Genomic DNA, 57,671 nt, shown 5'->3' on the forward strand with positions numbered 1-57,671 from the left:
CACCACCGGGGGCCCGCACGACCCGGTCGCCAGGGGTGCCCGCCTGCCGCACACACGCGGCGTGCGGGCACCCCTCGCCCGTTTCCGCGCCGCCTTCCGGAGCAGGTGACTTCGGGTTCGGCCGCTCTGGGGCTCAGCCGTTCCCCGGGCGCTCCAGCAGCCGGTTGAGGACGACGGTGCTGCGCGTGGCCATCACCACCGGCTCCTGGCGGATGCGCTCCAGGACCGCTTCGAGGTGGCGTACGTCCGCGGTCAGCAGGCGGACCACGGCGTCGGCCTTGCCCGTCACGGTGTCCGCCCGTACCACCTCGGGGTGGCGTTGGAGGCAGGTGAGCAGGGCCGCGGGCGACGTGCGCGGCTCGCAGAAGATCTCGACCAGCGCCTCCGTCGTCCAGCCGAGCGCGCTCGGGTCGACCTGCGCGGTGAACCCCTTGATGACCCCGGTGCCGCGGAGCCGGTCCACGCGCCGCTTCACGGCAGGGGCCGACAGGCCCACGTCGGTGCCGATCTCGGCGTAGCTGGCGCGGGCGTCCCGGATCAGGTGCGCGACGATCTTCTCGTCCAGGTCGTCCAGGGGCACGGACCCATGGTGGGGGCTGCGGCGGGCGCCGGTGGGGGTTTCGGCCATTTCCCACCCGCATGTGCGACCGCGCGGCCGGGGCCCGCCGGGACCCGCCTCGGCCGCGCGGCTCACCCGGAGTCGTCCGCGCCCGCGGGCTTGGGCCCGTAGCGCTCCAGGGACGCGCGGATCTCGTCGGCGTACGGCCCGCGCCACCACGGGACCGGCTTGACCAGGGTCGGGGGCGCCCCGCTGAACTGCACGAAGGCGCGGCCGCGCGGCAGCGCCGCGAGGTCCGCCTCGTCCAGCACGTATTCGGAGCGCGACGCGAAGCTGAGGGACGGGTTCGTCGTCCACCACGGACTGCGGCCCACCTCGTGGGTGCGGGGCTCGAAGCGCCCGGTGGACTCCGACAGGTCGCGCAGGAACCGCGTGTCGGAGACGCCGCCCCCGTACACGCGCACGTTCGCCGACCCCCACAACTGGGCCATGCCCGTCTCGCCCCACACCGCGACGCCCTGGGCCCAGGACTGGAGGAAGGTCATCATCACGATGCCGCGCGCGCCGTAGTGCGCGTAGAAGAAGGTGAGTTCTTCGAGGGGGCAGATGTTCGCGGCCTCGTCCAGCACGAAGAGGGCCGGGATCGGGAGCCGCCCGCCGGGGTAGTCGCCCGAGCGGCCCTCGGCTGCGTAAGCGACCGCGGTGGTCAGCGCGATCACGACCGGCGCGGCCATCTTGTTGGTCTCCTCGGAGAGCATGTAGAGCGTTTCGCAGTCGCTCTGCACGAAGTCGTCGTGCCGGAACTCCGGACGCGGGTCGCCCTCTTCGGGCGGCGTGATCCATTCGGTGATGCCTGGGGCGATGAGGAACGACGCCATCTGGAGCGCCGCGCCATACACTCCCGCCCGCTGCTTGGCCGGGGACGAGATGACCATCTGCACGGTGGCTGCGGCGTACCGCTGCCCGCCGCGCCGCAGGATCGTGGCCGGAGTCGTGTCGGACGGGCGGGTCAGCCATACGTACACGTCGGTGATCGGTCGGTCGTCCAGGTCCGCGGCGAGCAGCAGGTAGCCGAACAGGTCCATCCCGGCCGGTTCGAAGAAGTCATCGCTGCGCTGGTGGCTCTGCTGGTTGATGCCCGCCATGAAGCTGGCCAAAGTCAGTGCGGACCGTACGTTGCCGCCGATGAAACTCAGTGGGTTCCACCACCACCCGGCCTGTTCGCCGGCCTGGTTCTGTGGGTCGAACACCCAGATACGGCCGCGGCGTTCGCGGACGCCCCGGGTCGCGTCGACGATGTCGCGCTTGTTGGACGCCACGATCGCGCACCCGGGGGCGGCCACCACGCTGGGGATGGCCCGGGTGGTGGTCTTGCCGGTGCGCGGCCCCCAGATGTCGAGGTGCATGTCCTCCCAGGTACCCCACAGGTCCTGGTCGCCGCGCACGCTGCGGCCGACGTATACGCCGGGGACGCGGGTCCGCGCGCCGAGCCGGGCGGCGGCTTCCGCGGCCCCCCGCGAGGTGACGTGCCGGAGGTGCCGGGGCCGGGCGAGGTGCCGGGCGGCGCGGTCGAACCTGGCGTGCACCCCGCGCCGCGCGCGCAGGAGTTCGGACGTCCCCCACAGCAGCAGCGCACCCGCCGGGACGGCCAGGAGGACCACCGGTCCGAATCGGGTGACGGCCGCGAAGATCCCGAGAAGCCCGGCGACCGACAGGGCCATCAGGAGGTTCGGATCCCGCGGCCCACGCCTGCGGTTCGTCGCCGTCACGACGGCCTCCCCGCGCCGGTTCCCGTTCCCGCCCCCGCGCCGCCGCGGCCGGTCTCCGCGGAGATCCGCTCCAGCAGGGTGAGCGTGTGCAGGGCTACGCGGTCGCGGATCAGCCCGGTCAACGACTCCCAGTGGCGCGTGAACCCCGGTTCACGCTCGAACCCGCTCCACAGCGGGGCCAGCGGGGCGGGGGTGTGGGCGCCGGGCATCCACAGGCCCGCAAGGTGCTCCAGCGCGGTCCGCTGGCGCTCGAAGGAGTCGTCCTTGTCGTCGCCGCGGACCAGCGCGCGGTTCAGGGTCGTCAGCAGCCAGTCGTGGTGCGCGAGGTCCTCACAGAACCGCTGGACCGCCGACAGATTGGGGGCTGTGGCGACGACGCGGAGGGCGCGGCTGGTCTCTCCGGTCAGTGTGAACACCGCGTGGCACTCCGGCCCTTCGCCGGACGGCGCCACCGCCGCCCACCGCAGTCGAGTGCGCGCCGCGCGGAACGGCGGCCTGCGGTCGAGCACGGGCGAGCGCTGGACGCCCGCGATGCCGCGCTTGGCCGAGGCGCCCAGCGCCAGCGGATCGGCCTGCGTCCGGTCGGCGGCGAGCCCGCGTCCAAGCGCTTCGATGTCGGGTTCGCCCAGCACCTCGACGACGCCCGGTCGGGCGAGGTACTGCGACCATGCCCTGCGCCGGTTCGCCGCGGTGCCGGTCAGGACGACCTGGGAGGAGCCCTGCACCACCTTGCCGCCGATGATCCTGGTCCGGCTGGACGCGGTGCCGATGACGCGTGGCGACGGGCCCGCGGGGGCGGGCAGCCGACAGTCCACACCGGTGAGGGTGTCGGCGGAGAACGCGCTGGGCAGCGGGCGTTCGGACGCCGGGGTGCCGCACGGCCCCAGGACCTCGTCGATCGCCGGCTCCGGGAGCCGGTCGGAGTGCTGGAGCAGGGTCGTCCAGACCTCGCCGGCCACGGCGCGCGCGTTCGCGACGGCCCCGGCGGGAAGCCCTCCTGTCGAGGTCATGCGTGGTGGAAGACGTAGGCGACACGGTCGAGGACTTCCGGGGCCACCGGGAACCCCTCCGCGGCCGCGCGGTCCGAGAGCTGGCGCAGCACCGCCTCGCCGGGAGCCGCCTGCCCGAGGACGACGCGCACCGCGTGCTCTACCGGGATGAACCGGGTGCTGAGCACGGAGAGCGAGCGGTACGCGCTGAACGGCTGGGCCTTGTCGCGCAGTTGTACCACCGGGGGGAGCAGGTCCCAGTCCGTCGGCCACACGTGCGGGGGCGGCTGGGGGTGGACCACCGGCTCGCCGCCGTTCCTCACCAGCCCGAGCCGCATGCACTGCCACACGGCCGCGAGGAACGGGCAGGACCAGGTGCGGCGGCCCTCGTTCGACTCGTCCCACAACTGCACGTCCACGAAGATCGAGTGCCGTCCGGCACCCAACTCGACCGGAGCCGTCCACGGGAGGCTGTCGCTCATCGCCTCGCCGGACGAAAGCCCGGAGGAGCGCGCGCCGTTGCTCAGCCAGCCGGAGTCGCCCGTGGCGGGGCGCGTGCCGAGGCCGCCGGGCAGGGGCAGCGGGACCAGAGAGCTCTCCAACAGCCTTGCCACAGGCACTCCGTCGCTGTCCGCACACGCGGACTCCCGAGCCAGGTAGTCGAGTTCCAGGCCGGTGTCGCGAATTGCCGCGAGCAGCGGCGGAATCACCTCCGCGGGCGTGGAGAAACGCGTGAAGTAGTCGTCGATGAGGAAGCACGTGCTGATGCGCGGCCGCCGTCCGGAGCCCGCCAGTTCGCGCGCGCACGCGTCGCGCGTGGCGTCGACCCAAGGCGCGGCCAGCTCCATCTGGTGTCGAACGTGGGCCGGCCCGCGCTCGAAGTCGGCCATGTACAGGTGTCCCAGTTCGATCGAGACGTGTGACAGTGGCACCGAGATGGTGCGCGGCAGCGTGTGGTTCTCCTCGAACGCCGTGTGCGCCGTCAAGTCCCCTCCCAGGCGTCGTCGTCGGTCAGGCGGTGGGCGAGGGCGGCGAACGCCTCCACGGTCTCGCGGTTCGCGACCTGGAGGACGTGCACGTCGTCGTCGGTCACGAGCTGTTCGCGCCATTGCAGCAGCGGCTCCAACGGGGTGCTGCCCAGCACGGTCCCCGGGCCCGCCGCGCGCAACTCGGATGCCAGTTCCCGTAGTTCCTGGTCGCATGCGCGGGCCCAGGCGGCCTGGCCGGGACGGTGGTTGACGAGCTGCGGTGCCACCGGGTCGACGACCGCGGCCCGCACGAAGCGGGTGGCCGCACGCAGCACCTCCGGGTCGTGCCCGCGGGCCGCACCGGCCGCGAGCAGGCCGCGTGGGCCGTAAACGAGGCCGGCCGCCGCCGCGATGTGCTGGTGCGTCCAGCGGTGGAACACCAGCCAGCGCGTGGCCAGGGAGCGCAGCGCCGGGAGCGCGGTGACCTCCAGCAGCAGGTCCAGCGCGTACGAGCGGCCCGAGCTGACGTCCAGGAAGCAGACGTCGAACTCCTCGTCGAGCTGGAGCACCAGCTCCGCGCAGCGGTGCACCATGTCGCGGTGCACGGCGAGTTCGCCGCCGCCCTCGTCGCCGGGGAAGAAGGTCAGGCGGCCCGCGCCGCCCAGCCTCCGGCGCAGGCCCTGGCGTTTGGAGTGCGTCCAGACCGGGATGCGCTTGGGCTCCGAGACGCGGCCTTGCAGGTACGAGTGCAGCCCGCTGCCGGGTATGTCCTCCTGGGCGCGCACCACCTCGAACAGGTGCGCGCCGGTGGCGGAGCCGAAGTCGAAGTCGGCGTAGCACACGTCGTCGCCCTGGAGCGCGCGCCGGTAGGCGATGTTGGCGATGGAAACGGAACGTCCCGCGCCCCCCTTGTCGGAAGTCGCGACGATCAGCACAGCCGCTTCCCCGCACGGTCGGCCGGGGAAAGCTCATTGGGCTTCATACAGGTCGGCCAGTCCTTACGTGATCGTCGGGCCCGCCGCGCGGGTGCGCCCGCGGGCCAGGACCATGCCCTGGTATCCGGCGCGCAGCGGGGCCCCTTCGATGTCCAGCCGTTCCACGACCGCGGATTCCGTGCGGGCGCGCAGGCTTTCGCGGATCTCTCCGACGCCGACGGCCACGGCGGGAAAGTCGCGTCCCGCCACCGAATATCCGGTCGAATGCTCCATGAACGCGGCGAAGAACGGCGATCCGGGGTGCAGTGCCGCCAGAAAGCGGTGCACCGCCCGGTCGAACTCCTCGGGCGCGGTCGAGATCGACTCGGCGACGAAGAACATGGTGCCCACCGACCACGCGGCGGGCGGGGTGTGGAAGACGCTGCCCCGCACGACCTGCGAGCGTGCCGCGAGCGCGGCCCGGGGCTGCGGGAGCGCGCGGTATGTCGGGTGCTCGGCGAGGACGTCCCAATAGGGGTCCCAGGTGGGCGAATACGAGGCGGTCTGGGTACGCAGCCAGTCCACGTTGGACGGCGCGTACTCCCACAGCGTGATCGACGCGCAGTGCGGAAGCAGCGCCAGCGCCGGATACAGATTGCTGCCCGAACCCATGTCTATGGCCCGGGAATCAGCGGGTAGGTCCATCTCGCACAGGAAATCACGCAGTGCGGTCAACAGGCGGTGGTCGTCGCTGCGTAATCGCGCGTAATTCGTCTCGGCGTACGAGCCCGGGTCGAAGCCCGACCAATCGACTTCCGAATTTCTGGCCATGATCGGCATACTCCCGTAGCGCTGAATCGCCGGACGTTTTTGCGGCTCGAACGGGTGTGCACGCTTCGCGAGCTCGCGGATCCGGGCGCCACGGTATTGCGGGTGCCGAGGGGGAGCTATCCGGAGTGCGTCCGCGGACCGTACTGTCCGCACAGCGCTCCGGGGCGGGCCCGTGACCGGCCCGCCCCGCACCGCGGTTGTCGACGCCGCGTCCGTCGTACGCCGGAGGCATCCACCGCCTTACGCCGGGCGCGTCCACCGCCTTACGCCGGGCGCGTCCACCGTCCTGCGCCGGGCGCGTCCGCCGCCTTACGCCGGGCGCTCAGCCGCCGAGCACCGCGCGCAACTGCTCCAGCCCCCAGTCGAGATCGTCCTTGGCGATGACCAGCGGCGGCGCGATGCGGATCGTCGAGCCGTGCGTGTCCTTCACCAGGACGCCGCGCGCCATCAGCTCGCGTGACACGTCGCGGCCCGTCCCGCGCGCCGGGTCGATGTCCACCCCGGCCCACAGACCGCGGCCGCGGACAGCGGTGACCGGGCCGCCGACGAGCGCGTTCAGCTCGTGGTGCAGGTGCTCGCCCAACTCGGCGGAGCGCTGCTGGAATTCGCCGGTCCGCAGCATCTCCAGCACCTCCAGCCCGACCGCGCAGGCGAGCGGGTTCCCGCCGAAGGTCGAGCCGTGCTCGCCCGGCTTGTAGACGCCCAGCACCTCGCGCGAGGACACCACCGCCGACACCGGCAGCACGCCGCCGCCCAGCGCCTTGCCCAGGACGTACATGTCGGGGACGACGCCCTCGTGCTCGCACGCGAACGTGCGCCCGGTGCGGCCCAGTCCGGACTGGATCTCGTCCGCGATGAACAGCACGTTGTGCTCGGTGCAGATCCGCCGCACCGCGGCCAGGTGGCCGGGCGGCGGCACCAGCACGCCCGCCTCGCCCTGGATCGGCTCCAGCAGCACCGCGACGATCTCCGGGTCGGCCGCCACGACGTTGCGCAGCGTCTCGGTGTCGCCGTACGGCAAGACCTCGAACCCGGGCGTGTAGGGCCCGAAGTTGCGTCGGGCGTCCTCGTCCGTGGAGAAGCTGATGATCGTCGTGGTGCGGCCGTGGAAGTTGTCGGTCGCCACCACGATCTTGGCCCGGCCGTCCGGGACGCCCTTGACCTCGTACCCCCACTTGCGGGCGGTCTTGACCGCGGTCTCGACGGCCTCGGCGCCGGTGTTCATGGTGAGCACCATGTCCATGCCGCACAGCTCGGCGAGTTGGCGGCAGAAGGGGGCGAACCTGTCGTTGTGGAAGGCGCGGCTGGTCAGCGTCACGCGGTCGAGCTGCCGCTTGGCGGCCTCGATCAGCCGCGGGTTGCGGTGCCCGAAGTTCAGGGCGGAATACCCGGCCAGCATGTCGAGGTAGCGGCGGCCCTCGACATCGGTCATCCACGCGCCCTCGGCGTGCGCCACGACCACGGGGAGCGGGTGGTAGTTGTGCGCGCTGTACGTGTCGGCGAGCGCGATCAGTTCCTCGTCGTGCTTGATCATGACGTCCTTCCGCCCGGCCTCGGCAAATCCCTGATAAACCGAATAATCCACGTAATCAGGACTTTGGTGGGCACTCGGCCCAGTTCACCGATTGTCGCGCAGTTCGAGCACGCAACTGCGGACCCCGACGCCGAAACCGGCGAATCGCGACATGTCCAGCGGGATGCTGCGGAATCCGTGCCGGGCCAGTTGCAGCGCGAGGCCCGGCGCCCGGTCGGTCAGCACCACCGTGCGGCCGTCGCACAGCGCGTCCAGCCCGCCGGCCAGCGCGTCCGCCTCGCCCACCGGGATGCGCTCGGGGAACAGCCGGGCCAGGCGCTCGCGCGCGGCCACCGAGAACGCCGCCGGGTGGTACGCGATGGTCCGGTCGGTCAGCACTGCTATCGCGCTACCCAGGCGCGTGAAGCGCGGGTTCGTCAGCTCCAGGGGCACCACCGGGAGGTTCAGGAACGCGCCTGCCTCCAGGTGCGCCCGCGACTCGGTGTGCGGCCCGGACGCGGCCAGCAGGCGGCGCCCGGCCGGCACGAGGTCGACCTCGCCCTCGTGCGCGAACACCGGCTCCAGGCGCGTGCCGTAGCCGCGGTCCGCGAACCAGCGCAGGTACGCCGGGGCCTCCGGCTGCCGCGCCGAACTGCGGAACCGTGCGCCGAGCACGCGGCCGTCCACGACGGTCGCGGCGTGCGCCGCGAAGACCATGCCGGGCAGCCCGCTGCGCGCCGGGATCAGGCTGACCCGGTGGCCCAGCTTCAGCAGCGTCTCGCGGAGCAGCTCCCACTGCTCCATCGCGCTGGGCGCGCCCGGGGCCGGTAGGGCGGACGGCGCCGAGGGGCCGTCCCGCCCGGTCGCGGGCGCCTCCGCGCGTACGTCCGCCGTCTGTGCGGTGAGCCGCGCGCTGGGTTGTGCGTTGGGTTGTGCGTTGGATTGTGCGCCGTGGTGTGCGCCGGGCGCGGGCCCGGCCGCGGGAGCCGCGACGGGCGCGCCCCCGGCCTCCAGGTGCGTCGGCGGGCACATCACGTAGTGCCGCGCCGAACCGCGGCGCCCGGTCGCCTCGCGGCGCCGCCGCGGCCGCGGCAGCCGGGCCTGGGTCCGGGACGTCCGCGCCGCGGCGGGCAGCCACAGCAGGCCGGACCCCGCCCCGGGCGCGGGAATGGTCGGGCGCACGCGTCTCCCCCTTTTTGGCCGACGGCAGTGCGGACGGCAGCACGTGGTGCCGGGACGCCCGGGGTCGCCGGGGCCCGGCGTCTTCGCCGAAACGGCCGACCGGATCGTCACCCTGGATGCCCGGCCCGCGACCCTCGGTGTCGGCCGTGGAAAGCCTAGGCGCGTCCGCGTGCCGGGGTAAATGGGCGATCGTTGCGCGCCTGTGCTGGTTCGTTGCGGCTCCGGCGCGCACAACGGCGCATCGTTGCGGGGCGGAGTGCGCGTACCGGACACACGGGTGCGCGCGTGCCCGGTACCGCACCGCGCGCGTGCCCCGAGCGGCGCTGTGCGCACACCCGGCACGGCGGATGAGCGTGTGCCCCCGACGACGCCGCGCGCGTGGCCCGTGCGGCGATCTGTGTGTACCCGGCACAGAGGAGCGGCCGGAGCCTGCGAGAATGGCGGCATGGTCTCGACGGTCTCGACGCGCCCCCGCGTGCTGTCCGGCATCCAGCCCACCGCCGGCTCGTTCCACCTGGGCAACTACCTCGGCGCCGTGCGGCAGTACGTCGCGCTCCAAGAGGCGAACGACGCCTTCTACATGGTGGTCGACCTGCACGCCATCACGGTGCCGCAGGACCCCGCGGAGCTGCGCGCGAACACCCGCGTGTCGGCGGCCCAACTGCTGGCCGCCGGGCTCGACCCCGACCGGTGCGCGCTGTTCGTGCAGAGTCACGTGCCCGAGCACGCCCAGCTCGGCTGGGTGATGAACTGCCTGACCGGGTTCGGCGAGGCGTCCCGCATGACGCAGTTCAAGGACAAGTCGGCCAAGCAGGGCACCGACACGACCACCGTCGGCCTGTTCACGTACCCGATCCTCCAGGTCGCCGACATCCTGCTCTACCAGGCCAACGCGGTGCCGGTCGGCGAGGACCAGCGCCAGCACCTGGAGCTGACGCGCGACCTCGCGCAGCGCTTCAACTCGCGCTACGGCGCGACTTTCACCGTGCCAGAGGCGTACATCGTCCGGGAGACCGCCAAGATCGTCGACCTCCAGGACCCGGCGATCAAGATGAGCAAGTCGGCGTCGTCCCCCAAGGGCATCGTCAACCTGCTCGACCCGCCGAACCAGACCGCCAAGAAGATCCGCAGCGCGGTCACCGACACCGGCACCGAGGTGCGCTACGACGAGAAGGAGAAGCCGGGCGTCAGCAACCTGCTGACCATCCACTCGGCCATCTCCGGCACCCCGATCCCGGAGCTGGAGGAGCGCTTCGCGGGCCGGATGTACGGCGACTTCAAGAAGGAGGTGGCCGAGGTGCTGGTCGACTTCATCACGCCCTTCCAGGAGCGCTTCCACCTGTACCACGACGACCCGGCCGAGCTGGACCGTACGCTCGCGAAGGGCGCGGCCAAGGCGCGCGAGGTCGCGTCCGTCACGCTCGCCGCCGCCTACGACCGCATCGGCTTCCTGCCGCCGGCCGGAGCCTGAGGCGCGCGGCGGGACCGGACCGGAGCGGACCATGCGCACCATCGGCGTCTCCATCGCGATCCCCGAGCCCTGGGGTGGACAGCTCCAGGACCTGCGGGCGGGCTTCGGCGACCCCTTGGCCCGGGCCATCCCGACCCATGTGACGCTGCTGCCGCCCACCGAGGTCGAGGACGCGGCGCTCGACGACGTGGCCGACCACCTGCGCGCGGTGGCGGCGGCCGAGCGCCCGTTCCCGATGATCCTGCGCGGCACCGGGACCTTCCGGCCCACCTCGCCGGTGGTCTTCATCCAGGTCGCGCTGGGCATCCCGGACTGCGAGCGGCTGGAGGAGGCGGTGCGCTCCGGGCCGCTCACGCGTGAGCTGCACTTCCCGTACCATCCGCACGTCACCGTCGCGCACCACCTGCCCGACCACGTGCTCGACCGCGCGTTCGACAAACTGTCGGGCTACGAGGCCTCCTTCGAGGTCACCGGCTTCAGCCTGTACGAGCACGGCGACGACGCGGTGTGGCGCCCGCGCAGCGCGTTCCCCTTCGGCGGCTGAACGGCCCCGCACCGCGGGGTGCGTGCGCGGGACGCCCGGCGGGTCCCCGGTGCGCATGGTGTGTGGACCGGGGCGAATCCGGGCAGACGTGCATGCGTGGCGATCAAGGACAAGCTCCAGACGATGCCGGTCGTGGGCCGCACCATGCGCGCGTACGAGAGGTACACCGACCGCGACGGGAACTTCGCCGCCGCGGCGGTGACCTTCTACGGCTTCCTGTCGCTGTTCCCCCTGCTGGCGCTCGCCGCGGCGGTGGTGGCCGCCGCGCTGAGTCCCGGCCGGGTGCAGGAGCTCCAGGACAAGATCTCCGACCAGATCCCCGGCATCGCCGACCGCATCAACCTGTCGACGCTGGTGGACAACGCCGGCGCCGTCGGCGTCATCGGCGGTGTGCTGCTGCTCATCTCCGGGCTGGGGTGGGTCGAGGCGCTGCGCCCGTCGATCCGCAAGATGTGGTTCGCGGACGAGGAGAAGCCGGAGGGCGTGAAGGCGACCGTCCTCGGCAAGCTCAAGGACATCGGGGTGCTGATCGGACTCGGGCTCGCGATGGCGCTGTCGGTGGGCGCGTCGGCCTTCGCCACCAGCGTCATCGGCCGGATCTCGGACTCGATCGGGCTGGAGGACCAGCCGGTCGGGCGGGTGCTGTTGCAGGTGGCGGCGTACGCGGTCGCGGTGTTCGCGGGCGTGGTGCTGTTCGTCTACCTGCTGGTGGGGATGCCCCGGCTGACCATGCCGCGGCGGACCGCGTTCGTCGGCGCGCTGATCGGGGCGGTCGGGTTCGAGGTGTTGAAGGTCCTCGTCTCCGCGTACATCTCCGGCGTCGCGAGCAAGAGCATGTACGGCGCCTTCGGTGTGCCGGTCGCGCTGCTGCTGTGGATCTACTTCGTCACGCGGCTTCTGTTGTTCTGCGCGGCGTGGACGGCGACGGACAAGCGCGCCGAGGAGTACGTGGACGAGAAGGCGCACAAGGCCGAGGACAAGGCCGCGCACAAGACCGATGGCAAGGGTGACGACGGGGACGACGGCAACGGCGGCGGTGCCTCCGCGTCCGGTCGCGGCGCGGTCGAGTGGTCGGCGACCGAGGACCCGGACCGGGCCCGGGCCAGGTCCGACAAGCCGCCGCACACGCTCCGCACGTACGCGCTCGGCATGCTCGGCACCGCGGGGGCGGGCGTGGCGCTGGAGCGCATCACCCGCCGCCCGCGCGGCGGCACCTGACGGCTCAGGTCGGGCACACGGGCCATCCGGCCCGCAACGGAGCCTCTGACGGCACATCAGGTACCTGACCGGCCCCTGCGCCGGGGCTTCTGACGGCACATCAGGCACCTGACCGGCTCTGGGGGGGGGGGGGCTNCTGACGGCTCAGGTCGGGCACACGGGCCATCCGGCCCGCAACGGAGCCTCTGACGGCACATCAGGTACCTGACCGGCCCCTGCGCCGGGGCTTCTGACGGCACATCAGGCACCTGACCGGCTCTGCGCCGGGGCTTCTGACGGCATGTCAGCCGCGAGCCCCGGCGCCCGGCGTCATGGGAGTATGTCGTCCTCGAAGTAGACCGTCGGCTTCAGCAGTCCGCGGCGTCGGATCACGAACAGCGTGACGCCGCCGACCAGGAGCACGGCAGGGATGCCGACGCCCGCCCACAGCCCCCACGAGGCCCCGCCCCCGTCGTCGTCCGACGCCCCCGCGGCGGTGTCGACACCCGGGACCGCGGCGGCCTGTCCGGGCTTCTGGCCGCCGGTCGAGGCGGCGCCCGGCGTGCCGGTGGCACCGCCCTCCGCGCCGACGAGCTCGCCGACCGGCTTCGCCGAGGCCGCCGAGGCGAAGCCCCAGTCGAGGAGCTGCTTGGTGAAGTCGTACGTCTTCGTCTTGGTCTCGGCGTGCATGATGCTCACCAGCAGCGTGCGGCCGTCGCGTGTGGCGGCTCCGACGAAGGTGTTCTTGGCGTTCGTCGTGTAGCCGTTCTTGACCCCTATCATTCCGGGGTACGACCGCAGCATCGTGTTGGTGTTGGCGATGCCGAAGGTCTGGTTGTCCTTCCCCGGGAACTTCGCGTCGACGGTGGACGCGTACCTCCGGAAGTCGGCGTTCTTCATCCCCTCGCGGGCGAACAGCGCGAGGTCGTACGCCGACGACACCTGGCCGGGCGCGTCGTAGCCGTCCGGCGACACCACGTGCGTGTCGTGCGCCTGGAGCGCCTTCGCCCGCTCGTTCATCTGCGCGACCGTGGCCTCGACGCCGCCGTTCATGGCGCACAGCACGTGCACGGCGTCGTTGCCGGACTGGAGGAAGACGCCGTTCCACAGGTCCTCGACGCGGTAGGTCAGGTTCTCCTTGATCCCGACCTTGCTGCTGCCCTCGCCGACGCCGAGCAGTTCGGCGTTCGTCACCATGTGGGTCTGGTTGCGGTCGAGCTTGGGCAGCACGGTGTCCGCGAACAGCATCTTGAGCGTGCTGGCCGGGGCGAGCTTCCAGTGCGGGTTCTTCGCCGCCAGGATCTGACCGGTCGACAGGTCCGCGACGAGCCACGAGTACGCCTGGACGTCGGGCAGCGCGGGGGCACCGGGCTGGAGGTCCGCCTGCACGCCGGGAGCCGCAAGCCGAGACCCGCCCAAGTCGGACATATCGTGCGGGGGCGGAGGTTCGGGCGTGGTGGTGGGCGACGGCGGCGGACTGGCCTGCGGTACTTGTGGAGCCGCCCCCGCAATGCCTGGGGCTCCCCCGAGAACTCCCGCGATCAGTACCGCACCGACGGCGGCGAAACGCGTCGCCGGTCCAGACCTGTATGACATGAAGATGAGCGTAACTGCGCCACCCGCCTGCGGTTGACGTGGGAACACGACGCATACTGGACACGGACGCGACTGTGACCATATGGCGTAGCGCGCGCCCGTGAAAGTCTCCGAAGGAACAGGTGCACCGCCATGCGGATCGGCCGCAAGACCTCCGCCCTCCTTGTGGTGTTCGGCGTCTGGACATGGATCCTGTGGCCGAACTTCCTCAAGAACATCTGGAAGGACGAGAAGTCCTGGAACGACGGCCCGACCGCCTTCTTCCTGGTTCATCTCGCACTGACCGCGGTGTCGTTCGCGGCCGGGAACGCCATCGGATGGCTGGGGGTCAAGGGCCTGCGGGCGACGCGCCGCGGTGCCGCGGAGGGATCGGCCCAGGCGCCGGGCGGCACATCGTCCGCGGCGCCCTCGCGAGCCGTACGCGGTGCGGGGGCTGACAGCGGGTCAGACGCAGTGCGCGACGCGGTCCGCGGCGAGCCCCCGACGCCCGCCGAGACGCGTGTCTGACGTCCCGGGGCTGTTCACGCGCGAGTTCATCGCCGATCCGTATCCGGCGTACGCATACCTGCGCGAGCACGCCCCCGTCCACCGCACCACTCTGCCCAGCGGCGTGGAGGCCTGGCTGGTGACGCGGTACGCCGACGCCCGCCAGGCACTCGCCGACCAGCGGCTCAGCAAGAACCCCCGGCACTCCGAACAGGCCTGGAAGCAAGGCAAGGTCGGGGTGCCCGGCGAACAGCGCTCCGGCATCGGCGCGCACCTGCTCAACCTCGACCCGCCGGACCACACGCGCCTGCGGCGCCTGGTGTCCAAGGCGTTCACGCCGCGCCGCGCGGAGGAGTTCCGGCCGCGCGTCCAGGAACTGACGGACCGTCTGATCGACGGCTTCGCCGCCGCCGGCGAGGCGGACCTCATCCACGACTTCGCGTTCCCACTGCCCATCTACGCGGTCTGCGACCTGCTCGGCGTGCCCGCTGAGGACCAGGAGGACTTCCGCACCTGGGCGGGCATGATGATCCGCCACGGGGCGGGCCCGCGCGGGGGAGTGGCACGTGCGGTACGTCACATGCAGGGCTACCTGAAGGACCTCATCCACCGCAAGCGCGGCGACCTCGGCGACGACCTGATCTCCGGGCTCATCCGGGCGAGCGACCACGGCGAGCACCTCACCGAGGACGAGGCCGCCGCGATGGCCTTCATCCTGCTCTTCGCGGGCTTCGAGACCACCGTCAACCTGATCGGCAACGGGCTGCTCACGTTGCTCACCCACCCGGACGCCCGGGCCGTACTGCAACGCGAACCGGACCTGCGGGTGGCCGCCGCGATCGAGGAACTTCTGCGCTACGACGGCCCGGTGGAGCTGGCGACGTGGCGCTTCACGACCTGCGATACGCCGATCGGCGGCGCCGTCATCCCCGCGGGCGAACCCGTTCTGGTGGTCCTCGCGTCCGCCGACCGCGATCCGCGCCGTTTCGCCGACCCGGACACCCTGGACCTGGCCCGGAGCGACAACCCGCACCTGGCGTTCGGCCACGGCGTCCACTACTGCATCGGGGCACCGCTCGCCCGGCTGGAGGGGCAGATCGCGGTGACCACCCTGCTGCGGCGCCTTCCGGACCTCGGACTTGCGGAACCGGCCGGGGAATTGCGGTGGCGCGGGGGGCTCATCATGCGTGGCCTGCAACGCCTGCCGGTCCGCTTCACGCCGACCCCGGGGGCGGACGCATGAGCGCTCCGGCACTCCGTCCGCCGGTGCGGGCCGCCGGATCCCCGAGATCCGGCGGGCCCGAACCGCCCCGCCCGACGAGACGTCTTCCCCGCCGTCCCGTCCTGTGTGCACATCGACTTGTTTACACCCGTGACCGCGGCCGCACAACGGTCCGCGGGAATAAATGCCCGGGCCGGGTGATTTCCGGCAAGAGTTGCCGCGATACGGTTTTCGCGTCGTCCAGGAAGGGGAATTGATCCGTGGCCGTTTCCGACGGACTCTATGAGGAGATCCTGCGCCGGAACCCCGGAGAGCCGGAATTCCACCAGGCGGTACGCGAGGTCCTCGACTCGCTCGACCCGATCCTCGCCGCACGGCCGGACTTCGTGGACGCCCGCGTCGTCGAGCGCATCTGCGAACCCGAAAGGCAGGTCATCTTCCGGGTGCCGTGGCAGGACGACCGCGGAATCGTCCAGGTCAACCGCGGATTCCGGGTGGAGTTCAACAGCGCGCTCGGTCCGTACAAGGGCGGGCTGCGCTTCCACCCCTCGGTGAACCTCGGAATCGTCAAGTTCCTGGGCTTCGAGCAGATCTTCAAGAACGCCCTGACCGGCCTCGGCATCGGCGGCGGCAAGGGCGGCAGCGACTTCGACCCGCACGGCCGCTCGGACGCCGAAGTGATGCGCTTCTGCCAGTCGTTCATGACCGAGCTGTACCGCCACCTCGGCGAGCACACCGACGTCCCGGCCGGCGACATCGGCGTCGGCGGCCGAGAGATCGGCTACCTCTTCGGACAGTACCGGCGCATCACGAACCGCTGGGAGGCGGGGGTGCTGACCGGCAAGGGCGCCGCGTGGGGCGGTTCGCTGGCCCGGCCCGAGGCGACCGGCTACGGCAACGTGCTCTTCACCGCCGCGATGCTGGCCCACCGCGGCGAGGAGCTCGCGGGCCAGCAGGTCGTGGTGTCCGGCTCCGGCAACGTCGCGCTCTACTCGATCGAGAAGGCGCAGGCCCTCGGCGCCAACGTGCTGACCGCCTCCGACTCCGCCGGGTACGTCGTGGACGACAAGGGCATCGACCTCGAACTCCTCAAGCAGATCAAGGAGTTCGAACGCGGCCGGATCAGCGGGTACGTGGCCCGGCGCGGCGGTTCGGCACGCTACGTAGCCGGAGGCAGCGTGTGGGACGTGCCCGCCGACGTCGCGCTGCCGTCCGCCACCCAGAACGAACTCGGCATCGAGGCCGCGCGCACGCTCGTGCGCAACGGCGTCAAGGCGGTCTCCGAGGGCGCGAACATGCCGACCACGCCCGAGGCGGTGCACCTGTTCCAGGAGGCCGGCGTCTCGTTCGGCCCGGGCAAGGCCGCCAACGCGGGCGGCGTCGCCACCAGCGCTCTGGAGATGCGGCAGAACGCCGGGCGCGAGTCGTGGACGTTCGACGCCGTGGAGGCCGAACTCGGCGCCATCATGCGGGACATCCACGACACCTGCTTCGCCACCGCGGAGAAGTACGGGCGTCCCGGCGACTACGTGCTCGGCGCCAACATCGCGGGCTTCGAGCGCGTCGCCGATGCGATGCTCGCGCAGGGGCTGATCTGATCATTCGACGTCGGGCCGGTATCCGGCCCGGCGTCCAGTCTGGTTTCCGAACCGGCGTGCGACCTGGTGTCCGAACCGGCGTCCGAACCGACGTGCCACGGCCAGGGGCCGCGTACCTCCCGCGGGGAAGTGCGCGGCCCCTGGCCGTTGTTCGCTTTTCCGGGCCAGGAGCCCAGGACTTGGGTCCGGGCGCGAGCTTCAGGACTTGAGCTTTGCCGCGAAAGTGTCCGCAAGCACCTGGTATCCGTCCGGATTCGCGTGGATGTCCTGGCGCGTGCACATGAATGTCCACTGGCAGATACGCGCCACATTCAGCGGGACCTGCCCCACTCCGGGAAGCGGCACCTCCGGCGAATATGCGCGGCTGGAGAAGGCCGCCGCGACATCCGCGACCCCGAAGTCCCGCTCGCGCAGCTTGAACGAGATGATTCCGTTCAGTACTTCCTGGAGCAGACTTGTCAGATAAGCGAGTTGCTTGCCCTGCTCGCCGGTGAGCCAGGCGGCGAGCGACGGATTGTAGTAAGTCATCCCGGCGTACTCGACGTTCTTTCCGCCCGCGCCGCGCAGGCGCTTCAGGATGACCGGGAGATTCTCCGAGACCGTGTCCATTCCGGCGCGGGCGCAGGCCAGGTCGATGCCCGTGACGCCGCGGGCGCAGCGCTGCACGTCGTTCGCCCCGATGTCGATCGTCAGGTAGCGGACCTTGCCCCGGTGGTCGCGCAAGAAGCGTTCGGCGGCGGCGAGTTGGCTGCCCTCGGGGTACACACAGCGGTCGCCGCCGTAGCGCAGCGACGTGGTGGTCGCCCCGCTGCACCCGAGCTTGACGTGTTGCAGCTTGGGGTCGTTCGCCTTGAGCGCGGCGAACAGCCGGTCGGTGTAGCCCTGATCGGTGTCGCCCTGTCCGGGCATGTAGCCCCGGGCGAGCGAGTCGCCGAGCGAAACGTAGTACGTGGGGCCGCTCTTCGCCGGTGCGGCCGAAGCCGTCGCGGCGCCCCCGACGGCGATCAGGACGGCGCTGAGGAGTGCGGCGAGCAGCGTGCCCGGTCTGGTGCGCATGCCGTGGTCCCTCCCGCTGGGACCGCCGGGCGGCGGTCATGTGGCGCCCATCTTGGGCGCGCAACGCGGGATCGCACCAGATCGCCGCGCGAAACGGCGGTCGGCGGGCGGGGAGTTGGCGGGAGGTCGGCGGCGAGCGGTTGGCGGGTCGTCGGCGCGCGGGAACGGATGCGACGTGCTCCGGACATTGCGGCGACGCGGCGTGGACCGGACGGTGCCACGCGGCGCGGGGTCAGTGCGACGCGGCGTGGTTGTCGAACGGGGCGACGACCGAGCGCAGCAGACCCGCCAGGGCGGCGCGCTGTCCGGTGTCCAATCCGGCGAGGATGTCCCGTTCGTGCTCCAGGAGTTCGGCCATCGCCGCGTCGACGCGGTCGCGTCCGTCCTCGGTCAGGCGGACCAGCACGCCGCGGCGGTCGCCCGGGTCCGGCTGCCGCAGCACGAGCCCCTTCGCGGCCAGCCTGTCGATGCGGTTCGTCATCGTGCCGGAGGTGACCAGCGTCTGGGTGAGGAGCTGGCCGGGTGAAAGCTGGTACGGTGCGCCGGCGCGGCGAAGCGCGGACAGCACGTCGAACTCCCACGGCTCCAGGTCGCGGGCGGAGAAGGCGAGCCGCCGCGCGCGGTCGAGGTGGCGGGCCAGCCGGGTGACGCGGCTGAGCACCTCAAGCGGCTCGACATCGAGGTCGGGGCGCTCGCGCTGCCACGCCTCGATCAGTCGGTCGACCTCGTCCTTCATGCCCGCCATTCTAGCGAGTGTTTTGATGACGAGCCTCTTGATGTCAAGACAAAGTTTGGTCGAGAGGCTAGTCTGAAGTGGTTGTCTTGACGTCAAGACACCGTGTCCGGCGTCAAGCCGTCGAGACTCCGGGAGGCCGACGTGTGGGACCCCGACCAGTATCTGCGGTACGCCGACGAACGCGGCCGCCCGTTCCGCGACCTGCTCGCCCAGGTGCCGGTCGCGGAGCCGCGCCGGGTCTTCGACCTCGGGTGCGGGCCCGGCAACGCGACGGCGGAGCTGGCCGCGCGATGGCCCGGGGCGTACGTCACGGGCATCGACAACGCGCCGGCGATGATCGAGGCCGCGCAGGCGCACGCGCGGCCTGGCCGCCTCGACTTCCGGCTCGCCGACGTGGGCGCGTGGGGGCCGGAGGACGACGCCGGTCCCGTCGACGTGATCATCAGCAACGCGGCGCTGCACTGGGTCCCCGGCCACCTCGCGCTGCTGCAGCGGTGGACGGACGCGCTGGCCGCGGGCGGGGCGTTCGCGGTGCAGGTGCCGGGCAACTTCGCCGACCCGACGCACGTGCTGCTCGGCGAACTGGCCGCGTCCGCACGGTGGAAGGACCGCCTCGACGGGGTCGCGCTGCTGCGCGCCGAGGTGGGGTCGGCGGACCAATACCTGGACGCCCTCGCGCGGCCGGGCTTCCGGGTCGACGCGTGGGAGACGACGTACCGACACGTGCTGCACGGGCCCGACCCGGTCCTCGCGTGGGTCCGCGGCACCGCGCTCAGGCCGGTGCTGGCGGTGCTCGACGAGGCCGCGCGGGCGGCGTTCCTGGCCGAGTACGGCGCGCTGCTCGCGGAGGCGTACCCGGCGAGGCCGTACGGGACGGTCCTGCCGTTCCGCCGCATCTTCGCCGTCGCGGTCAGGGACTGAGGAGAGGAATCCGCGTGTTCGTCGCGATCGACCACGTGCAACTCGCGATCCCCGTCGGCGGTGAGGACCTGGTGAGGGCCTTCTACGCCGGTCCGCTGGGGATGACCGAGGTGCCCAAGCCGGACGCCCTCGCGGTCCGCGGCGGCTGCTGGTTCGCCGCCGGTCCGGTCCAACTGCACCTCGGCGTCGAGGCGGACTTCCGCCCCGCCCGCAAGGCGCACCCCGCACTCGTCGCGGACGACATCGACGCGCTCGCCGAGCGCCTGGCCGCCGCGGGCGCGCCGGTGCGCTGGAGCAACGAGATCCCGGGCGTACGGCGGTTCCACACGGAGGACCCGGTCGGCAACCGCATCGAGGTGCTCGCTTCCCCGGCTGACCGGGCCGAACGGCCGTGTGCCGCGGCGAAATCCGGCCGTGTGCCGCGGCGAAATCGCTCGCCGACCAGGCCCGGGGGACGGGAGGATGCCCGGATGGAACGCATCCGCAACGCCGCCAGGTCCCTGCGCGGCCTCGCCCTCGGAGACGCATTCGGACAACGCTGGTTCTTCCGCAAGGGGGAGGCCCTCGTCGACCAGCTCGCCGCCCGCCGTACCCCCGACGAAAGCCCCTGGCACTGGACGGACGACACCGCCATGGCCTTGTCCGTCGTGCGCATCCTGCACCTGCACGGGCACATCGACCAGGACGCCCTGGCCGACCACTTCGCTGCGACCTACACCGCCGATCCGAACCGCGGGTACGGCGGCTCGATGCACGGCGTGCTGCGCGCGATCCACGACGGAGGCGACTGGCGCGAGATCACCGCGGCGCAGTTCGAGGGCCAGGGCTCGTGGGGCAACGGCTCCGCGATGCGCGTCGCCCCGCTGGGCGCCTGGTACGCCCTCGACGACCTGGACCTGGTGGTCGAGCAGGCCGCCCTCAGCGCGGAGGCCACGCACGCCCACCCCGAGGCGACCGCGGGCGCGGTCGCCGTCGCGGTGGCCGCCGCCCTCATGACGGCAGGTCGAGACCGGATGGCCCCCGACCCGGACGTGTTCCTCGGACAGGTGGCCGACCACACCCCGCACAGCGAGGTCCGCGGCGCCCTGCGCACCGCCGCGTCCTTCCCGCCGGCCACCACCTGGCTGCACGCCGCGGAGGTCCTGGGCACCGGCAAGCGCATGTCCTGCCCGGACACCGTCCCCTTCGCCCTCTGGACCGCGGCCCGGCACCCCGACGACCTGGTCGAGGCCCTCTGGACCACCGCCTTCGGCCTGGGCGACGTGGACACCACCTGCGCCATAACGGCCGGTGTCGTGTCCGCCCGAACCGACCTGGACCGCGTCCCGCAATCCTGGCTGACCGCCGCCGAACTACTCCCGGCCTGGGCGGAATCAGGAAGCACCACCCACTGACAGACACCACTGTCGACGGACGCCACCCACTGACGGAAACAACTCGCCCAGCCTTCTCCGTCAGCTCTCTCCGTCCCCCGCTCCCGCCCGGACCTTCCTTACCTCGGGAACGTTCGCCGTCGACCGAGAGTGCCGACTCCGGCCCCCGACCACCCGAAGCGGCGAAGTTCCCACCGCCTTCGACGCCCTGTTCGAGCCGTTGTTCGACGCAGACGGCCCTCGGGCCCGCGCTCGGCGGACCAGCCGCCGCGCTTTCCGGACGATCCCGTCCGCGAAAGCGCGGTCTCCGGTGTGCACCGCCTTCCGTGCCCGCGCCGTGCGTTCGCGCCCTGCCCCTGCGCCGCGCTCCTACGCGCGGTCGTGTTTGCGTCGTGTCACCAGGCGCGGGTTCTGTTCCAGGCCCGACAGGCCGTTCCAGGCCAGGTTGACCAGGTGGGCCGCCACCTCGGACTTCGCCGGGGTGCGGACGTCCAGCCACCACTGGCCGGTGAGGGCGACCATGCCGACCAGCATCTGGGCGTACATCGGCGCGAGTTTCTGGTCGTAGCCGCGGGAGGCGAACTCCAGGCCGAGGATGTGCTCGACCTGGGAGGCGATGTCGCTGATGAGCGACGCGAAGGTGCCGGTGGACTGGGCCACCGGCGAATCGCGGACCAGGATCTGGAAGCCGTCCGTCGAATGCTCGATGTAGTCGAGGAGGCCGAATGCGGCCTGCTCCAGGAGTTCGCGCGGATGGCCGCCGGTGAGGGCGCTGGTGACGCCGTCCAGGAGGATGCGCATTTCGCGGTCGACGACGACCGCGTACAGGCCCTCCTTGCCGCCGAAGTGCTCGTACACGACCGGCTTCGAGACACCGGCCTTTGCCGCGATCTCCTCGACGCTCGTGGCGTCGAAGCCGCGTTCCGCGAACAAAGTCCGACCGATGTCGATCAGCTGCTCGCGCCGTTCCTTGCCGGTCATGCGAACACGACCGCCGCCGCGCGGTGCACCGCCGCGTCTGCTGCTCTCGGTCATCGCTCCATCATGCCGCGCGCCGCGACTCGATCCGCGCACGGTCCGGCCATCGCACGTCGGAAACCCATCCGAGTTTCTCCATCCAGCGGATGATGCGTGCGCTGGAGTCGAGTTGTCCACGCAATACGCCGTGCCGCGCGGCGGTCTGGTCGGCGTGGTGCAGGTTGTGCCAGGACTCGCCCATCGACGGCACCGCGAGCCACCAGACGTTGCCCGACTTGTCGCGCGACCGGAAGGGCTGGTTGCCGACCGCGTGGCAGATCGAGTTGATCGACCAGGTGACGTGGTGCAGCAGCCCGACGCGGACCAGTCCGGCCCAGAAGAACGCGGTCAGCGCGCCCTGCCAGGACCACGTGATGAGGCCCCCGGCGAGAGTCGGCAGCAGCAGTGACACGGCGACCCAGAGGGGGAACTGCCGCGACACGCGCACCATGTCGGGGTCCTTGAGCAGGTCCGGCGCGTACTTGTCCTGCGGGGTCTGCTCCACGTCGAAGAGCCACCCCATGTGCGCCCACCACATGCCCTTGGTCAGCGCGCGTACGCCGGTGCCGTAGCGCCAGGGGGAGTGCGGGTCGCCGTCCTGGTCGGAGAACTTGTGGTGCTTGCGGTGGTCGGCGACCCACCGGACCAGCGGGCCCTGGACGGCCATGTTCCCGGCAATCGCGAGCCCGACCCGCACCTTGCGGCCGGCCTTGAACGAGCCGTGTGTGAAATAGCGGTGGAAGCCGATCGTGATGCCGTGTCCGGTGATCGCGTACATGACGGCGGCCAGCACGACGTCGAGCCACGACAGCCCCCAGCCCCACATCACCGGGACCGCGGCGATGAGTGCGGCGAAGGGGATGCCGATGAACAGGGCCAGGGCGAATTGTTCGGCCCAGTTCTTCTGCTCCCCGCCCAGCGTGCCCCTTATCGGGGCCGGCGTCGGGGTCTCGGTTTCGAGCACGGCGGTGCCGGACGGAGGTGTCATGGATTCCCTCGCACGTCGGAGACGGGGGTGTTGGGACCGGGGTCGGCGACTGTCTGAAGGCATACGTACGCGTAACCTACGGGTCCGTAGGTTGCCGTCAGTATGGCAGGCGACAGGTGGAATGTGAGGTCTCCCCGAGTCAACCGGATATCGCGCCCCGCGGACCGCCCCCGGTGGCGCGGGACTTAACGCGCGGCATTCGGGGGGTGCGGGCTGGCATAGTAGGAGCCGACGACGGCAGGTCCGCGGGTACGATTTCGCGGCGCGCCGGTCCGTGCGATCCGCTGTGGTGTAATCGGCAGCACTGGGGTCTTTGGAACCCTATGTCCAGGTTCGAGTCCTGGCAGCGGAGCCCATGTCCGGGTGGCGACCCCCCGCCGGTGCACCGGTATCCTCGCTAGTGTCCGGACTTTCCGGCGTGTTCGGCCTGCCGTCGGCACGTTGTCGCCGGACGGTCCCCCCGCAAGCAGAGCCGAGGAGCCACCTGCGTGAGCCCCGTCCGCCCCGCTGCCGTTGTCGTTCTCGCCGCGGGTGAGGGAACCCGCATGAGATCCGCGACCACGCCCAAGGTCCTGCACGCGCTCGCCGGGCGCAGCCTGGTCGGGCACGTCGTCGGGGCCGCGAGACGACTCGATCCGGAACAACTCGTCGTCGTGGTCGGCCACGGCCGCGACCAGGTCACCGCCCATCTGGGCGAGCTCGACCCGGACGCGCTCACCGTCGTCCAGGAGCAGCAGAACGGCACCGGCCACGCCGTGCGTGTCGCCGTCGACGCGCTGGCCGACCAGGGCCGCGAGCCCTCCGGCACGGTCATCGTCGTGTGCGGCGACACCCCGCTGCTCACCACCGAGACGCTCGGCGCGCTGGTCGAGACCCATCAGCAGGAGGGCAACGCCGTCACGGTGCTGTCCGCACACGTGCCCGACCCGACGGGGTACGGCCGGATCGTCCGCATCGCCGACGACGCCCGGCGCCCGGGCGAGGGCGGTGCCGCGGTCGCCGGGATCGTCGAGCACAAGGACGCCACCGAGGCGCAGCGCGCCATCACCGAGATCAACTCCGGTGTCTACGCGTTCGACGGCAAGCTGCTGCGCGCCGCGCTCGCCGGGCTGACCACCGACAACAGCCAGGGCGAGGAGTACCTGACCGACACGCTGACCGTGCTGCGCGAGGCCGGGCACCGGGTCGGCGCGGTCGCCGCCGCCGACCACCGGGAGATCCTGGGCATCAACGACCGCGTGCAACTCGCGGAGGCGCGCAGGCTGTTGAACCAGCGCATCGTCGAGGGCTGGATGCGCGCCGGGGTCACCGTCGTCGACCCGGCGACCACGTGGATCGACGTCGACGCGGTCCTGGAGGCCGACGCGGCGGTGCTGCCCAACACCCAGTTGCACGGTCGCACGGTGGTGCAGGCGGGTGCCGAGGTCGGACCGAACTGCACGCTGCGTGACACCCGGGTGGAGGAGGGCGCGCACGTCCTCAACGCCACCTGCGAGGGCGCGGTGGTCGGCCCCGGCGCGACGGTCGGGCCGTACACGTACTTGCGGCCCGGCACCGTGCTGGCCGCGAAGGCGAAGGCCGGCGGGTTCGTCGAGATGAAGAACGCGCAGGTGGGCGAGGGGTCGAAGGTCCCGCACCTGTCCTACGTCGGGGATGCGACCATCGGTGTGGGCGCCAATATCGGTGCCGCTACGATTTTCGTGAATTACGACGGAGTCGCCAAACACCACACAGTGGTGGGCGACCATGTACGAGTGGGCAGCGATTCGATGCTGGTAGCGCCGGTCACCGTCGGTGACGGCGCGTACACCGCAGCCGGGTCAGTGATCACCGAGGACGTCCCGCCCGGAGCGATGGCGGTGGCGCGCGGTCGCCAGCGCAACATCGACGGCTGGGTCGTCCGGCGGCGCGCGGGTTCGCCTGCCGCCGAGGCAGCGCAGCGGAGCACGGCGCAGCGGGATGCGGCCGGGGGCGTGCAGGACGGCGTGCAGGACACGGCAGGGCCGACCGCCGGCCAGGTCGAGGCGAGCAACAAGGAGATGGATCAGTGACCGGGATCAAGCTGGCACCGGAGCGCAAGCTCATGCTGTTCACCGGCCGGGCCCACCCCGAGCTGGCGAAGGAAGTGGCCTCCGAGCTCGGTGCGACTCTTGTCCCGACGAAGGCCTTCGACTTCGCCAACGGCGAGATCTACGTGCGCTTCGAGGAGTCCGTGCGTGGCTCCGACGCGTTCGTCATCCAGAGCCACACCGCTCCGATCAACACCTGGATCATGGAGCAGCTGATCATGATCGACGCGCTGAAGCGGGCCTCCGCCAAGCGCATCACCGTGATCATCCCGTTCTACGGGTACGCCCGGCAGGACAAGAAGCACCGCGGCCGCGAGCCGATCTCGGCCCGCCTGATGGCCGACCTGTTCAAGACCGCGGGCGCCGACCGCCTGATGTGCGTGGACCTGCACACCTCGCAGATCCAGGGCTTCTTCGACGGCCCGGTGGACCACCTGTTCGCGCTGCCGCTGCTGGCCGACCACGTCGGCAACCGGGTGGACCGCGAGCGCCTGACGGTGGTCTCGCCGGACGCCGGACGCGTGCGGGTGGCCGACCAGTGGACCGACCGCCTCGGCGCGCCGCTGGCGATCATCCACAAGCGCCGCGACCCGAACGTCGCGAACGAGGTCTCGGTGCACGAGGTCGTCGGCGAGGTCGAGGGCCGCACCTGTGTGCTGGTCGACGACATGATCGACACCGGCGGCACCATCTGCGCGGCCGCCGAGGCGCTGTTCGCGAACGGCGCGGCGGACGTCATCGTGGCGGCGACGCACGCGGTGCTGTCCGGTCCGGCCGTGGACCGCCTCAAGAACTCCCGGATCAGCGAGGTCATCGTGACCAACTCGCTGCCCATTCCGAACGAGCGCCGCTTCGACAAGCTCACCGAGCTGTCGATCGCCCCGATGGTGGCCCGCGCCATCACCGAGGTCTTCGAGGACGGTTCGGTCACGAGCCTGTTCGAGGGCCACAGCTGAGCAACCGCCGCCCGGGTCCCGACGGGGCTCGCACGGCAAGCGGTTTCGAGTGCCCTTGAGGACGCTCTCCTGGACGCCGTCCGGTCCTCCCGACCGGGCGGCGTCCGGCTGTTCGGGCGTACCCGATTTCAGCCTCGCCCGAGGTTGCGGGTAGGCTTACGGGGTTGCCCGGCGAGGGATGCGAGTTCTGCTCCGTGATCGACGCGGTAGCTGACGGCTTGCACGCTCCTCTCAGGGTGCAGGGAACCCGGTGCCACTCGGGCACCACGGGGTCCGATCGAGTTCGTCCGCTCCCCAGCGTCGTCCGGTCGGGCTTCATCCATGGGGATCCCACCCCAGCACATCCGCCACCGCGTCGTTTCGAGGAGTACCCGTCGTGTCCGAGGTCCGTATCGCCGCCGAGTCGCGTTCCGAGTTCGGCAAGGGCGCCGCGCGACGTGCCCGTCGCGAGGGCAAGGTTCCCGCCGTCCTGTACGGACACGGCACCGCGCCGGTCCACCTGTCGCTGCCGGGCCACGACCTGATGCTCGCGCTCAAGACGCCGAACGTCCTGCTGTCGCTCGACGTCGACGGCAAGAAGGAGCTCGCGCTCCCCAAGGACGTGCAGCGCCACCCGATCAAGCGCCACCTGGAGCACGTCGACCTGATCCTGGTCAAGCGCGGCGAGAAGGTCGTCGTGGACGTCCCGGTCGTCGCCACCGGCACGGTCGCCCCGGGCGGCCTGCTGGAGACCGTGCTCGTCGCGCTGCCCGTCGAGGCCGAGGCCACCCACCTCCCCGAGTCGATCGAGATCTCGGTCGAGGGCCTGGAGGCCGGCCAGTCCGTGCACGCCAAGGACGTGGCCCTGCCGTCCGGTTCGTCCCTCGCGGTGGACGGCGACACCGTCGTGCTGCACGTCATGGTCCCGGCCGCGGCCGAGGCCGAGGCGACCGAAGAGGCGGCCGACGAGGCCGAGGCTCCGGCTGCGGAGCCGGTCGAGGCCTGAGCCTCGCCCGACGCGGACGACCCCGCGCCGACGGCTCGGCGCGGAACGACACGGGGAAGACTCACGATGGTGACGCCGCAGGCCCACGACGCCACGGACGACAACGGTCCGTGGCTGGTCGTGGGCCTCGGCAATCCCGGGCCCGAGTACGAAGGCAACCGCCACAACATCGGGTTCATGGTCGCCGACCTCCTCGCGGCGCGCGTGGGCGGCAAGTTCAAGTCCCACAAGTCGCGCGCCCAGGTCCTGGAGGGTCGCCTTGCGGGGCGGCGCGTCGTGCTGGCCAAGCCCATGTCGTACATGAACCTCTCCGGCGGGCCGGTGACCGCGCTGCGGGACTTCTACAAGGTCCCGAACGAGCGGATCATCGTCGTGCACGACGAGTTGGACATCGACTTCGCGGTGCTGCGACTGAAGCGCGGCGGCGGCGACAACGGCCACAACGGCCTGAAGCCGATCACCAAGTCCCTCGGCCCGGACTACTACCGGGTGCGCTTCGGCATCGGCCGCCCGCCCGGCCGCATGGACGTCGCGGCGTACGTGCTCAGGGACTTCTCCTCGACCGAGCGCAAGGGCCTGGACGTCGAGGTCGACCGGGCCGCCGACGCCGTCGAGTCGATCATGACGGACGGCCTCGAACGCGCGCAGGGGCTGTACAACTCCTGAAGGTTCCGCAGCTCCCGGCGGTCCCGGCGGCCCTCGACGGGCTGGGGCAACGCGTGACGTGCCTCGGCGACTTCCCGTCTCCCGGCAGACTCGCGACACCTGACACCTGACGCGCCTACCAGGTCCCGTCGTCGCGCACCCGCGCCGGTGCGGTGCCCAGGATCAGCGTGATCAGCGCCGCGTCCATACTCTCGCCCAGGAACCATTCGCCGGTGTGGTCGATCGCGAAGACGCGGCCCGACGGGTCGATCGCCAGATAGCCCGCGCCGCCGTCCTCCCCGCCCAACGGGCACAGGTGCGTGCCCAGCGCGCGCCCGACATCCGCGAGCGTGCGGGCCAGGTGCAGCCCGACCCTCGGGTCGACGGTGAACGGCCGCAGCGCGACCGCCGCCCCCGGCCCGTCGACCGCGACGCGTAGCCCGCCGAACTCAGACCACGCGTCCAGGGCGGCCGGAAAGACCGTGTGCCGGTGGCCGTCCGGCGACGTGTGGTCGGCGACCTCCTTCGCCCACGCCTCCGCCTGCTCCAGGCGCTTGCGGCCCACCCGCCAGCCGGCGCGGCCCAGTTCGTACACCACCTCGGTGGGAAAACGCGACACGTTCAGCGCTCCGTGGCCGTGACGCCGAAGTGTTCGAGGAGCGCGGCGCAGGAGCGGCAGGGCGGTTGGTAGCCGCCGTGCTCCGGGTCGCCCTCCTCGCGAATGCGACGCAGCGTCACACGTGCCCCCTTCAGCGCGCGCCGCGCGTCCGCCAGGGCGAAAGGTTTCTTGGCGGCGCGGCCCTTGCGGGACTCCTCGGCCTCGATGAGGTGTTCGGACAGCAGCTCCACCTCCGGGCACCGGCCGTTCCACCGCTCGCGCTGGTCGGCCGGGAGGCCGGCGAGGAACTCCCGGACCAACGGGTGGGGCGCGGGCGCGGTGTCGCCCTTCGCACCCGCCCGCGTGCGCACCTTCTTGCCGGTGAACAGGGCCGCGGCGACGGCCGGGAGGATGCTGTCGCGCGGTACGCGGGCCGGTGCCGCCGCGGGGTCGCCCGTCGTGGTGTCCTGCCGTTCCCGGCTGGCCGTCGGGTTGAGCGGGGCCACGGTGCTTCCCTTCCTGCGTGCGGTTCCTGCGTCCGGTGCGGTGTCGCTGTGGAGCTTCTGCGACGGGCGTCTCGGACGCGCGTCCTTGTCACAGGGTGCCAAACGGAGTCGCGCCCGTCACAACCAGGGTGACCCTAAGTGATCACCGCCACAGACGCCATTCCAAAAGGGAGTTCGGCATCTACCGGGCCACATGGCACGGTCCACCCCGGTTTTTCTGCGGATGGGCACCCGCAGCGCCCCGCGGGCGCTAGCGTCGGGGGGACGGTTCGCGGCGTCGCGAACGCGCCCGGGGTGGGGGTCATGCCGGGTGCGCCGTCACTGCGGGGCGCGGTGCGTGCGCCGTGTCCGCCGCGGGTGGGGATGCCGCAGGCCAGGGGGGCGTGCGGCAGGGGGAGGCCGAGGAGTTGACGTTTCGTCATGTCTTCTGTGGGGTTGGCGGTAGTCGGCGCCGGATACTGGGGCCCGAATCTGGTACGCAACGCGCAGGCCACGCCCGGGCTCCGGGTCGAGGCGCTGTGCGACCTCGACGAGGCCCGGGCCCGGGCGGTGCTCGGCGCGTACAGCACGATCCGGGTCACCACGTCCTATGACGAGGTCCTGAACGACGATGCGGTGCAGGCCGTGGCCATCGCGACACCGGCCGCCACGCACTTCGAACTGGTCCGCGCCGCACTGGAGTCCGGCAAGCACGTGCTGGTCGAGAAGCCCATCACGTCGTCGCGCGCGGACGCCGTCAAGCTGGTCGAACTGGCCGAGCGCAACGGCCTGACGCTGATGTGCGACCACACGTTCTGCTACATGCCGGTGGTGCGCCGCATCCGCGACATGATCCACGGCGGCGAGTTGGGGGACGTGCAGTTCGTCGACTCGGTGCGCATCAACCTCGGGCTGGTTCAGCCCGACGTCGACGTGCTGTGGGACCTCGCGCCGCACGACCTGTCGATCCTCGACTTCATCCTGCCGCCCGGCGTGCACCCGATCTCGGTGTCCGCGCAGGGCGCCGACCCGATCGGCACCGGGCGGGCCTGCCTGGCGTACCTGGTGCTGCGGCTGAACACCGGGGCCATGGCGCACGTGCACGTCAACTGGCTGTCGCCGACGAAGGTGCGCACGACGATCATCGGCGGCTCGCGCCGCACGCTGGTCTGGGACGACATGAACCCGGCGGCCCGGCTGCACGTCCACGACAAGGGTATCGACCTCGCGCAGGACGCGGCGCTGGGACGGGAGGCGCGCTACAGCAAGCTCGTCTCGTACCGGACCGGCGACGTCGTCTCGCCCGCGTTGCCGGAGACCGAGGCGTTGCGCGGCGTGATGGCGGAGTTCGCGTCGGCGATCGTCGAGACGCGGCCGGCGCTGACCGACGGCCGCTCGGGCCTGCGCGTGCTCGAACTGCTGGAAGCCGCCTCGCGCAGCCTGGAGACCGGCGGCCTCGCGGTCCCGGTCGGGCCGGGGGTCCCGGCGGCCCGTCCCGTCCCCGCGCCGGCTTCCGCCGCGACGCCGACCGCGCCGGTCTCCCCGGCACCGACGAAGGGCTGAACACCCATGGCACCCGAGCCTGTTGGGCCGACCGCGGACGCGATATCCGCCGGCGCGCCATCCGCCGGCGTGACCGCGCCTGCCGGCGCCGTCGCGCCCGCCGTCCCGACCGCGGCCGTCCCCCTCGCCGGGACCCGATGCCTCGTCACCGGCGGGGCGGGGACCATCGGTTCGACGATCGCCGACCAGCTCCTGGACGCGGGCGCGCGCGAGGTCGTCGTCCTGGACGACCTGACGCGCGGGCGGCGCGAGAATCTGGCGTACGCCCTCGACCCGGCCCGCGGCGGCCGCTGCCGCCTGGTCGAAGGCGACATCCGCGACCGCGCGCTGCTCGCCGAGCTGATGCCCGGCACCGATGTGGTCTTCCACCTCGCCGCGATCCGCATCACGCAGTGCGTCGAGGACCCGAGGCTGGCCCTCGAAGTGCTCGTGGACGGCACGTTCGACGTGCTGGAGGCCGCGCAACGGGCAGGCGTGCGCAAGGTGGTGGCGTCGTCGTCCGCCTCGGTCTACGGCCTCGCCGAGGAGTTCCCGACCACCGAGAAGCACCACCCGTACGACAACGACACGATCTACGGGGCCGCCAAGCTCTTCAACGAGGGCCTGCTGCGCAGCTTCCGGGCGATGTACGGCCTCGACTACGTCGCGCTGCGCTACTTCAACGTGTACGGCCCGCGGATGGACATCCACGGGCTCTACACCGAGGTGCTGATCCGCTGGATGGAGCGCATCTCGAAGGGCGAGCCGCCGCTGATCTTCGGCGACGGGCTGCAAACCATGGACTTCGTGTGCACGGCGGACATCGCACGCGCGAACCTGCTGGCCGCGCAGGCGCCGGTGACGGGCGAGGCCTACAACATCGCCTGCGGCGTCGAGACGTCCCTCAAGGAGCTGGCCGAGCGGCTGCTTGTCGCGATGGGCTCCGAACTGGGCGTGGAGCACGGGCCGGAGCGCGCGGTGAACGGCGTGACGCGGCGCCTCGCGGACACCGGCAAGGCAGCGCGCGACCTGGGATTCCGGGCGGAGATCGGGCTCGACGAGGGGCTGCGCGAGCTGGTGCGGTGGTGGTCGGACAGCAAGTGACGGGACGCCGGGGGGCGTTCGCGGGTGTCAGGTGCGTCGGGCGCGTCGGGGGGCGCGTCGGGGTATCGGGGCGTCGGGGCGCGTTGGGAGCGCCGGGAGGCGCTGGGCAAGCAGCGAGTGGACGATCGTGGGGGGAGATTCCGTGGGGGGTTCGGTGAGCGAGCGTATTCCGGTCATGCGGCCGTGGTTCGGTCCGGAGGAGGCGGAGGCGGCGGCCGAGGCCGTGCGCTCCGGTTGGGTGGCACAGGGTCCGAAGGTGGCGGCGTTCGAGGCGGCTTTCGCCGAACGGGTCGGCGCGGCCGGCGCCGTCGCGGTCTCGTCCTGCACGACGGCGCTGCACCTCGCGCTGATCGGCGCCGGAGTCGGACCCGGGGACGAAGTCGTGGTGCCGTCCCTGTCGTTCATCGCGACCGCGAACGCGGTGCGGTACGTCGGGGCGTCCCCGGTCTTCGCCGATGTGGACATCGAGACCGGCAACCTCACCGCGGACACCGTCGACGCGGTCCGCACGCAGCGCACCCGTGCCGTCATCCTGGTCGACCAGGGCGGCGTCCCCGCCGATCTCCAGGCGGTGCGCGAACTGTGCGACCCACTCGGCATCGTGGTGGTCGAGGACGCCGCGTGCGGGGCCGGTTCCCGGCTGCGCGGCCGCCAGGTCGGTGCGGGAGCGGCGTTCGCCACCTACTCGTTCCACCCGCGCAAGCTGCTGACCTGCGGCGAGGGCGGCATGGTGACCGTTGACCGGGCGGAAGTCGCGGACCGGCTGCGGCGGTTGCGCGAGCACGGCATGAGCGTCAGTGCGGCGGACCGGGACGCGGCGGACCGGGGCGGGTCGCCGCCGGTGCTGGAGACGTACGACGAACTCGGCTTCAACTACCGCATGACCGACGTGCAGGCCGCGATCGGCCTGGTGCAACTCGGGCGCCTGGACGCCATGGTCGAACGTCGCAGGCGGCTCGCCGACCGGTACCGCAGGCTCCTGACGGGCGTGCCGGGGCTGCGGCTCGTCGAGGACCCCGCGTACGGGACGACGAACTACCAGGCGTGCTGGGCCCTGCTCCCCGAGGACTTTCCGGTCGGCCGGGACGCGCTGCTCGGGAAGCTTTCGGCGGAGGGCATATCCGCGCGGCGGGGCATCATGGCGGCGCATCTGGAGCCCGCGTACGCCGACACCCCGCACGTACCGCTGCCCGCGACGGAGCGCCTGACGCGTGACTCGCTGATTCTGCCGTTGTTCCACGACTTGACGGAGGCTCAGCAGGACCGCGTGGTCGCGGTGTTGTACGCGGCGGCGGGTGTCACCGCTTCGGCTCCGGCGGAGGTGGGGGCGTGAGCAAGGTACCCCTGGTCGACCTGCTCGCCGGTCATGCCGAGGTGGCGGCGGAGGTCGAGGAGGGCTTCGCGCGGGTGCTCGCGACCGGGGCGTTCGTCAAAGGGCCCGATGTCGCCGCGTTCGAGGCGGAGTTCGCGGCGTTCAGCGGCACCGCGCACTGCGTAGGGGTCGCCAACGGCACCGACGCCCTCGAACTCGCGTTTCGTGCCGATGAGTTGCCCACGGGCGCCGGGGTCGTCATGCCCGCGAACACGTTCGTGGCGTCCGCGGAGGCGGTCGTCCGGGCCGGCGGCAGGCCGGTGTTCGCGGACGTGGACGACGACTTTCTGCTGCTCGACCCGGACAGTGCGGCGGCGTCGTGTGGCGAGAGCACTTGGGGCCTCCTGCCGGTGCACCTGAACGGGCAGCTCGCGCCGATGGGTCCGCTGGCCTCGCTCGCCGAGCGCACCGGCCTGCTGCTGTTCGAGGACGCCGCACAGTGCCAGGGCGCGACGCAGGACGGTCGGGGCGCGGGCGCCTGGGGACGGGCCGCGGGCACGAGCTTCTATCCGGGCAAGAACCTGGGGGCGTACGGCGACGGCGGCGCGGTCCTCACCGACGACGCCGAACTGGATCGCGCGGTCCGCGAGTTGGGAGACCACGGCTCCTCGCGCAAGTACGTGCACGACCGGCTCGGCTGCAACTCCCGGCTCGACACGCTCCAGGCGGTCGTGCTGCGCGCGAAGCTGCGGCGGCTCGCCGACTGGAACGCGGCGCGGCGGGCGGCGGCGGCGCGGTACGACGCGCTGCTGGCCGACGTCGAGGGCGTACGGCTGCCGCGCACCGCCCCCGGCAATGTGCACGTGTGGCACCTGTACGCGGTCCGCGTGCCGCACCGCGACGCGGTCCTCGCCGACCTGAACGCGGCCGGGATCGGCGCCGGGGTCCACTACCCGGTGCCGGTGCACCTCCAGCCCGCCTTCCGCCAACTCGGCTACGAGCCGGGCGACTTCCCGGTCGCGGAACGCGCCGCCCGGGAGATCCTGACGCTGCCGCTGTACCCGCAGATCACCGCGGAGCAGCAGGTGCGGGTCGCCGAGGCGCTTGCCAAGGCCCTGGCGCGGACGGGCAGTACCTGCGGGGGTGCGGCGTGACCGGGGGCGGCGGTTCGCTCGGGCGGACGGGCCGCCGGACCCTGCCCGGGGGCGCGCGCATCCGGTCCCTGGGGCACGCCTCGTACGAGATCGAGTACTCCGGCGTCCGGCTCCTGATCGACCCGTGGTTCCACCCGGCCTTCCTCGGCTCGTGGTTCCCGTTCCCGGACAACCGGCCGCTGCTGGACGACGTGGTGACCACGGCATACGACCTGCTCTACCTGTCGCACGCGCACGAGGACCACTTCGACGTCCGCACCCTCGAACTCATCGACCGCGACGCGACGACGGTCGTCGTGCCGCGCTTCCGCTCCAAGGCGCTGGTTCGGCGGCTTGAGGCGCTGGGCTTCCGCACGGTGATCAGCCTCGGCCACAAGGAACGCCACGAGGCCGCCGAGGGGTTCGTGCTCACGATGCTGCTCGACACGAGCCACAAGGAGGACAGCGGCCTTGTGGTCGACCTCGGCGGCTACCGCTTCCTCGACCTCAACGACTGCAACACGCCGCTGTCCGAACTCCCGACCGACGTCGACCTGTTGTCGGCACAGTACTCCGGGGCCATGTGGTACCCGAACTGCTACGCCTACCCGGACGAGGCGCAGCGCCGCAAGACCGCCGAGGTGCGCGGCGATCTGTTCGACACGCTGGTGCGCAAGGTGCGGCTGACGGGCGCCTCGGCGTACCTCCCGGCGGCGGGCCCGGCGTGCTTCCTGGACCCGGAGTTGGAGCGGTTCAACGACCGCACGGCCACGATCTTCCCGCTGTGGGACGACCTGGTCGGCGACTTCGCGGCGGCCTGCCCCGGCGTCGCGGCGGTGTGCCTGGAGCCGGGCGACGAGCTGACCGCGGACGGGATCGCCGAGTCGGGCCTGCCGGGGCGCGGGGCGTGGCGGGACGACCCGGACGGGTACTTGGCGGCGTACCGCCTGCGGCGGGCGGACGAGTGGGCGGCGTACCACGAGGAACCGTTCGAGCCGGTGAAGGCGGAGGAACTGAGCGCGTACTTCGCCAAGTTGACGAGTTGGAACAAGCGCTTCCTGGCCGACTACGAGCGTGACGTGCGACTCGTCGCGGACGGTGTCACGTGGGCCGTGAAGCTGGGCCGGGTCGGCGGAGTACTGGAGGAGGACCCGGTCGACGCGGGCTACACCATCCACGTGCCGCCGCGCGCGCTGCGGGCCGTCGTCGACGGGCGCGTCGGGTGGGAGGAGGCGCTGCTGTCGCTGCGGCTGAGCCTGCACCGCGACCCGGACGTGTTCGACCTGACCCTGATGAGCCTGCTGCGCTACGGCAACCAGCCCGCGCAGACGATGCAGATGGTCCGCGAACGGGACGAGGCCGCGTCGGGGGAGACCATCGAGCGCTGCGGGTACGCCTTCCAGCGCTTCTGCCCGCACGCCGGAGAGGACCTCGCGCACGCCGACATCAAGGACGGCGTCATCGAATGCCCGCGCCACCACTGGAAGTGGGACCTGGCGACGGGTTCGTGTGTTTCGGGGGGAACGGTGCCGCTGCGCGTCGATCCGTCGGAACGCGTGGTGTAGTTGCCGTCGTGGGTGAGCCTGCTCGGCCTCCTCCCGACGGCCTCCCCACTCCTCGGCACGGCCCACGCCCTTCGCCTGCTCCTTCTTCGACCGTCACCGGGCGAAGGACGGTCGCAGGGCAGGCGAAAGGCGGGCGGAGGTCTGGGTCAGGGGCGGCGTGCGGTCGCGGCGCGCAGGGCGCGGAGCAGGTCCGCGGTGCGCAGGCCGAGCGTGGTCTTGACGGACCTGACCACGCTCGCCGCCGGGACGGCCGCGGACTCCTCGTCTCCCAGCGCGACTTCGTGGACGCGAAGGACGCCGTCGCCGGTCAGCACGTCGATCCAGCCCGCTCCGGTGCGGTCGACCATGACCACGCGTCCGGGGACCCGTCCGGTGAACACGGGTGCGTCGGGGGTCGGTTCGGCGCGCAGGATGCGCAGGGTGTCGAGCCCGAGGTGGGTGAAGGCGCCGGGGTACGGCGGTGTCAGCGCGCGGATCAGGCGGTCCGTCACGGCGGTCGGCGCCGTCCAGTCGATCTCGCCGTCCTCCGGGAGCCGCGTGCAGCCGTACGTGGCCTGGGAGTGGTCCTGCGGATCGCCCTCGTCCCCCGTCAGGCGGCGCGCCACGGCGTCCGCGAGGACGGCCCGCTGGCGGGTGTTGAGCCGGTCGTACAGGTCGGTCACCGTGTCGCGCGGGCCGATCGGGACCGCCTCCTGGTGCAGGATGCCGCCCGCGTCCAGACCCGGGGCCATGGTGTGCACGGAGATCGCGGTCTCCGTGTCGCCGTTGATGACGGCCCAGTTGACGTTCGCCCGCCCGCGTCCGCGCGGCAGCGGCGAGTAATGCACGTTCACGAACGGGCAGCGGGAGAGCAGCCGGTCGGGGAGGATCCGGTCGTACGACGAAACCACCACCGCGTCCGGGCCCAGGCGTTCGACCAGTCCCTCGATCTCGGCGACGCGCGTACCCGGTTCCACGGGGACGGCCAGCTTCTCGGCGTACGCCGTCGTGTCGTCGGCGCCGGGGCGCACCAGGGCGACGACGTCGAAGCGTTCGGCCAGGGCTTCGAGCGCGTCGCGCGTCGTGGGGCCGATGCCGATCAGGAGCACGCGCGGGCGGGCCGCTTCTCGCGCCGAATCAGATCGCATCCACGTACTCCCTGTCCTCGTCACTGCGCAACTCGGGTCTGGTGAGCAGGATCTGAGCCACCTTCAGGCCGCCCGCCTGGAGCCGTACGATCGGCTCCGGCCCGACCGCGGACGGCAGGATCGCCATGTGCCCCGGCGCGGGCCCCACCGGCGGCCAGAACGGCACGCCGCTCGCGGTCAGCGCCTCGCGGTCGAGGTCGCCCCAGACCTGGACGACTGCCGCCCCGGGCCAGCGCGCGGCGATCCTGGCCGCCTCCGCGGCGCCGATCACCGGCAGTTGGCCGGGCCGCAGCGCGACCACCACGACGTCGACGTCCTCCGGGGTGTTCACCAGTTCCAACGACCCCGCGCCGTGCACCTGCGCGCCCGCCCGGACCAGGCCGTCGACGATCTCCGGCTCGAAGGGGTTGTCACAGAGCACGACGCAGTTCGCGCCGTAGACGGCGATGCCGCAGTCCGCGAGGAGGCGCATCACCATCGCCCGGTGGTGTTCGAACACGCCCACGGCCGGGTGGTGTTCGTTGGTGCCCGCATGGGCGATGCCGCGGGACCGGAGCGCGGCGAGGTCGACGTCCTGGCGGCCGAGGCCGATCTCCCAGGCCTCGAACATCAGCGGCACGACGGCGGTCGGCTTGAGGTGGGCGATGAACTCCGCGTCGATGGGCCGGAGATGGCCGCTGTTGGTCACGACGTCCGCCGTCGCGATGTGACGCGGAGTCAGTTCCGTGACAACGTCGATGGGTTGGCGTGTCCCCGCGAACAGGCCGACCATGCCGGTGAGATGGCGCACCTCCTCGGCGGTGCCGTAGGCGGTGTCGCGCGTCACCGCGATCACCCGGGCGCCGGCCAGCGACGCGAGGACGGGTGTGACGGCGTACGCCCCGGTCGCGGCCTCGGTGAGGACCGTGCGGCCGGTCAGGTCGAGCTTCAGGTCGGCGACCGCCCGTACGGCGAGCCGGGCCAGGCGCTCCGGGGTGAACCCCGGCCGCGGCTCGGCGGGCGGCCCGCCCCCTCTCGACGCCCCCGTGGCGTTGTGCACGACCCCTCCAGTCCGGTCACCGCTCGACTCCGGTCACAGCCCCGCCGCGGTCACTGCTCCACACTTGCCGCGGTCCGCTTTCCGAAACCCCTCACAGAATCTCGACGTTGTCCGCCCGCTCCAGCGAACGGCGGCAGTCGAGGATGTACTTGGCGTGCTCGCGCACCAGCCCGAGGTCCAGGTCGTCGTGGTCCACGAGCAGCACCACGGCGTCCGCCGCCGCGACCGTATCGGCCGTCAACTCCACGCGCACCAGCCGGGCGTCGACGCGCTGCGACAGGTCGACGTGCGGGTCCACCGCGCTGACCGCGGCACCGAGGTCCAGCAGCAGGCTCGCGATCCGGGTCGACGGCGACTCTCGCGCGTCCCCGGTGTTCTTCTTGTACGCGAGCCCGAGCAGCAGCACGCGCGAGCCGTTGACCGAGCGCTGCCGGGCGTTGAACGCGGCGGTAAGGCGGCGTACCACGTAGTCCGGCATGTGGTTGTTGACGTCGTTGGCGAGTTCGACGAAGCGGAAGCTCTGCCCGAGTGTGCGCTGCACGCGCCAGGACAGGTACGACGGGTCGATCGGCAGGCAGTGCCCGCCCACTCCCGGGCCTGGGGTGAACCGCATGAACCCGAACGGCTTGGTCGAGCAGGCGTCGATCGCCTCCCACACGTCGATGCCCAGGTCGTGGGCGAACATCGCGACCTCGTTGACCAGCGCGATGTTGACGTGCCGAAAAGTGTTCTCGATCAGTTTGACCAGCTCGGCCTCCTTGGGCGAGGTGACCGGCACCGTGCGGTCCACCAGCGAGCCGTAGAACTCGTCCACGACCGCCAGCGAGGCGGCGTCGACGCCGGACACGACCTTCGGCGTGTTGACCAGGTTCCACGTCGGGTTGCCCGGGTCGATGCGCTCGGGGCTGTAGCCGAGGTGGAAGTCCCGCCCGGCGGCGAGACCGGAGCCCTCTTCGAGGATCGGCCCGACCAGCTCCTCCGTCGTGCCCGGGTACGTCGTCGACTCCAACACCACCGTGGCGCCAGGGCGCAGGTAGCGCGACAGCGTCCGCGCGCAGTCCTCGATGTACGTCAGATCCGGTACGCCCTCGCGCAGCGGCGTCGGCACCGTGATGACCGCGATGTCGAACCCGCCCAGCTCGCGCGGCTCGGCGGTGGCGCGGTAGCGGCCCGCGTCCAGGATCTCCCTGACCTGCTCCGACGGGATGTCCTCGACATAGGACTCGCCGGCGGCGAGCTGCTTCACGCGACGCGCGTCGGTGTCGTACCCGACGACGTCGTGCCCGACCTGCGCCGCGCGTACCGCCAGGGGCAGGCCCACATAGCCCTGTCCCGCGATGACCACCCGCATGCTGTTCCCTCCCCAAGAAACCAGCCGAACCCAAGCGCCGGCCGAACCCCAAGTACCAGCCGAACCCCACGTACCAGCCGAACCCCACGTACCCGCCGAACCCCAAGCGCCGCCGAACCCCACGTGCCGGCCGAACCGGCCGAACTCCGGAAGCCGGGAGGCCCCGCACCCGGAAACCCTCGAAACCCCGCCGCCCTACCGGGGCTTGGCCGCGATGTGCGACACCACCAACCCGCCCCGGCGCTCCCGGCGCAGCACGGCATCCGGGAACAACCGCGCCAACTCCGCCCGCCGCACACCCGCGGCGCGCACCCAGTAGCGGGCGGCGAGCCCGCGTACCGCCCCCGCGAGCGCCTCGCGCCGACCGGAGTCCGCCTCCAACAATCCGTCGCACAGCACGAGGTCGTACGCCCCCGCACCCGCCGGCGCGTACGTCACCGGATCGCCGCCCGCGAGTTCCAGCCACGAGAGCACCCGACGCGGGGCGGCGTCGGCGCCCACGACCTCGACGTGCGCGGGGCGCACCGGTGCGTGCAGCCAGAAATCGGCCGAGCCGCCGAGGTCGACGACCCGCAGCTTGTCGATGTCCGGGAACGCCTCGCGGAACCACTCCCACCGGCGGGCCCGCGTCGCCGCGTCGAACTGCGCCGCGACGGGCGCGGCGAACCGCCCGGCGGCACCCCGTACCGCCCGGCACACATCGGCACGCACATCCCGCACGCGAACCCCCAGCCCCCCGGCCCCCGCGGCCACCCCCGGCCGCACGACGCCAGGCTATGCGACAAACCGCGCCCCCGACGGCGATTCGCCCGGTTGCCCGGCGCCGCCCGCGAACGGCCGAGGGCCGCACCGGATGGTCTCCGGTGCGGCCCTCGGCCGTTCGCTCCTGTTGCTCAGCCCTGCCAGACCAGGGACTGGATCTCGCTGTAGGCGAGCAGGCCGTACGAGCCGCCGTCACGGCCCACGCCGGACTTCTTGAAGCCGCCGAACGGCGACTCCATGTTGCGGCCGACGGTGTTGATGCCGACGCCGCCGGAGCGCAGGCGGCGCGCGACGCGGAAGGCGCGCTCCGAGTCGCCGGAGAAGACGTAGCTGATCAGGCCGTAGTCGGAGTCGTTGGCGATCTTGACGCCCTCCTCCTCGTCGTCGAACGGGATGACCGTGACGACGGGGCCGAAGAACTCCTCGCGCGCGATGCTCATCTCGTTCGTCGCCTCGGTGAACAGCGTCGGGGTGACGAAGAAGCCCTTGTCGAAGTCGGGGCGCTCGCCGCCGGTCACCAGGTGCGCGCCCTCGGACTTGCCGGTCGCGATCAGGTCTTCGACGCGGCCGCGCTGCACCGCGGAGATGACCGGGCCGACCACGACGCCCTCGTCGGCCGGGTTGCCGACCTTCAGCGCCTTGGCGTACGCCTCCAGGCCCGCCACGAGCTGCTGGTACGCGCCGCGCTGCACGATCACGCGCGTCGGGGCGGTGCAGATCTGGCCGGAGTAGAAGCTCCACACCGTGCCGATGCCGGCGACCGCCGCGGAGATGTCGGCGTCGTCGAACACCACGCAGGCGCCCTTGCCGCCCAGCTCCATGAGCTGCCGCTTCATACCGCGCCCGGCGGCCTCGGCGATCTTCATGCCGACCTGGGTCGAACCGGTGAAGCTCACCATGTCGACGTACGGCGACTCGACGGTGGCCACGCCGACGTCCGGCGCCGACCCCGTCACGATGTTGAGCACGCCCTTGGGCAGGCCCGCCTCCTCCAGCGCGTTCGCCAGGCGGTACACGGCCAGCGGGTCCTGCGGTGCGGGCTTGACGACGCAGGTGTTGCCCATCGCGATGGCCGGGGCGATCTTGCCGGCGGTGTTGGCCAGCGGGTTGTTGTACGACGTGATGCAGGTGACGACGCCGACCGGCTGGCGGATCACCAGCGACCCGAAGACGCCGGCCTTGCTGAGCGCGTTGGCCGGGGCGATCGACGGCGGGAGCGCACTCTCGACCGGCTCCAGGGCGCCCTTCGCGTACCGCTTGAACCGTGCGTACGCCGTCCCGACGTGCATCATCATGGCGGTCTGCGGCGTGGCCCCGGACTCCGCCGCGGCCAGGCCCGGCAGGTCACCGCCCTTGAAGAGCAGGTCGGCGGCGCGGTCGAGGATCGCGGCGCGCTGCTCCGGAGTCGACTGCGACCACGACTCGAACGCCTTCGAGGCAGCCTCCGCCGCCGCGTGCGCCTGCTCCACCGACGCCTCGGGAGCCAGGCCCACGACCTCCTCGGTCGCCGGGTTGATCACCTCGTAGTGACCACGCTCCGGCTCGACCCACTCGCCACCAATGAAGAGCTTCTGCGCCTCGCCACTCATCTTTTGCGTCGTCTCCCTCGCCCTGTACGCCCGTACGACCCGGTGTGACTCACAGTAATCCGACGCCTCGTCAGATTTCTCCGGTCTCATTTGATCCCCTACGCCGTGAGTTGCCAAGAGGCAACCAGGGACCGAACAAGCGTCACTCGTCACACCGAGCCGCACCGGCACACAAACAGGGAGCGTGGCCGCTACGCCGACGGGCTGTCGAACAGATCTTCGCCGGGCTGGACGGTCATCGGCACGGCACATCAGCCGGTCCAGTTCGTCGAGGTCCCTCGATGCGAACACGCGGTCGCGCTCCTCGGTCGTAGGGATCATGTCCCTACGAGCGAGGATTGCAAGGACCTGTGCTGCGCAGAGCCCGGGCGCCGCGGCAGCCACCCCGGCAGCACGGCCGGCCTGGTGGCACCCGCCCAAAGCGGTCTCGTGTTCGTGGAAAAGGTCGGCAGGCGGCTGCAATGGCTTCAACGCGCGCCCGCTCCCGGCTCGGCGAACACCTCGTCCGCCGTTGCGGCGGTGATGGCGCGGTCGGAACCACATGTTGAGCGTGTCCAGGTCGTCGCACTTCAGCACGCGCTGCCGTTCGGTCTCCGAGACCGCCACACCGCGCCCGTCCAGCAGCCGCAGGACCTTTTCGGCGGCATCCGCCGCCTTGCCCTCGGCTTTGCCCTCGGCCATGCCGATGAGCTGGTTCTGCTCGACAAGGGTGCCGAGACCGGGGAAGAGGGTGTCGGTCTCCACCAGTTGCCTCAAGAGTTCTCGCGCCGGGGTGTCTTTCAACCCGGCTTCAATGAGATCCGAGTAGTAGATGGAGGTGTCCACGTCAGCGCCGTCCAAAGCGTGCGCAAGGAGTTCGGGGCGTTCCTGGAAGATGCGGTGCGCGGCTTCGTGGCTCGTGCTTGGCATGGCGAGGACGTTAGGTAGCGGGGTGGCGGGATTGGGGATTGGTTCACCCGTTTGGCCTAGCGACCGGGTGAGGGGAGCGGGGTGGGGGGTGGCTGTCCGGCACCTTCTCGGTGGGCCGCGTAGGCTTGGGGGAACCCCGGTCCTTCTCAGGCCGGGGCGTTCCGCGTTGCCCGCGCGCCGCCCGTCCGGAGGATCCGCGCATCTCATGAGCCTTACCGGTGTGCTTGACGTCGTCGTCACCGATCCCGCCCTCGCCGAGGCCGTCGAGGCCGCCGCGAGTGGCGGCCGTACCCACCTCGACCTGGTCGGACCGCCCGCGCTGCGGCCGTTTGTGATCGCCGCGATCGCGGCCCGCGCGGGGCGGCCCGTGCTGGCCGTCACCGCCACCGGGCGGGAGAGCGAGGACCTGGTCAGTGCGCTGGGGTCGCTGCTGCCGCCCGAGTCGGTGGTGGAGTTCCCCGCATGGGAGACGCTCCCGCACGAGCGCCTGTCGCCGCGTTCGGACACCGTCGGCCGTCGGCTGGCGGTGCTGCGGCGGCTGGCCCACCCCGGCGCGCCCGACACCGCCGGCGGGCCGGTGAAGGTCGTGGTCGCACCGGTGCGCAGCGTGCTCCAGCCGCAGGTGAAGGGGCTGGGCGACCTGGTGCCGGTCAGCCTCACCGCCGGGGCCGACGCCGAGTTGGACGACGTGGTCGAGCGCCTGGCCGCCGCCGCGTACTCGCGCGTGGACCTGGTGGAGAAGCGCGGCGAGTTCGCGGTGCGCGGCGGGATCCTGGACGTCTTCCCGCCCACCGAGGAACACCCCCTCCGCGTGGAGTTCTGGGGCGATCAGGTCGAGGAGATCCGCTACTTCAAGGTCGCGGACCAGCGCTCGCTGGAGGTCGCCGAGGGCGGCCTGTGGGCGCCGCCGTGCCGTGAGCTGCTGCTCACCCCCGAGGTGCGCGAGCGCGCCGCCGCGCTGCTGGACGAGCACCCCAACCTGGCCGACATGCTCGGCAAGATCAGCGAGGGCATTGCCGTCGAGGGCATGGAGTCGCTGGCGCCCGCGCTCGTGGACGACATGGAGATGCTGCTCGACGTGCTGCCCGCCGGCGCGCACATCCTGGTGTGCGACCCCGAGCGTGTGCGAACCAGGGCCGCGGACCTGGTCGCGACGAGCCAGGAGTTCCTGGACGCCTCCTGGGCCGCCGCGGCCGGCGGCGGGGACAGCCCGATCGACCTCGGCGCCGCGTCGCTGCGCAGCCTCGCCGACACGCGCGAGCACGCGGCGGAGCTGGGAGTGGCGTGGTGGACGACCAGCCCCTTCAGCGCGGACACCGACCTCGACGTGCGGCTTGAGGCCGACACGGTGGCCGTCGGCGCGCACGCGGTCGAGTCGTACCGCGGCGACTCCGCGAGGGTGCTGGCCGACGTCAAGGGCCGCCTCGCCGAGGACTGGCGGATCGTGTTCGTCACCGAGGGCCAGGGCCCGGCGCAGCGGTACGTCGAACTCCTGTCGGGCGAAGGGGTCACGGCCCGCCTGGACCCCGACCTGCCGGGCGCGCCGGAGCCGGGCCTTGTGCACGTGACCACCGGACGCATCGAGAACGGCTTCGTCTCGGAGAGCCTCAAGCTCCTCGTGCTGACCGAGACCGACGTGTCCGGGCAGCGCAGTTCGACCAAGGACATGCGTCGCCTGCCCAGTCGGCGGCGCAACGTCGTCGACCCGCTGCAACTGCGCACCGGCGACTTCGTGGTGCACGAGCAGCACGGCGTGGGCCGCTACATCGAGATGGTGCAGCGCACCGTCGGTGGCGCGCAGCGCGAGTACCTGGTGGTCGAGTACGCCCCGGCCAAGCGCGGCCAGCCCGGCGACCGCCTGTTCGTCCCGACGGACCAACTGGAGCAGGTCACCAAGTACGTGGGCGGCGAGGCCCCTTCGCTGCACCGGCTCGGCGGCGCCGACTGGCAGAAGACCAAGTCCCGGGCCAAGAAGGCGGTCAAGCAGATCGCCGGTGAGCTGATCCAGCTCTACTCGGCGCGCATGGCCGCGCCTGGCCACGCGTTCGGCCAGGACACGCCGTGGCAGCGGGAGTTGGAGGACGCGTTTCCGTACGCCGAGACTCCGGACCAGCTCTCCTCGATCGAGGAGGTCAAGGCCGACATGGAGAAGTCGGTCCCGATGGACCGGCTGATCTGCGGCGACGTCGGCTACGGCAAGACCGAGATCGCGGTGCGCGCGGCGTTCAAGGCGGTGCAGGACGGCAAGCAGGTCGCGGTGCTGGTGCCGACGACGCTGCTGGTGCAGCAGCACTTCTCGACGTTCGCCGAGCGGTACGCGCAATTCCCGGTCAACGTCCGGGCGTTGTCCCGCTTCCAGTCCGACTCCGAGGCCCGGGCCACGCTGGAGGGGCTGACCGACGGCAGCGTCGACCTGGTGATCGGCACGCACCGGCTGTTCTCGTCCGAGACGCGGTTCAAGGACCTGGGCCTTGTCATCGTGGACGAGGAACAGCGCTTCGGCGTCGAGCACAAGGAGCAGTTGAAGAAGCTGCGCGCCAACGTCGACGTGCTGACGATGTCCGCGACGCCGATCCCGCGCACCCTGGAGATGGCCGTCACCGGCATCCGCGAGATGTCCACGATCACCACGCCGCCGGAGGAGCGGCATCCGGTGCTGACGTTCGTGGGGCCGTACGACGACAAGCAGATCGCCGCCGCGGTGCGCCGCGAACTCCTGCGCGAGGGCCAGGTGTTCTACATCCACAACCGGGTCGAGTCGATCGACAAGGCGGCCGCGAAGATCCGTGAGATGGTCCCCGAGGCGCGCGTCGCGACCGCCCACGGGCAGATGAACGAGAACGCCCTCGAAAAGGTCGTCGTCGACTTCTGGGAGAAGGAGTTCGACGTCCTGGTCTGCACCACGATCGTCGAGTCGGGCATCGACATCTCGAACGCCAACACGCTCATCGTCGAACGCGCCGACAACTTCGGCCTGTCGCAGCTCCACCAGTTGCGCGGCCGGGTGGGGCGCGGACGGGAGCGGGCGTACGCGTACTTCCTCTACCCGCCGGAGAAGCCGCTCACCGAGACCGCTCACGAGCGGCTGGCGACCATCGCCCAGCACACCGAGATGGGCGCGGGCATGTTCGTGGCGATGAAGGACCTGGAGATCCGCGGCGCGGGCAACCTGCTCGGCGGCGAGCAGTCCGGACACATCCAGGGCGTCGGATTCGACCTGTACGTGCGGTTGGTGGGCGAGGCGGTGGCCGAGTACAAGGGCGACCAGGCCGAGGAAGTGCCCGAGGTCAAGGTCGAGTTGCCGGTCGACGCGCACATCCCGCACGACTATGTGCCGGGCGAGCGGCTGCGGTTGGAGGCGTACAAGCGCATCGCCGCGATCACGTGCGAGGACGACATCTCCGCGGTGCGCGACGAACTCACGGACCGGTACGGCCCGTTGCCGGTCCCGGTCGAGAACCTGCTCGAAGTGGCCAGGTTCCGGGCGCACGTTCGCAAGGCGGGGCTGTCGGACGTCACGTTGCAGGGGAACTTCGTCCGCTTCGGCCCGGTCGACCTGCGCGAGTCGCAGCAGTTGCGGCTCCAGCGGCTGTACCCGAAGACGCTCGTCAAGTCGGCCGTGCACCAGATCCTGGTGCCGAAGCCGATGACGGCCCGCATCGGCGGGCAGCCGCTGCGCGACACCGCGCTGCTCAACTGGGCCCGCGACCTGGTCGACGCGGTGATCCTGGAGCCGATCGCCGCCACCCGCTGACGCACCCCGGGGGGGGGGGGGGGAGCAGANCCGAAGCCGATGACGGCCCGCATCGGCGGGCAGCCGCTGCGCGACACCGCGCTGCTCAACTGGGCCCGCGACCTGGTCGACGCGGTGATCCTGGAGCCGATCGCCGCCACCCGCTGACGCACCCCGCCGAGCCCCCGCACCCCGTGCGGGGGCTCGGCGTTGTCGGAGCGCCCTGACGTGCGCCCGGTGACCGCTGAGTGCGGTGAGCGCGGAGCGCCCTGGCGTGCGCGCGGTGAGCTCGCGGACGGCGGGTGTGAGCGGAGAGCCGGCGGCGTGCGTGGCTCGCGGAACCGCCTGGCTTAGGCCCCTCGCGCGGGTTCCCCAGCGGGCCTGCGGAAGTGTCTTCAAATTCCCGCCGGGTAGCCCGCGGGCGCCGGATGGACGCCTTCGCGCGAACAGTCCCGCCCCGGCCCGCCGCCCGCACGGCCCGCCCGGGCGGGGGCGCAGGGGATCGAGGGAGGTCCCTCATGCGAAAAGTGATATCACTTTGCTAACCTGATGCTGTCAGGTCGACGAGTGGAGGACACCATGGCCGAGACGGCACCCGAGACCAAGGTGGAGATGCCCGCGCCGCAGGTGCGCGAGCGGTTGGTGCGGGGCGCGGGCGGGCTGCCCGCACTCGGCGTGGGGTTCCTCGGCCTCGCGGCGTCCGTGGTGGTCTTCTTCGTGAGCGCGACCGTGGACGGCGGCGCCCGGGCGGGGCTCATCGCCCTCGGCGTCGTCATCGCGATCGCGGCGTTGGTCGGGCTGTGCGGGCTGACCACCATCGCCCCCGGCCAGGCCCGGGTGATCCAGCTCTTCGGCCATTACAAGGGCACCCTGCGGCACGAGGGCCTGCGCTGGGTCAACCCGCTGACCGACCGCACCAAGATCTCGACGCGCATCCGCAACCTGGAGACGCAGACCGCCAAGGTCAACGACTTCGACGGCAACCCGATCGAGATCGCCGCCGTCGTGGTGTGGCAGGTGCAGGACACCGCGCAGGCGATGTTCGAGGTCGACGACTTCGAGGAGTTCGTCGCGATCCAGACCGAGACCGCGGTGCGGCACATCGCGAACAGCTACCCGTACGACAACCACAACACCGACGGCCTCTCGCTCCGCGACAACGCGGACGAAATCACCGCCAAGCTGTCCGCCGAGATCGGGGTGCGCGTCGAGGCGGCCGGCGTGCGGGTGATCGAGTCGCGCATCACGAGACTCGCGTACGCCCCCGAAATCGCCCAGGCGATGCTGCGCCGCCAACAGGCGGGCGCGGTGGTCGCCGCCCGGACCCGGATCGTGGAGGGAGCGGTCGGCATGGTCGAGCTGGCACTGCATCGACTGGAGGAGCAGCGGCTCGTGGACCTCGACGACGAGCGCCGCGCGGCGATGGTCAGCAATCTCCTGGTCGTGTTGTGCAGCGAGCAGGCGACGCAGCCGGTCGTCAACTCCGGTTCGCTGTACCAATAGCCTCTGCGCCGATGACCGAGCGCAAGAAGATCCTGCTCCGCCTGGACCCGGCCGTGCACGACGCCGTGGCCCGTTGGGCGGCCGACGAACTGCGCAGCACCAATGCCCAGATCGAGTTCCTGCTGCGCCGGGCGCTGGGCGACGCGGGCCGCATGCCCGGCGACGCCGGACGCCCGGTGCGGCGCGGCAGGCCGCCCCGGCGGCGGGAGGGGGAGGGAACCGACGATGCCGCTCGAAACGGTACTGGCGGTGCTGGCGACGGTGACGGCCGCGCTGGCGACGATGGCGGTGTCGAAACGGAATCCGGCTGATCGGCGGCGGCGCGGCGAGTGCGGCGGTGGCGGGCGTGGGGGCGACGACGTCGCCGACCGCGCGCACGCGGCGCGGATGTCCGTGCCCGAGCCCAAAGCCGTACGGCCCGCCGCGCCGAAGCCCGCCGCGCCGGAGCCCGCCGCGACCACGCACACCACGACCCCACCGGGAACGATGAGAGCGCGAAGCACGGCAGGAAGGTGACCGACATGGAAGCGCCGGACGACGTCTCCCTCGCCCACCGGGCGTTCCTGCTCGCCTGCCAACCCGAGCGGCAGCGTGTCGGCGGCACGCAGCACCTGGGCCTGGTCCTCCACGCCGCCGTGTTGCAGGACCTCCTCGACGCGGGCCTGCTCGCCGACGAGGGCGGCAAGGCACGGGCCACCGCGTCGCACGGGACGGCGGCGGTTCCGGGCGGGGCGCTGGAGACCGCCGTGTACGCCCGCATCTCGGCGTCCGACCGCCCCCGTTCGTGGCGCCACTGGATCGCCAAGTCGGCCGGTTCGGCGCTCGCCACGGTGCGCGACGAGCTCGCCCGCTCCCGCGTGATCCGCGTCGAGGAGAGCCGCATCCTGCTGGTCTTCCCGCGCCGGGCCGTCTCGCTGCGCCGGCCGCGCATGCGGACGGCGGCGATGGCAGGCGTACGGGACGCCCTGCGCCCGACACAACCTCCCGCCCGCGTAGCGCGCCGCCAGGCCGCCACCGCGGTCTTCGCGCATCTCGGCGAGATGTCGACGGTCATGTCGGGACGCGAGCGCCGCGAGGCCCGCGGCCGGATCGCCGAACTGAGTGAGGGGCTGGGCCCGGTGCCGGAGGCGCTGCGCAAGGCGGTGCGGGACGCGAAGGCCGCGTCCTCGGACGGCGGCTGACCGCCGCGTGCGGTGTCGCCGGACAGCCGCTGACCAGGCCGCGCCTCTTGATGACCGGTGCCGACCCGTGTAAGACCGAACTCGACCGAAGCCAAGATCCGTGACGTCCCCGCACGAACTTGGCAAAGATCCAAGTGCGGCGGCGTGCCCGCCCGTATCTTTGGTCGTTGGTCATGGGTCACACGCAGTGCTGTTGTACAAGCGCCATCGAACCCTGGGAGTTCGTGTGAGTCGCACGTCGCGTTCCGTCCCCACGCTCGCCCTCGCCGCCCTGCTCGCGGGCTTCGCCCTCACCGGCTGCGGCGACTCCAAGGCGGGTGCCGCCGCTGTGGTCGGCGGCGACCGCATCGACATCTCCACGCTGAACTCCCGCGTCGAGAAGGCCGCGGACGCCCGCGAGAGCGTCGGGGCCGCGGCGGTTCCCGGGGTCGAGGCCTCCCAGGAAGAGCTGACCCTGCTGGTGCAGACCAAGGTCCTCGACGAGGTCGCGCGCCGCGAGGGGATCGTCGTGTCGGCGACCGACATCGCCGTGGAGAAGCGCAAGTTGTTGGCCCAGACCGGTGGGCAACCCATCGAAGCGATCTTGGCCGGGCGGGGCGTGCCCGCCTCGGGCGTCGACTCGGCGGTGCGGACTCAGACGATCATCAACCGGCTGCTCGCCAAGCATGGCGAGGCGCGCGCGAACGCGATCTACATCGAGACCGCCGAGTCGCTGAACATCACCGTGAACCCGCGCTACGGCAAGTGGGACCTCGCGGAGGACGCCCTGGCGCCCGTCGACTACGCCTGGCTCACCCCCGGCAAGGGCGCCGCCGACCCGAGCGTGTAGGCGCTCGCGTACGGCCCCGTAGCCGCTCACACGCGGTCCCGGCCCCGGCAATCGCCGGTCCGACCCCGCCTGGCAGGATGATCGCCCCAATCCTGCGAGTGCGAGGACGCCCGGCCTTGACCCGAAGAACCCGCCCTCTCCGCCGTACGGCACGCCATGCCGCGGCGGCGCTGCTGCCCCTCGTGCTCTTCGCCGCGACGGCGTGTTCCTCGGGGGCCGACGACGTGGTGGACGCCGCCGACTCGGCCGCCCGGTCGGGCGGCCCCTCGGCGCCCGCACCGAGCGCGTCCGCGACCGCCACCGGCGGGGGCTTCGCCGCAGAGTCCCCGAAGAGCGCGCAGTTCGCGTACCTGACCGACGATCAGCTCGCCTCCGCGCTGGTCCCGAACAGCGCGCTGCCCGAGGGCTGGACGGTGGTCGGCGGGGACGACGGGGACGACGGGGACGGCGGTGACGGCGGCACGTCCGACAAGCCCGAGTGCGACGCGATCGACGAGATCCTGTCGCCCGGGAACGCCGAGTCGGTGACCGCGCGCGGCAGGGCCTCGGTGATGGCCGTCGACTCGGCGGGCGGCGGCAAGGCGTACGCCATGGTCGGCGTCAACCTGGCGTCCTTCTCGGCCGGTGACGCGGAGAAGCTTCTCGCCGAGGTCGAGCGGCTGGTGCCGCTCTGCGGCGACGTGCGGATCACCTCGTCCGAAGGCCAGGTCTTCCGGAGCGGCAACGTCATGCAAAAGGCCCCGGCCCTGGGCGACCAGGCGCTGGCGTTGGCGCAGACGACGCGCACGGCGGACGGCCGTTCGTGGGTGCACGGCATCGTCGCGGTGCGGGTGGGGACGACGATCGTCGAGTCCACGTACGTCAACCTGACCGGCTCCCAGGTCATCCTGCCCGACGAAGAACTGGTGCGGACGCAGGTGGAGCGCGTGCAGGCGGTCCTGGCCGGCAAGACCCCGGTCGACTGAGCGGGCCGTCCACCGCCGGGCACCCCTTGTCGGCCTCGTCGACCCGACGCGGCCCCGCACGCCCTTCCGGCGCCGTCCCGCCCACGCCCTCCGGCGCACCGCGTACGGTGATCTCCGTGAGCGAGCAACAGAGCGGTGTGCCGCGGAACCGGTTGATCCTGCTGACGGGCACCCACCGGGTCGCCCCCGGGCTGCTGAGCTGGCCCGCGTGGCAGGTGCTGCGCGAGACGGCGGCGGGCGGCGGACAGGTGCTGGCCGGCGACGCGGCGCATCCGCAACTGCCGTACGTGCGCGACGCGGGCGTCGACGTGTCCGTGGTCGACGCCGTCCCGTCGCAGGTGCTCGCCCGCCGCCTGCTCGCCGACGCGCAGACCGGGCCCGTCGTGTGGCTCGCCGGCTCGGACGGCGACCCCGACCTCGGCGCGGCGCTCGGCGCGGTTGCGGCCGGGGGTACGCAGCCACTCCCGGCCATCGAGGTGGTCCCCGGCTCGTGGGACCTGCCGGGCGCGCGACTCCTCGACGTGGTCGCGGTGATGGACCGTCTCCGCTCGCCCGGCGGGTGCCCGTGGGACGCGAAGCAGACGCACGAGTCGCTCGTCCGCTACCTGGTCGAGGAGGCGTACGAACTGGTCGACGCCATCGGGTCCGGCGACCGTGCGCACCTGCGCGAGGAGTTGGGCGACGTGTTGTTCCAAGTCGCCTTCCACGCGCGGGTCGCCGAGGAGGACCCCGACGACCCGTTCACGATCGACGACGTCGCGGGCGAGATCGTGGAGAAGCTGACGCGGCGCCACCCGCACGTGTTCGCCGACGTCGTGGCGGAGAGCGCGGAGCACGTCGAGCGGAACTGGGACGAGCTCAAGGCCGCCGAGAAGACCGGCCGCGAGTCGGTCGTGGACGGCATTCCGCTCGGCCAGCCCGCGCTGTCCCTTGCGGGCAAGGTCATTTCGCGGAGCAGGCGCGCGGGACTTGAGGTGCCGGTGCCGGGGTCCGTCGCGGTGCCCGACCGCGTCGACGACGAGTCGATCGGCGAACTGCTGCTCGCCGCCACCGAGTTGGCCGCGACACACGGCGTCGACCCGGAAACCGCCCTGCGCGCGGCGGCGTTGCGCCACCGCGACGCGGTCCGTGCGGCGGAGGGCGCCAAGGAGGTCTGAACGGACGCCGATTCCTGGCCGACCGCCGATTCCTGAACGTGGGCCGTGGAGTCCGCAAGGGCGTGGCTCAGGCGCGAGCTATCGACTGGGGGAACGCGAACACCCCGTCCGGGTCGTACCGGTGCGATACCGCCTTCAGCCGGGGCAGGTTGCCGCCGTAGTAGGCGGTGCCCCAGTCGGGCAGGTTCGCGTCGATGTAGTTGACGTACGCCCCGGTCGCGCCCAAGTCGGCGAGGCCGTCCCGGATCGCGTCCACGGCGGCGGTGGCCGCGGCCTGGCCCGCCGGCGTGGTGCTCGCGTAGACCTGCGCGGTGGCGAGCGCCGAGCGGTGCGGGAACGCGGTTGCGTCGGGAGCGAGTTGCGCGACGGCCCCGCCCATCGAGTCGAGCAGCAGGTCGATGCCGGTGCGTCCGTCCATGAGCCGCACGAGCCGCTCCGCGTCCACCGGAGCGGTCAGCACGCGGGACACGGCCACGAAGGACGCGCGCGGCAGCACGCCGCCCTCGGAGATCGGATGGCACTGGGCGATGGTGTCGTTCGCGCATCCGGCCATGTACTTCATCGTGTCCAGGTAGCTCTTGCCCTGGACGGTGCGGGAACTGGGCTGCGTGCCAACCGCGTTGACCAACCGGTCGAGGAGCGGGTCGAGTTCGCTCTGTGGCCCGACGTAGCACCCGCCGACGCGGCAGGTGGGCGGAGTGCCGCCGGAGACCACGCAGTTCGACCAGAGTTCGGGTTGCGCTCGTGTGACCCACTGCTGCCAGGCCCCGACGACCGAGGCCGTCGCACCGGCCGGGAAGCGGAGCGAGAAGACGGTCAGGTCCGGTGCGGGCTCGGTGCTGAAGGTGAACTCGGTGACCACACCGAAGTTGCCGCCGCCCCCGCCCCGCAAAGCCCAGTACAGATCGGGCTCGGAGCACGCGGATGCGGTGATGACCCGCGAGTCGGCGGTGACGACTTCGGCTGAGAGGAGGCGGTCGCAGGTCAGCCCGTACTTGCGGGCCAGGACGCCGACTCCGCCGCCGAGGGCGAGCCCGCTGACACCCACGGTCGGACACGACCCGGCGGGCATCAGCCGCCCGGCGTCGGCGAGAGCCGCGTACACCTCGATCAGCCGGGCGCCGGCGCCGACCCGGACCGTCCCGTCGCCGAGGACCTGGACCCTGGCCATCGGGCGGAGATCCATGACGAGACCGTTGCTCGGGACGCTGTAACCGAGGTAGCTGTGCCCTCCACTGCGCGCGGCGATCGGTACGCCGTGTCCGCGGGCGACCTCGAGGCACGCCTGTACGTCGTTCGCCGAGGTGCAGCGGGCGACGGCGGCGGGGAGTTGGAAGTCGTACAGCTCGTTGTACCCGAGGCGGGCGACGGCGTAGCCCTGGTCCTGGGGGAGAAGAAGCCGCCCGTCGAGCCGGGCCTTGAGAGCGGCCCAGTCCGGCGGCCCCGGCGCGAGCCGGGATATCGAACGCCGATCAAACGCGGCTGGTGCCAGGCTCTGCGCTGCCGCACCGGTCCCGCCCGCCACCGCCATCGCCCCGCCGACCCCCAGCGCGGCCAGAAACCGCCGTCGATCGATCGTCACGTTGCTCACGACTCCTGTAGTCCGCACCCACCACGTGCGGACCACGCAGCCTTGCCATCGTCACCTGTTGTGAGGACGACGGCACGCCGAGCTGCGCCCAATGGAGGAGTGGGATGGCCGGTCAGACGCCGGGTTCGGGGACCCGGCAGCCAAGACACCGGCACGCCGGGAAGGCGAGGGGATTGGAAGGTAAGGGTGGGGCGATGGGGAGGGTCAGGGCGATCTCGCGTCGTGGCCGCAGGGTCGTCTGCTCCCCGGTTTCGGGGGTGATGCGGTAGACGCGGATGGTCATGCGGGAGGTGCGCGGCGGGGTGGAGTTTGTCACGAGGCGGTCCCCCGAACGTCGGTATCAGGCCGAGTCCGACGCTAGGGAGTCTTCGACGGCACCCCCAGAAGGACTGTGGCGCACTTCGCGGTGATTGCGCCGCAAACTGCTACGCAGCAGCGCAGTTGGCGATGCGTCAGCCCGTGACGTCGAGAAAGACCGCCATGTCGCGCATCTCGACCGTGAGCGTGCGCTTGCGCTTGCGCAGGACATCACCGAGCACTGAACGCGCGGCGCCCTGGTGCTTCAACCAGGCGGGGGAGCAGCGTCGCAGATACGTGAGTTCGTCCATGCCTGACTGGAAGTCACCCAGTGCGACGTGCGCTTGGGCGACGTCGAGGCGGTGCCGATGCCAGTTGTCGCCGCTCGGCCGTCCTGCCTTCTGGCGGCCGTAAGCGCTCAGCGGCCCCTCCTCCGCTTGTCGCAACGCGGTTCGCGCGTCACCGATGACGACCGTCGCCTCGACCGACTTCATTGCGACGGTGACGGGCCCGAAGCGCGACCATTGGTGGTGCGGATCGTGATATTCCGCGCCGAGCGCCACCGCTGCCATCATCGCCATGCGGTGGTAGTCCTCCGCCACTTGCGGGCGGTTGTTGCGCACGGCGGCCGCGGCTGCCCGCAGGGCAAGCCAGCCCCACGCGGCGAAGCGCTGCGGTGAAGTATCGGACAGACGCGGCTCGATGACATCCGCGGTGGTGGCGGCCAAGGACTCCGCATCATCAAACCGCCCCTGCCTCAGGAGCAGCCACGCGAGGCCATTGATGCCCGAGGCCGCCGTCAGTTCGATGTTGGCCGCCTTTGCATCTCCGATTGCGCCCGCGAGCGCTTGGTAGGCGAGGTCGTATTGCCGCGTCTGCGTGAGGAAACGGCCCGTGAGCTCCAGGACGCGTGCACGCGTGGCCAGGGCGGTGATGCACGCGTCACCGTCAGTGTCGGCGAACCAGGCTGCTGCGTCCGTGGTTTCGCGGACCAGCTGCGGCAACCGCATTGCAAGTGCCTGGTATTGGTCGGCGTGGTAGAGCTTGCCCGCGTCGAGCACGGCGCCCGCCAGAGCTGACAGATCCGGTTCGCGCTCGGCCGTGCGCGAGAGCGGCACGAGGCCGATCGGCGGTGTCAGAGCCTTGCGCAGGTCGACGAGATGGAGACGGTTGGGATCGTTGCCGTCCACCGGCACGGGGGCGTCGGCGGCCAACAGGTCCGATGTCTGCACGTTCAGCGCGCGGGCGAGTTTGTGCAGCGTGGCCATCTCGACCGTTCGGCCCTGCTCGACCTTGCGGACGGTCGCCACGCTGAGGCTTGCCGCCTCGGCGAGTTGCTCCTGATTGAACCCGGCGCGTCGCCGATAGTTCTTGACGTTCTGTCCCAGCGTCGCTGCCATGCCGCCACCCGAGCCTCGGTCTGACCGTCACTCAACGGTACGCCGCGGGGGCTCCGGCCCGGTCGCGATCTCGTGGGGGCGATCGGGCGTTCGTGAACTCTCAGCCGACGTGGACGCCCTCGTGCTGCTCGATCCGCCTCGGCAGCGCCAGTATCAGCACCGAGACCAGCACCATCCCGCCCGCAACTCCGTACAACGTCCGCTGGAACGAGCGGGCGAAGTCCGTCGCGCCCGCCTCCCGTCCCGCCTTCTCCACCGCCTCCATCACCATGTCCCGCATGGGCTGCGGCAGTTCCCGCAGCGGAGCGTCGTCGCACGATGTCGGTACGACCGCCGGGTCCTGTTCCTCCGTACGGTCCCGCACGCAGTCCCGGAAGCCCGCGACCATCTGGTCCTGGTACTGCGCCGGAACCCCGGCCGCCGCGAGGTCCCGCCGCAGTTCCGGTACCGCCGCCGACGCCGCGGGGCCCGACTGCCCCGTGAGCAGCGCGAAGAAGATCACGCCGACCACCGCGATGCCGATCGCGTTGCCGAGTTGGTTGACGGCGTTCAGCACGCCCGACGCCGACCCCGCGTCCTTCTCCGCCACGCCCGACAGCACCGTGTCCGCAAGTGGCGGGAGCAGCAAGCCCATTCCGAGGCCGGCCACCACCAGCGGTATCAGCATCTGCCACGCCGAGATGCCCGTGCCGTAGTGGTCGACGGCCCACGCGTACACCAGCATGCCGACGGCCATCACCACAGCGCCGAGGCTCAGCACGTGGCGGCCCAACCGCGGTACCAGGAACTGGATCGACATCCCCGCCGCCACCGACACGCCCAGCGAGAACGGCACGCCCGCGAGCCCCGCGTGCAGCGGCTCCCACCCCAGCCCGAGCTGCTGGTACAGGCTCCAGGTCAGGAAGAACGCCGCCATGCAGCCCTGGAACAGCAGCAGCACCAGCATGCCCGCGGAGAACGAACGCGCCCGGAACAACCCGAGTTCGACCAGCGGCGAGCCGTCCCGCCGCGTCTTGACCCGCTCGTACGCGACGAACACCGCGAACAGCGGCAGGGATCCGGCCATCAGCGCGAACGTCCACCAGGGCCAGTCCAGTTCGCGTCCCTGCACGAGCGGGAAGACCAGCATCAACAGGGCCGTGGTGACGAGGCCGACGCCGACGAGGTCGAGCTTGAGCGCGTGCGGTGCCTTGGACTCCCGTACGTAGACCAGCGTTGCGATGATGCCGAGGATCCCGACCGGGATGTTCACCAGGAATATCGGACGCCAGCCCCAGCCGAACACGTCGGCCTCGATCAGGAGTCCGCCCACGATCGGCCCGCTGATCGCGGCCATGCCCGCGATCGCGCCGTACATCCCGAAGACCTTGCCGCGCTCGGAAGGCGGGAAGGTGACGTGCACGATGGCGAGGATCTGCGGCACCATGATCGCCGCCATCAGGCCCTGGAACGCCCGGGCGCCGACCAGCATGCCCGGCCCGGTCGCGATCCCGCACAGCAGCGACGCGACGGTGAAACCGGTCATGCCGATCAGGAACAGGCGGCGGCGTCCGAAGATGTCGCCCAGGCGGCCGCCGGTAATGAGCACGACGGCGAATGAGAGCGCGTACGCCGCGACGATCCACTGGATGGACGCGTAACTCGCGCCCAGTTCGCCCTGGATCGCCGGGATCGCCACGTTGACGATCGTGACGTCCAGCAGGTCCATGAAGCCTGCGGTGAGCACGACCGCGAGCGCGATCCACCGCCTCCGGTCGGGCTGCGCGTCCGCCTCGCCGCCCCCGCCCCCGTCGTGGTCCGCCGCCTTCTCGATGGTGTCGGCCATGCTGCCTCCCCAGTGCACGAGCCTCCGCGAGGTCGATTGTGCCAATCACCTTGTGAACGGATTCACGCGGGGGTGTCGCGGGGTAACAGCACCGATATCCTCGGCAGTTGGTGGCACGGGCACCCATCCGGACCGCGTCCCGGCGCCCTGCCCCGCGGACAACACTCGGCGTGCCGCGCTATCCGGGGAACGCAGCGCATCCCAGGTCTCTTGAAAAGCCCTGTTCGCACGCCGGATGATCATTGGCCGGGCACGGCGGAAGGGATACACGAGAGCGCTGTCGAGGCAGGGGTGACATGGCGGGGACAGCGAGCCCAACCCCTGGATAGCCGCAGGCCAGGCCGCCCGCCGCCGCGCCGCGCGCACCGCGACGGGCTGGACCATGAGCGAACTCGTGTCCCGGGCCGGCGCCTCGCCGTCCGTCATCAGCCGCCTGGAAGGCGGGCAGCAGGCGCAGGCGCAGATGGAGCGAGCGCATGCGATCGCCGCCGCGCTGGGCAGCGACGTGGAGAGCCTGGGCCACGCTCGGCCGCCGCCCCCGAACAGTCGGGCTCCGAGTCGCAGCCCGCCCCGGACCTGGCCCCTGAGGTCGCGCCCGCCCCCGAGTTGGAAATAGAGCAGAGCAAGGAGACGTGAGTGCACCGCCGGGGAGCGAGAGCGGTCACGCGACCTTGTCCGCCTTCTTTGCCGCAGATAGCCGCTGCGCTTGTCTGTGGCGTCCCCCCGCTGGATCACGCCCGAACAAAGCAGAACCGACGAGCGGCCCACGCCGCCTCCTGCGTCGGGCTGCCCCCCGCGCCACGCCTCCGCTCCGCGCCAGGCGCCGTTCCAGAAAAGGCCGTCGCTGCCGTGCCACGTCACGTCGCCTGCCGCACCTCCGCCTCGCCGCCCGCCCACACCTCCAAGCCTTCGCTCGCCACCGCGATTCGCGCGACCACGTGCGCTCCCCTGTGCTCCCTCTCGCCTCTCGTCGCGCGTTACCCGCACTGCCTATCGCCGTTGGGTGGGTGGTGGGGGTGCCGACTCCCTTTTGGAGGGGTGATGGTGACAGGCAGGGGATTTGGGGCATGGGCAAGTTCGGTGGCTCTT

50 protein-coding genes and 1 tRNA gene are annotated in these 57,671 nt (G+C 71.7%); 27 read left to right on the forward strand and 24 right to left on the reverse strand.

Going from position 1 to position 57,671, the window contains the following annotated elements:
- Window positions 1-133: 133 nt before the first annotated feature.
- The 8 genes from ACRX5S_RS14830 to ACRX5S_RS14865 form a co-directional block, all read right to left on the reverse strand.
- A complete protein-coding gene (locus tag ACRX5S_RS14830) occupies window positions 134-628 on the reverse strand; it encodes an Lrp/AsnC family transcriptional regulator (RefSeq protein ID WP_436773365.1) in 495 nt (164 codons plus the stop codon).
- Between the two features lie 62 nt (window positions 629-690).
- Window positions 691-2,328, reverse strand: coding sequence for a type IV secretory system conjugative DNA transfer family protein (locus ACRX5S_RS14835; RefSeq protein WP_436773366.1), 1,638 nt, complete (start codon window positions 2,326-2,328; stop codon window positions 691-693).
- Window positions 2,325-3,338: an SCO2521 family protein gene (locus ACRX5S_RS14840; RefSeq protein WP_436773367.1), complete on the reverse strand. Its 1,014-nt coding sequence runs from the start codon at window positions 3,336-3,338 to the stop codon at window positions 2,325-2,327. Before ACRX5S_RS14840 ends, ACRX5S_RS14835 begins: the two co-directional genes overlap by 4 nt.
- The gene (locus tag ACRX5S_RS14845; protein WP_436773368.1) at window positions 3,335-4,303 is read right to left on the reverse strand and encodes an SCO2522 family protein; all 969 of its coding nucleotides are present in this window, start codon (window positions 4,301-4,303) and stop codon (window positions 3,335-3,337) included. The genes ACRX5S_RS14840 and ACRX5S_RS14845 overlap by 4 nt, the downstream gene beginning before the upstream one ends.
- Entirely contained in the window at window positions 4,300-5,220 is a 921-nt protein-coding gene (locus ACRX5S_RS14850; protein WP_436773369.1) for an SCO2523 family variant P-loop protein, read from the reverse strand. The genes ACRX5S_RS14845 and ACRX5S_RS14850 overlap by 4 nt, the downstream gene beginning before the upstream one ends.
- Before the next feature lie 63 nt (window positions 5,221-5,283).
- A complete protein-coding gene (locus ACRX5S_RS14855) occupies window positions 5,284-6,030 on the reverse strand; it encodes an SCO2525 family SAM-dependent methyltransferase (RefSeq protein WP_436773370.1) in 747 nt (248 codons plus the stop codon).
- Between the two features lie 322 nt (window positions 6,031-6,352).
- Window positions 6,353-7,564, reverse strand: a complete 1,212-nt coding sequence (rocD, locus tag ACRX5S_RS14860; protein ID WP_436773371.1) for an ornithine--oxo-acid transaminase — start codon at window positions 7,562-7,564, stop codon at window positions 6,353-6,355.
- An 84-nt stretch (window positions 7,565-7,648) separates the two neighbouring features.
- A complete protein-coding gene (locus tag ACRX5S_RS14865; protein ID WP_436773372.1) occupies window positions 7,649-8,725 on the reverse strand; it encodes a dimethylarginine dimethylaminohydrolase family protein in 1,077 nt (358 codons plus the stop codon).
- A 445-nt stretch (window positions 8,726-9,170) separates the two neighbouring features.
- On the opposite strand from ACRX5S_RS14865, the gene trpS reads away from it, so the two are divergent.
- The 3 genes from trpS to ACRX5S_RS14880 all read left to right on the forward strand — a co-directional run bounded on the left by trpS (window position 9,171) and on the right by ACRX5S_RS14880 (window position 11,958).
- Window positions 9,171-10,196 carry a tryptophan--tRNA ligase gene (gene trpS, locus ACRX5S_RS14870; protein WP_436773373.1) on the forward strand — a complete coding sequence of 342 codons (1,026 nt, stop codon included), beginning with the start codon at window positions 9,171-9,173 and terminating at the stop codon, window positions 10,194-10,196.
- 31 nt (window positions 10,197-10,227) lie between these two features.
- Window positions 10,228-10,740, forward strand: coding sequence for a 2'-5' RNA ligase family protein (locus ACRX5S_RS14875; RefSeq protein ID WP_436773374.1), 513 nt, complete (start codon window positions 10,228-10,230; stop codon window positions 10,738-10,740).
- Between the two features lie 96 nt (window positions 10,741-10,836).
- Window positions 10,837-11,958 carry a YihY/virulence factor BrkB family protein gene (locus ACRX5S_RS14880; protein ID WP_436773375.1) on the forward strand — a complete coding sequence of 374 codons (1,122 nt, stop codon included), beginning with the start codon at window positions 10,837-10,839 and terminating at the stop codon, window positions 11,956-11,958.
- Window positions 11,959-12,267: 309 nt separating this feature from the next.
- Here the strand turns inward: ACRX5S_RS14880 and ACRX5S_RS14885 are convergent, their stop codons facing one another.
- Window positions 12,268-13,326, reverse strand: a complete 1,059-nt coding sequence (locus ACRX5S_RS14885) for a D-alanyl-D-alanine carboxypeptidase family protein (protein ID WP_436773376.1) — start codon at window positions 13,324-13,326, stop codon at window positions 12,268-12,270.
- Window positions 13,327-13,665: 339 nt separating this feature from the next.
- On the opposite strand from ACRX5S_RS14885, the gene ACRX5S_RS14890 reads away from it, so the two are divergent.
- The 3 genes from ACRX5S_RS14890 (at window position 13,666) to gdhA (ending at window position 16,839) form a co-directional block, all read left to right on the forward strand.
- Window positions 13,666-14,040 carry an SCO4848 family membrane protein gene (locus ACRX5S_RS14890; RefSeq protein ID WP_436773377.1) on the forward strand — a complete coding sequence of 125 codons (375 nt, stop codon included), beginning with the start codon at window positions 13,666-13,668 and terminating at the stop codon, window positions 14,038-14,040.
- Window positions 14,033-15,262 carry a cytochrome P450 family protein gene (locus ACRX5S_RS14895; RefSeq protein WP_436773378.1) on the forward strand — a complete coding sequence of 410 codons (1,230 nt, stop codon included), beginning with the start codon at window positions 14,033-14,035 and terminating at the stop codon, window positions 15,260-15,262. The genes ACRX5S_RS14890 and ACRX5S_RS14895 overlap by 8 nt, the downstream gene beginning before the upstream one ends.
- Window positions 15,263-15,501: 239 nt before the next feature.
- Complete coding sequence (gene gdhA, locus ACRX5S_RS14900; protein WP_436773379.1) at window positions 15,502-16,839, forward strand: NADP-specific glutamate dehydrogenase; 1,338 nt, start codon at window positions 15,502-15,504, stop codon at window positions 16,837-16,839.
- A 198-nt stretch (window positions 16,840-17,037) separates the two neighbouring features.
- Here the strand turns inward: gdhA and ACRX5S_RS14905 are convergent, their stop codons facing one another.
- On the reverse strand, window positions 17,038-17,895 hold the full coding sequence (locus ACRX5S_RS14905; RefSeq protein WP_436773380.1) for an SGNH/GDSL hydrolase family protein: 858 nt from the start codon (window positions 17,893-17,895) through the stop codon (window positions 17,038-17,040).
- A 232-nt stretch (window positions 17,896-18,127) separates the two neighbouring features.
- Window positions 18,128-18,631 (reverse strand): MarR family winged helix-turn-helix transcriptional regulator, encoded by a 504-nt coding sequence (locus ACRX5S_RS14910; protein ID WP_436773381.1) that lies wholly within the window; start codon window positions 18,629-18,631, stop codon window positions 18,128-18,130.
- 141 nt (window positions 18,632-18,772) lie between these two features.
- On the opposite strand from ACRX5S_RS14910, the gene ACRX5S_RS14915 reads away from it, so the two are divergent.
- Together ACRX5S_RS14915 and ACRX5S_RS14920 are read left to right on the forward strand one after the other, a co-directional pair.
- A complete protein-coding gene (locus ACRX5S_RS14915) occupies window positions 18,773-19,552 on the forward strand; it encodes a trans-aconitate 2-methyltransferase (RefSeq protein ID WP_436773382.1) in 780 nt (259 codons plus the stop codon).
- Window positions 19,553-19,566: 14 nt separating this feature from the next.
- Entirely contained in the window at window positions 19,567-20,946 is a 1,380-nt protein-coding gene (locus tag ACRX5S_RS14920; protein WP_436773383.1) for an ADP-ribosylglycohydrolase family protein, read from the forward strand.
- A gap of 348 nt (window positions 20,947-21,294) precedes the next feature.
- Here the strand turns inward: ACRX5S_RS14920 and ACRX5S_RS14925 are convergent, their stop codons facing one another.
- Entirely contained in the window at window positions 21,295-21,960 is a 666-nt protein-coding gene (locus ACRX5S_RS14925; protein ID WP_358360647.1) for a TetR/AcrR family transcriptional regulator, read from the reverse strand.
- A 7-nt stretch (window positions 21,961-21,967) separates the two neighbouring features.
- A complete protein-coding gene (locus ACRX5S_RS14930; protein WP_436773384.1) occupies window positions 21,968-22,930 on the reverse strand; it encodes an acyl-CoA desaturase in 963 nt (320 codons plus the stop codon).
- Between the two features lie 280 nt (window positions 22,931-23,210).
- Between ACRX5S_RS14930 and ACRX5S_RS14935 the strand changes: the two genes are divergently transcribed.
- The 5 genes from ACRX5S_RS14935 to pth all read left to right on the forward strand — a co-directional run bounded on the left by ACRX5S_RS14935 (window position 23,211) and on the right by pth (window position 27,606).
- A tRNA-Gln gene (locus ACRX5S_RS14935) sits at window positions 23,211-23,282 on the forward strand.
- Window positions 23,283-23,418: 136 nt separating this feature from the next.
- A complete protein-coding gene (gene glmU / locus ACRX5S_RS14940) occupies window positions 23,419-24,981 on the forward strand; it encodes a bifunctional UDP-N-acetylglucosamine diphosphorylase/glucosamine-1-phosphate N-acetyltransferase GlmU (protein WP_436773385.1) in 1,563 nt (520 codons plus the stop codon).
- Window positions 24,978-25,955, forward strand: a complete 978-nt coding sequence (locus ACRX5S_RS14945; RefSeq protein WP_436773386.1) for a ribose-phosphate diphosphokinase — start codon at window positions 24,978-24,980, stop codon at window positions 25,953-25,955. Before glmU ends, ACRX5S_RS14945 begins: the two co-directional genes overlap by 4 nt.
- Before the next feature lie 376 nt (window positions 25,956-26,331).
- Window positions 26,332-26,940: a 50S ribosomal protein L25/general stress protein Ctc gene (locus ACRX5S_RS14950; RefSeq protein WP_436773387.1), complete on the forward strand. Its 609-nt coding sequence runs from the start codon at window positions 26,332-26,334 to the stop codon at window positions 26,938-26,940.
- A gap of 66 nt (window positions 26,941-27,006) precedes the next feature.
- Window positions 27,007-27,606 carry an aminoacyl-tRNA hydrolase gene (gene pth / locus ACRX5S_RS14955; RefSeq protein ID WP_436773388.1) on the forward strand — a complete coding sequence of 200 codons (600 nt, stop codon included), beginning with the start codon at window positions 27,007-27,009 and terminating at the stop codon, window positions 27,604-27,606.
- A 115-nt stretch (window positions 27,607-27,721) separates the two neighbouring features.
- Here pth and ACRX5S_RS14960 read toward each other — a convergent pair whose 3' ends face one another.
- Together ACRX5S_RS14960 and ACRX5S_RS14965 are read right to left on the reverse strand one after the other, a co-directional pair.
- Window positions 27,722-28,204 (reverse strand): SUKH-3 domain-containing protein, encoded by a 483-nt coding sequence (locus ACRX5S_RS14960; RefSeq protein WP_436773389.1) that lies wholly within the window; start codon window positions 28,202-28,204, stop codon window positions 27,722-27,724.
- A 2-nt stretch (window positions 28,205-28,206) separates the two neighbouring features.
- On the reverse strand, window positions 28,207-28,689 hold the full coding sequence (locus ACRX5S_RS14965; RefSeq protein WP_436773390.1) for a YwqJ-related putative deaminase: 483 nt from the start codon (window positions 28,687-28,689) through the stop codon (window positions 28,207-28,209).
- A 420-nt stretch (window positions 28,690-29,109) separates the two neighbouring features.
- On the opposite strand from ACRX5S_RS14965, the gene ACRX5S_RS14970 reads away from it, so the two are divergent.
- From ACRX5S_RS14970 to ACRX5S_RS14990, 5 genes are all read left to right on the forward strand, one after another.
- Window positions 29,110-30,231, forward strand: a complete 1,122-nt coding sequence (locus tag ACRX5S_RS14970) for a Gfo/Idh/MocA family protein (protein ID WP_436773391.1) — start codon at window positions 29,110-29,112, stop codon at window positions 30,229-30,231.
- Between the two features lie 69 nt (window positions 30,232-30,300).
- The gene (locus ACRX5S_RS14975) at window positions 30,301-31,314 is read left to right on the forward strand and encodes an NAD-dependent epimerase/dehydratase family protein (protein WP_436773392.1); all 1,014 of its coding nucleotides are present in this window, start codon (window positions 30,301-30,303) and stop codon (window positions 31,312-31,314) included.
- A gap of 154 nt (window positions 31,315-31,468) precedes the next feature.
- Window positions 31,469-32,647, forward strand: coding sequence for a DegT/DnrJ/EryC1/StrS family aminotransferase (locus ACRX5S_RS14980; protein ID WP_436773393.1), 1,179 nt, complete (start codon window positions 31,469-31,471; stop codon window positions 32,645-32,647).
- A complete protein-coding gene (locus tag ACRX5S_RS14985; RefSeq protein WP_436773394.1) occupies window positions 32,644-33,780 on the forward strand; it encodes a DegT/DnrJ/EryC1/StrS family aminotransferase in 1,137 nt (378 codons plus the stop codon). Before ACRX5S_RS14980 ends, ACRX5S_RS14985 begins: the two co-directional genes overlap by 4 nt.
- Window positions 33,777-35,324, forward strand: coding sequence for an MBL fold metallo-hydrolase (locus tag ACRX5S_RS14990; RefSeq protein WP_436773395.1), 1,548 nt, complete (start codon window positions 33,777-33,779; stop codon window positions 35,322-35,324). Before ACRX5S_RS14985 ends, ACRX5S_RS14990 begins: the two co-directional genes overlap by 4 nt.
- Window positions 35,325-35,470: 146 nt before the next feature.
- Here the strand turns inward: ACRX5S_RS14990 and ACRX5S_RS14995 are convergent, their stop codons facing one another.
- The 5 genes from ACRX5S_RS14995 to ACRX5S_RS15015 all read right to left on the reverse strand — a co-directional run bounded on the left by ACRX5S_RS14995 (window position 35,471) and on the right by ACRX5S_RS15015 (window position 41,192).
- Complete coding sequence (locus ACRX5S_RS14995) at window positions 35,471-36,451, reverse strand: methionyl-tRNA formyltransferase (protein ID WP_436773396.1); 981 nt, start codon at window positions 36,449-36,451, stop codon at window positions 35,471-35,473.
- Window positions 36,441-37,490, reverse strand: coding sequence for a hypothetical protein (locus ACRX5S_RS15000; RefSeq protein WP_436773397.1), 1,050 nt, complete (start codon window positions 37,488-37,490; stop codon window positions 36,441-36,443). The genes ACRX5S_RS14995 and ACRX5S_RS15000 overlap by 11 nt, the downstream gene beginning before the upstream one ends.
- Window positions 37,491-37,581: 91 nt before the next feature.
- Window positions 37,582-38,841: a nucleotide sugar dehydrogenase gene (locus tag ACRX5S_RS15005; RefSeq protein WP_436773398.1), complete on the reverse strand. Its 1,260-nt coding sequence runs from the start codon at window positions 38,839-38,841 to the stop codon at window positions 37,582-37,584.
- Window positions 38,842-39,036: 195 nt separating this feature from the next.
- Window positions 39,037-39,552, reverse strand: coding sequence for a hypothetical protein (locus ACRX5S_RS15010; RefSeq protein WP_436773399.1), 516 nt, complete (start codon window positions 39,550-39,552; stop codon window positions 39,037-39,039).
- A gap of 182 nt (window positions 39,553-39,734) precedes the next feature.
- Window positions 39,735-41,192, reverse strand: coding sequence for an aldehyde dehydrogenase family protein (locus ACRX5S_RS15015; RefSeq protein WP_436773400.1), 1,458 nt, complete (start codon window positions 41,190-41,192; stop codon window positions 39,735-39,737).
- A 429-nt stretch (window positions 41,193-41,621) separates the two neighbouring features.
- Between ACRX5S_RS15015 and ACRX5S_RS15020 the strand changes: the two genes are divergently transcribed.
- From ACRX5S_RS15020 to ACRX5S_RS15055, 8 genes are all read left to right on the forward strand, one after another.
- Window positions 41,622-42,119: a hypothetical protein gene (locus ACRX5S_RS15020; protein WP_436773401.1), complete on the forward strand. Its 498-nt coding sequence runs from the start codon at window positions 41,622-41,624 to the stop codon at window positions 42,117-42,119.
- Between the two features lie 187 nt (window positions 42,120-42,306).
- Window positions 42,307-45,855 (forward strand): transcription-repair coupling factor, encoded by a 3,549-nt coding sequence (gene mfd, locus ACRX5S_RS15025; protein WP_436773402.1) that lies wholly within the window; start codon window positions 42,307-42,309, stop codon window positions 45,853-45,855.
- A gap of 558 nt (window positions 45,856-46,413) precedes the next feature.
- Window positions 46,414-47,337: an SPFH domain-containing protein gene (locus tag ACRX5S_RS15030; RefSeq protein ID WP_436773403.1), complete on the forward strand. Its 924-nt coding sequence runs from the start codon at window positions 46,414-46,416 to the stop codon at window positions 47,335-47,337.
- 11 nt (window positions 47,338-47,348) lie between these two features.
- A complete protein-coding gene (locus ACRX5S_RS15035) occupies window positions 47,349-47,648 on the forward strand; it encodes a hypothetical protein (protein WP_436773404.1) in 300 nt (99 codons plus the stop codon).
- Window positions 47,649-47,858: 210 nt separating this feature from the next.
- Complete coding sequence (locus ACRX5S_RS15040; RefSeq protein WP_436773405.1) at window positions 47,859-48,518, forward strand: GOLPH3/VPS74 family protein; 660 nt, start codon at window positions 47,859-47,861, stop codon at window positions 48,516-48,518.
- A 226-nt stretch (window positions 48,519-48,744) separates the two neighbouring features.
- A complete protein-coding gene (locus ACRX5S_RS15045) occupies window positions 48,745-49,347 on the forward strand; it encodes a SurA N-terminal domain-containing protein (protein ID WP_436773406.1) in 603 nt (200 codons plus the stop codon).
- Between the two features lie 116 nt (window positions 49,348-49,463).
- The gene (locus tag ACRX5S_RS15050) at window positions 49,464-50,312 is read left to right on the forward strand and encodes a hypothetical protein (protein ID WP_436773407.1); all 849 of its coding nucleotides are present in this window, start codon (window positions 49,464-49,466) and stop codon (window positions 50,310-50,312) included.
- A 110-nt stretch (window positions 50,313-50,422) separates the two neighbouring features.
- The gene (locus ACRX5S_RS15055; protein WP_436773638.1) at window positions 50,423-51,469 is read left to right on the forward strand and encodes a MazG family protein; all 1,047 of its coding nucleotides are present in this window, start codon (window positions 50,423-50,425) and stop codon (window positions 51,467-51,469) included.
- Between the two features lie 67 nt (window positions 51,470-51,536).
- Here ACRX5S_RS15055 and ACRX5S_RS15060 read toward each other — a convergent pair whose 3' ends face one another.
- The 4 genes from ACRX5S_RS15060 to ACRX5S_RS15075 form a co-directional block, all read right to left on the reverse strand.
- The gene (locus ACRX5S_RS15060; protein ID WP_436773408.1) at window positions 51,537-53,051 is read right to left on the reverse strand and encodes an FAD-binding oxidoreductase; all 1,515 of its coding nucleotides are present in this window, start codon (window positions 53,049-53,051) and stop codon (window positions 51,537-51,539) included.
- Between the two features lie 121 nt (window positions 53,052-53,172).
- Window positions 53,173-53,376 carry a hypothetical protein gene (locus ACRX5S_RS15065; RefSeq protein ID WP_436773409.1) on the reverse strand — a complete coding sequence of 68 codons (204 nt, stop codon included), beginning with the start codon at window positions 53,374-53,376 and terminating at the stop codon, window positions 53,173-53,175.
- Window positions 53,377-53,512: 136 nt separating this feature from the next.
- Window positions 53,513-54,757, reverse strand: coding sequence for a helix-turn-helix domain-containing protein (locus tag ACRX5S_RS15070; RefSeq protein WP_436773410.1), 1,245 nt, complete (start codon window positions 54,755-54,757; stop codon window positions 53,513-53,515).
- Between the two features lie 100 nt (window positions 54,758-54,857).
- Window positions 54,858-56,582, reverse strand: a complete 1,725-nt coding sequence (locus tag ACRX5S_RS15075; RefSeq protein ID WP_436773411.1) for an MFS transporter — start codon at window positions 56,580-56,582, stop codon at window positions 54,858-54,860.
- Between the two features lie 325 nt (window positions 56,583-56,907).
- Between ACRX5S_RS15075 and ACRX5S_RS15080 the strand changes: the two genes are divergently transcribed.
- The gene (locus ACRX5S_RS15080) at window positions 56,908-57,198 is read left to right on the forward strand and encodes a helix-turn-helix domain-containing protein (RefSeq protein WP_436773639.1); all 291 of its coding nucleotides are present in this window, start codon (window positions 56,908-56,910) and stop codon (window positions 57,196-57,198) included.
- Window positions 57,199-57,671 lie beyond the last annotated feature (473 nt).

The sequence above is a fragment of the Yinghuangia sp. YIM S09857 genome (assembly GCF_051388915.1).
Taxonomy (GTDB): Bacteria; Actinomycetota; Actinomycetes; order Streptomycetales; family Streptomycetaceae; genus Yinghuangia.

What these genes read in the sequence shown, in the direction of transcription:
- ACRX5S_RS14830 (WP_436773365.1), bottom strand. Translation starts at nt 628, where the DNA reads ATGGCCGAAACCCCCACCGGCGCCCGCCGCAGCCCCCACCATGGGTCC.
- ACRX5S_RS14840 (WP_436773367.1), bottom strand. Translation starts at nt 3,338, where the DNA reads ATGACCTCGACAGGAGGGCTTCCCGCCGGGGCCGTCGCGAACGCGCGC.
- ACRX5S_RS14855 (WP_436773370.1), bottom strand. Translation starts at nt 6,030, where the DNA reads ATGGCCAGAAATTCGGAAGTCGATTGGTCGGGCTTCGACCCGGGCTCG.
- rocD (WP_436773371.1), bottom strand. Translation starts at nt 7,564, where the DNA reads ATGATCAAGCACGACGAGGAACTGATCGCGCTCGCCGACACGTACAGC.
- trpS (WP_436773373.1), top strand. Translation starts at nt 9,171, where the DNA reads ATGGTCTCGACGGTCTCGACGCGCCCCCGCGTGCTGTCCGGCATCCAG.
- ACRX5S_RS14875 (WP_436773374.1), top strand. Translation starts at nt 10,228, where the DNA reads ATGCGCACCATCGGCGTCTCCATCGCGATCCCCGAGCCCTGGGGTGGA.
- ACRX5S_RS14890 (WP_436773377.1), top strand. Translation starts at nt 13,666, where the DNA reads ATGCGGATCGGCCGCAAGACCTCCGCCCTCCTTGTGGTGTTCGGCGTC.
- ACRX5S_RS14905 (WP_436773380.1), bottom strand. Translation starts at nt 17,895, where the DNA reads ATGCGCACCAGACCGGGCACGCTGCTCGCCGCACTCCTCAGCGCCGTC.
- ACRX5S_RS14910 (WP_436773381.1), bottom strand. Translation starts at nt 18,631, where the DNA reads ATGAAGGACGAGGTCGACCGACTGATCGAGGCGTGGCAGCGCGAGCGC.
- ACRX5S_RS14925 (WP_358360647.1), bottom strand. Translation starts at nt 21,960, where the DNA reads ATGACCGAGAGCAGCAGACGCGGCGGTGCACCGCGCGGCGGCGGTCGT.
- ACRX5S_RS14930 (WP_436773384.1), bottom strand. Translation starts at nt 22,930, where the DNA reads ATGACACCTCCGTCCGGCACCGCCGTGCTCGAAACCGAGACCCCGACG.
- pth (WP_436773388.1), top strand. Translation starts at nt 27,007, where the DNA reads ATGGTGACGCCGCAGGCCCACGACGCCACGGACGACAACGGTCCGTGG.
- ACRX5S_RS14970 (WP_436773391.1), top strand. Translation starts at nt 29,110, where the DNA reads ATGTCTTCTGTGGGGTTGGCGGTAGTCGGCGCCGGATACTGGGGCCCG.
- ACRX5S_RS14995 (WP_436773396.1), bottom strand. Translation starts at nt 36,451, where the DNA reads ATGCGATCTGATTCGGCGCGAGAAGCGGCCCGCCCGCGCGTGCTCCTG.
- ACRX5S_RS15005 (WP_436773398.1), bottom strand. Translation starts at nt 38,841, where the DNA reads ATGCGGGTGGTCATCGCGGGACAGGGCTATGTGGGCCTGCCCCTGGCG.
- ACRX5S_RS15015 (WP_436773400.1), bottom strand. Translation starts at nt 41,192, where the DNA reads ATGAGTGGCGAGGCGCAGAAGCTCTTCATTGGTGGCGAGTGGGTCGAG.
- mfd (WP_436773402.1), top strand. Translation starts at nt 42,307, where the DNA reads ATGAGCCTTACCGGTGTGCTTGACGTCGTCGTCACCGATCCCGCCCTC.
- ACRX5S_RS15030 (WP_436773403.1), top strand. Translation starts at nt 46,414, where the DNA reads ATGGCCGAGACGGCACCCGAGACCAAGGTGGAGATGCCCGCGCCGCAG.
- ACRX5S_RS15035 (WP_436773404.1), top strand. Translation starts at nt 47,349, where the DNA reads ATGACCGAGCGCAAGAAGATCCTGCTCCGCCTGGACCCGGCCGTGCAC.
- ACRX5S_RS15040 (WP_436773405.1), top strand. Translation starts at nt 47,859, where the DNA reads ATGGAAGCGCCGGACGACGTCTCCCTCGCCCACCGGGCGTTCCTGCTC.
- ACRX5S_RS15070 (WP_436773410.1), bottom strand. Translation starts at nt 54,757, where the DNA reads ATGGCAGCGACGCTGGGACAGAACGTCAAGAACTATCGGCGACGCGCC.
- ACRX5S_RS15075 (WP_436773411.1), bottom strand. Translation starts at nt 56,582, where the DNA reads ATGGCCGACACCATCGAGAAGGCGGCGGACCACGACGGGGGCGGGGGC.